This window comes from Pseudomonas sp. GM25 (assembly GCF_000282255.1).
In the GTDB taxonomy this organism is placed as follows: domain Bacteria; phylum Pseudomonadota; class Gammaproteobacteria; order Pseudomonadales; family Pseudomonadaceae; genus Aquipseudomonas; species Aquipseudomonas aphyarum.
In genome coordinates this window covers 54,430-110,573 of the sequence record NZ_AKJQ01000035.1, presented here as the reverse complement: position 1 = coordinate 110,573, position 56,144 = coordinate 54,430, and the positions used below count along the sequence as shown (strand labels likewise).

General features: G+C 61.3%; 54 protein-coding genes (2 of these 54 only partly in view). 28 read left to right on the top strand and 26 right to left on the bottom strand.

Annotated elements, in window-relative coordinates:
* Positions 1–446 carry the 5' portion of a glycine--tRNA ligase subunit alpha gene (gene glyQ / locus PMI24_RS11820; RefSeq protein ID WP_003187265.1) on the bottom strand. It extends 508 nt beyond the left edge of the window, so 446 of the gene's 954 nt are visible here — the first part of the coding sequence; its start codon is at positions 444–446; its stop codon lies off the left edge, out of view.
* 81 nt (positions 447–527) lie between these two features.
* Here glyQ and tag point away from each other — a divergent pair, with 81 nt between their 5' ends.
* Together tag and PMI24_RS11810 are read left to right on the top strand one after the other, a co-directional pair.
* Entirely contained in the window at positions 528–1,085 is a 558-nt protein-coding gene (tag, locus tag PMI24_RS11815; protein WP_007954111.1) for a DNA-3-methyladenine glycosylase I, read from the top strand.
* A gap of 40 nt (positions 1,086–1,125) precedes the next feature.
* Positions 1,126–2,013: a lysophospholipid acyltransferase gene (locus PMI24_RS11810; protein ID WP_007954110.1), complete on the top strand. Its 888-nt coding sequence runs from the start codon at positions 1,126–1,128 to the stop codon at positions 2,011–2,013.
* A 51-nt stretch (positions 2,014–2,064) separates the two neighbouring features.
* Here the strand turns inward: PMI24_RS11810 and PMI24_RS11805 are convergent, their stop codons facing one another.
* From PMI24_RS11805 to def, 5 genes are read right to left on the bottom strand one after another with little or no spacing between them, the layout of a single operon-like run.
* Positions 2,065–2,379 carry a tetratricopeptide repeat protein gene (locus PMI24_RS11805; RefSeq protein WP_007954109.1) on the bottom strand — a complete coding sequence of 105 codons (315 nt, stop codon included), beginning with the start codon at positions 2,377–2,379 and terminating at the stop codon, positions 2,065–2,067.
* Positions 2,380–2,399: 20 nt separating this feature from the next.
* The gene (gene trkA / locus PMI24_RS11800) at positions 2,400–3,776 is read right to left on the bottom strand and encodes a Trk system potassium transporter TrkA (protein WP_007954108.1); all 1,377 of its coding nucleotides are present in this window, start codon (positions 3,774–3,776) and stop codon (positions 2,400–2,402) included.
* A 22-nt stretch (positions 3,777–3,798) separates the two neighbouring features.
* Positions 3,799–5,109: a 16S rRNA (cytosine(967)-C(5))-methyltransferase RsmB gene (gene rsmB, locus PMI24_RS11795; protein WP_007954107.1), complete on the bottom strand. Its 1,311-nt coding sequence runs from the start codon at positions 5,107–5,109 to the stop codon at positions 3,799–3,801.
* Positions 5,106–6,065, bottom strand: coding sequence for a methionyl-tRNA formyltransferase (gene fmt, locus PMI24_RS11790; protein WP_007954106.1), 960 nt, complete (start codon positions 6,063–6,065; stop codon positions 5,106–5,108). The genes rsmB and fmt overlap by 4 nt, the downstream gene beginning before the upstream one ends.
* A gap of 56 nt (positions 6,066–6,121) precedes the next feature.
* Complete coding sequence (def, locus tag PMI24_RS11785; protein WP_007954104.1) at positions 6,122–6,628, bottom strand: peptide deformylase; 507 nt, start codon at positions 6,626–6,628, stop codon at positions 6,122–6,124.
* Between the two features lie 169 nt (positions 6,629–6,797).
* On the opposite strand from def, the gene PMI24_RS11780 reads away from it, so the two are divergent.
* The 8 genes from PMI24_RS11780 (at position 6,798) to PMI24_RS11745 (ending at position 14,957) form a co-directional block, all read left to right on the top strand.
* Positions 6,798–7,823 carry a LysM peptidoglycan-binding domain-containing protein gene (locus tag PMI24_RS11780; protein ID WP_007954103.1) on the top strand — a complete coding sequence of 342 codons (1,026 nt, stop codon included), beginning with the start codon at positions 6,798–6,800 and terminating at the stop codon, positions 7,821–7,823.
* Positions 7,824–7,902: 79 nt separating this feature from the next.
* Positions 7,903–9,000 (top strand): DNA-processing protein DprA, encoded by a 1,098-nt coding sequence (gene dprA, locus PMI24_RS11775; protein ID WP_007954102.1) that lies wholly within the window; start codon positions 7,903–7,905, stop codon positions 8,998–9,000.
* Between the two features lie 54 nt (positions 9,001–9,054).
* Positions 9,055–9,612, top strand: coding sequence for an L-threonylcarbamoyladenylate synthase (locus PMI24_RS11770; protein WP_007954101.1), 558 nt, complete (start codon positions 9,055–9,057; stop codon positions 9,610–9,612).
* A 271-nt stretch (positions 9,613–9,883) separates the two neighbouring features.
* Positions 9,884–10,555, top strand: coding sequence for a hypothetical protein (locus PMI24_RS11765; protein WP_007954097.1), 672 nt, complete (start codon positions 9,884–9,886; stop codon positions 10,553–10,555).
* Positions 10,533–11,267, top strand: coding sequence for an iron-containing redox enzyme family protein (locus tag PMI24_RS11760; protein WP_007954095.1), 735 nt, complete (start codon positions 10,533–10,535; stop codon positions 11,265–11,267). Before PMI24_RS11765 ends, PMI24_RS11760 begins: the two co-directional genes overlap by 23 nt.
* A 42-nt stretch (positions 11,268–11,309) precedes the next feature.
* Positions 11,310–12,404 (top strand): DUF3419 family protein, encoded by a 1,095-nt coding sequence (locus tag PMI24_RS11755; RefSeq protein ID WP_007954093.1) that lies wholly within the window; start codon positions 11,310–11,312, stop codon positions 12,402–12,404.
* Positions 12,401–13,669: an aminotransferase class I/II-fold pyridoxal phosphate-dependent enzyme gene (locus PMI24_RS11750; RefSeq protein WP_007954083.1), complete on the top strand. Its 1,269-nt coding sequence runs from the start codon at positions 12,401–12,403 to the stop codon at positions 13,667–13,669. Before PMI24_RS11755 ends, PMI24_RS11750 begins: the two co-directional genes overlap by 4 nt.
* Positions 13,659–14,957 carry a phenylacetate--CoA ligase family protein gene (locus PMI24_RS11745; RefSeq protein WP_007954081.1) on the top strand — a complete coding sequence of 433 codons (1,299 nt, stop codon included), beginning with the start codon at positions 13,659–13,661 and terminating at the stop codon, positions 14,955–14,957. The genes PMI24_RS11750 and PMI24_RS11745 overlap by 11 nt, the downstream gene beginning before the upstream one ends.
* A gap of 23 nt (positions 14,958–14,980) precedes the next feature.
* Here PMI24_RS11745 and PMI24_RS11740 read toward each other — a convergent pair whose 3' ends face one another.
* Complete coding sequence (locus PMI24_RS11740; protein WP_007954080.1) at positions 14,981–15,958, bottom strand: NADPH:quinone reductase; 978 nt, start codon at positions 15,956–15,958, stop codon at positions 14,981–14,983.
* A gap of 147 nt (positions 15,959–16,105) precedes the next feature.
* Between PMI24_RS11740 and hemF the strand changes: the two genes are divergently transcribed.
* Both hemF and aroE read left to right on the top strand, forming a co-directional pair.
* A complete protein-coding gene (hemF, locus tag PMI24_RS11735) occupies positions 16,106–17,020 on the top strand; it encodes an oxygen-dependent coproporphyrinogen oxidase (protein WP_007954079.1) in 915 nt (304 codons plus the stop codon).
* A 9-nt stretch (positions 17,021–17,029) separates the two neighbouring features.
* Positions 17,030–17,851, top strand: a complete 822-nt coding sequence (gene aroE, locus PMI24_RS11730; RefSeq protein WP_007954078.1) for a shikimate dehydrogenase — start codon at positions 17,030–17,032, stop codon at positions 17,849–17,851.
* 7 nt (positions 17,852–17,858) lie between these two features.
* On the opposite strand, the gene PMI24_RS11725 is transcribed toward aroE, so the two are convergent.
* From PMI24_RS11725 to betC, 3 genes are all read right to left on the bottom strand, one after another.
* A complete protein-coding gene (locus PMI24_RS11725; RefSeq protein ID WP_007954077.1) occupies positions 17,859–19,427 on the bottom strand; it encodes a SulP family inorganic anion transporter in 1,569 nt (522 codons plus the stop codon).
* A gap of 102 nt (positions 19,428–19,529) precedes the next feature.
* The gene (gene choX / locus PMI24_RS11720) at positions 19,530–20,447 is read right to left on the bottom strand and encodes a choline ABC transporter substrate-binding protein (protein WP_007954076.1); all 918 of its coding nucleotides are present in this window, start codon (positions 20,445–20,447) and stop codon (positions 19,530–19,532) included.
* A gap of 16 nt (positions 20,448–20,463) precedes the next feature.
* Positions 20,464–21,978 carry a choline-sulfatase gene (betC, locus tag PMI24_RS11715; RefSeq protein ID WP_007954074.1) on the bottom strand — a complete coding sequence of 505 codons (1,515 nt, stop codon included), beginning with the start codon at positions 21,976–21,978 and terminating at the stop codon, positions 20,464–20,466.
* 114 nt (positions 21,979–22,092) lie between these two features.
* Here betC and PMI24_RS11710 point away from each other — a divergent pair, with 114 nt between their 5' ends.
* On the top strand, positions 22,093–23,043 hold the full coding sequence (locus PMI24_RS11710; protein ID WP_007954073.1) for a choline sulfate utilization transcriptional regulator: 951 nt from the start codon (positions 22,093–22,095) through the stop codon (positions 23,041–23,043).
* A gap of 4 nt (positions 23,044–23,047) precedes the next feature.
* On the opposite strand, the gene PMI24_RS11705 is transcribed toward PMI24_RS11710, so the two are convergent.
* A complete protein-coding gene (locus PMI24_RS11705) occupies positions 23,048–23,707 on the bottom strand; it encodes an NAD(P)-dependent oxidoreductase (protein WP_007954072.1) in 660 nt (219 codons plus the stop codon).
* An 84-nt stretch (positions 23,708–23,791) separates the two neighbouring features.
* On the opposite strand from PMI24_RS11705, the gene PMI24_RS11700 reads away from it, so the two are divergent.
* On the top strand, positions 23,792–24,118 hold the full coding sequence (locus PMI24_RS11700; RefSeq protein ID WP_007954071.1) for a DOPA 4,5-dioxygenase family protein: 327 nt from the start codon (positions 23,792–23,794) through the stop codon (positions 24,116–24,118).
* Here PMI24_RS11700 and PMI24_RS11695 read toward each other — a convergent pair whose 3' ends face one another.
* Positions 24,119–24,520, bottom strand: coding sequence for a GFA family protein (locus tag PMI24_RS11695; RefSeq protein ID WP_007954070.1), 402 nt, complete (start codon positions 24,518–24,520; stop codon positions 24,119–24,121).
* A gap of 323 nt (positions 24,521–24,843) precedes the next feature.
* Between PMI24_RS11695 and PMI24_RS11690 the strand changes: the two genes are divergently transcribed.
* The 9 genes from PMI24_RS11690 (at position 24,844) to PMI24_RS11650 (ending at position 35,020) form a co-directional block, all read left to right on the top strand.
* Positions 24,844–26,151 (top strand): CitMHS family transporter, encoded by a 1,308-nt coding sequence (locus PMI24_RS11690; RefSeq protein ID WP_007954069.1) that lies wholly within the window; start codon positions 24,844–24,846, stop codon positions 26,149–26,151.
* A 71-nt stretch (positions 26,152–26,222) separates the two neighbouring features.
* Positions 26,223–26,990 carry a TerC family protein gene (locus tag PMI24_RS11685; RefSeq protein WP_007954068.1) on the top strand — a complete coding sequence of 256 codons (768 nt, stop codon included), beginning with the start codon at positions 26,223–26,225 and terminating at the stop codon, positions 26,988–26,990.
* Between the two features lie 214 nt (positions 26,991–27,204).
* Positions 27,205–28,863: a Na/Pi cotransporter family protein gene (locus PMI24_RS11680; RefSeq protein ID WP_007954067.1), complete on the top strand. Its 1,659-nt coding sequence runs from the start codon at positions 27,205–27,207 to the stop codon at positions 28,861–28,863.
* A gap of 94 nt (positions 28,864–28,957) precedes the next feature.
* Positions 28,958–30,349, top strand: a complete 1,392-nt coding sequence (locus PMI24_RS11675; RefSeq protein ID WP_007954066.1) for a M16 family metallopeptidase — start codon at positions 28,958–28,960, stop codon at positions 30,347–30,349.
* 75 nt (positions 30,350–30,424) lie between these two features.
* A complete protein-coding gene (locus PMI24_RS11670) occupies positions 30,425–31,453 on the top strand; it encodes a DUF5924 family protein (RefSeq protein ID WP_007954065.1) in 1,029 nt (342 codons plus the stop codon).
* A gap of 55 nt (positions 31,454–31,508) precedes the next feature.
* Positions 31,509–32,657 carry an ABC transporter permease gene (locus PMI24_RS11665; protein ID WP_045121722.1) on the top strand — a complete coding sequence of 383 codons (1,149 nt, stop codon included), beginning with the start codon at positions 31,509–31,511 and terminating at the stop codon, positions 32,655–32,657.
* Complete coding sequence (locus PMI24_RS11660; RefSeq protein ID WP_007954063.1) at positions 32,654–33,457, top strand: ABC transporter ATP-binding protein; 804 nt, start codon at positions 32,654–32,656, stop codon at positions 33,455–33,457. Before PMI24_RS11665 ends, PMI24_RS11660 begins: the two co-directional genes overlap by 4 nt.
* Before the next feature lies 1 nt (position 33,458).
* A complete protein-coding gene (locus tag PMI24_RS11655) occupies positions 33,459–34,397 on the top strand; it encodes an MlaD family protein (protein WP_007954061.1) in 939 nt (312 codons plus the stop codon).
* Positions 34,394–35,020, top strand: coding sequence for an ABC-type transport auxiliary lipoprotein family protein (locus tag PMI24_RS11650; RefSeq protein ID WP_007954058.1), 627 nt, complete (start codon positions 34,394–34,396; stop codon positions 35,018–35,020). The genes PMI24_RS11655 and PMI24_RS11650 overlap by 4 nt, the downstream gene beginning before the upstream one ends.
* A gap of 3 nt (positions 35,021–35,023) precedes the next feature.
* Here the strand turns inward: PMI24_RS11650 and PMI24_RS11645 are convergent, their stop codons facing one another.
* From PMI24_RS11645 to PMI24_RS11625, 5 genes are all read right to left on the bottom strand, one after another.
* On the bottom strand, positions 35,024–36,253 hold the full coding sequence (locus tag PMI24_RS11645; protein ID WP_007954056.1) for a nucleoside recognition domain-containing protein: 1,230 nt from the start codon (positions 36,251–36,253) through the stop codon (positions 35,024–35,026).
* Positions 36,254–36,355: 102 nt separating this feature from the next.
* On the bottom strand, positions 36,356–37,687 hold the full coding sequence (gene gltP, locus PMI24_RS11640) for a glutamate/aspartate:proton symporter GltP (protein WP_007954055.1): 1,332 nt from the start codon (positions 37,685–37,687) through the stop codon (positions 36,356–36,358).
* 697 nt (positions 37,688–38,384) lie between these two features.
* Positions 38,385–38,849: an inhibitor of vertebrate lysozyme family protein gene (locus PMI24_RS11635; RefSeq protein WP_007954053.1), complete on the bottom strand. Its 465-nt coding sequence runs from the start codon at positions 38,847–38,849 to the stop codon at positions 38,385–38,387.
* Between the two features lie 2 nt (positions 38,850–38,851).
* Positions 38,852–39,016, bottom strand: coding sequence for a DUF1328 domain-containing protein (locus PMI24_RS28810; protein ID WP_003177151.1), 165 nt, complete (start codon positions 39,014–39,016; stop codon positions 38,852–38,854).
* Positions 39,017–39,083: 67 nt separating this feature from the next.
* Positions 39,084–39,368 (bottom strand): hypothetical protein, encoded by a 285-nt coding sequence (locus tag PMI24_RS11625; RefSeq protein ID WP_007954051.1) that lies wholly within the window; start codon positions 39,366–39,368, stop codon positions 39,084–39,086.
* A 427-nt stretch (positions 39,369–39,795) separates the two neighbouring features.
* Here PMI24_RS11625 and algB point away from each other — a divergent pair, with 427 nt between their 5' ends.
* Together algB and PMI24_RS11615 are read left to right on the top strand one after the other, a co-directional pair.
* Positions 39,796–41,142: a sigma-54-dependent response regulator transcription factor AlgB gene (algB, locus tag PMI24_RS11620; protein ID WP_007954049.1), complete on the top strand. Its 1,347-nt coding sequence runs from the start codon at positions 39,796–39,798 to the stop codon at positions 41,140–41,142.
* A gap of 10 nt (positions 41,143–41,152) precedes the next feature.
* Complete coding sequence (locus PMI24_RS11615; RefSeq protein ID WP_007954048.1) at positions 41,153–42,943, top strand: KinB sensor domain-containing domain; 1,791 nt, start codon at positions 41,153–41,155, stop codon at positions 42,941–42,943.
* On the opposite strand, the gene PMI24_RS11610 is transcribed toward PMI24_RS11615, so the two are convergent.
* The 7 genes from PMI24_RS11610 to PMI24_RS11580 form a co-directional block, all read right to left on the bottom strand.
* On the bottom strand, positions 42,940–44,553 hold the full coding sequence (locus PMI24_RS11610) for an EAL domain-containing protein (RefSeq protein ID WP_177323245.1): 1,614 nt from the start codon (positions 44,551–44,553) through the stop codon (positions 42,940–42,942). The two genes, PMI24_RS11615 and PMI24_RS11610, sit on opposite strands and share 4 nt — an antisense overlap.
* Positions 44,554–44,628: 75 nt before the next feature.
* Positions 44,629–45,408, bottom strand: a complete 780-nt coding sequence (locus PMI24_RS11605) for an N-acetylmuramoyl-L-alanine amidase (protein WP_007954046.1) — start codon at positions 45,406–45,408, stop codon at positions 44,629–44,631.
* Positions 45,409–45,509: 101 nt separating this feature from the next.
* A complete protein-coding gene (locus tag PMI24_RS11600) occupies positions 45,510–47,600 on the bottom strand; it encodes a GGDEF domain-containing protein (protein WP_007954045.1) in 2,091 nt (696 codons plus the stop codon).
* The gene (locus PMI24_RS11595) at positions 47,597–48,475 is read right to left on the bottom strand and encodes an endonuclease/exonuclease/phosphatase family protein (RefSeq protein WP_007954044.1); all 879 of its coding nucleotides are present in this window, start codon (positions 48,473–48,475) and stop codon (positions 47,597–47,599) included. Before PMI24_RS11595 ends, PMI24_RS11600 begins: the two co-directional genes overlap by 4 nt.
* Positions 48,476–48,489: 14 nt before the next feature.
* Positions 48,490–49,131, bottom strand: coding sequence for a thiol:disulfide interchange protein DsbA/DsbL (locus PMI24_RS11590; RefSeq protein ID WP_007954043.1), 642 nt, complete (start codon positions 49,129–49,131; stop codon positions 48,490–48,492).
* Positions 49,132–49,331: 200 nt separating this feature from the next.
* A complete protein-coding gene (locus PMI24_RS11585) occupies positions 49,332–49,943 on the bottom strand; it encodes a c-type cytochrome (protein WP_007954042.1) in 612 nt (203 codons plus the stop codon).
* Between the two features lie 32 nt (positions 49,944–49,975).
* Positions 49,976–50,281 (bottom strand): c-type cytochrome, encoded by a 306-nt coding sequence (locus tag PMI24_RS11580; RefSeq protein WP_045121721.1) that lies wholly within the window; start codon positions 50,279–50,281, stop codon positions 49,976–49,978.
* A 191-nt stretch (positions 50,282–50,472) separates the two neighbouring features.
* Between PMI24_RS11580 and yihA the strand changes: the two genes are divergently transcribed.
* Complete coding sequence (gene yihA / locus PMI24_RS11575; protein ID WP_007954038.1) at positions 50,473–51,117, top strand: ribosome biogenesis GTP-binding protein YihA/YsxC; 645 nt, start codon at positions 50,473–50,475, stop codon at positions 51,115–51,117.
* A 426-nt stretch (positions 51,118–51,543) separates the two neighbouring features.
* On the opposite strand, the gene polA is transcribed toward yihA, so the two are convergent.
* Positions 51,544–54,351 carry a DNA polymerase I gene (gene polA, locus PMI24_RS11570; protein ID WP_007954028.1) on the bottom strand — a complete coding sequence of 936 codons (2,808 nt, stop codon included), beginning with the start codon at positions 54,349–54,351 and terminating at the stop codon, positions 51,544–51,546.
* Positions 54,352–54,425: 74 nt separating this feature from the next.
* Here polA and PMI24_RS11565 point away from each other — a divergent pair, with 74 nt between their 5' ends.
* Both PMI24_RS11565 and PMI24_RS11560 read left to right on the top strand, forming a co-directional pair.
* Positions 54,426–54,722 (top strand): DUF2782 domain-containing protein, encoded by a 297-nt coding sequence (locus PMI24_RS11565; RefSeq protein WP_007954026.1) that lies wholly within the window; start codon positions 54,426–54,428, stop codon positions 54,720–54,722.
* Positions 54,723–54,783: 61 nt separating this feature from the next.
* Positions 54,784–55,737: a homoserine kinase gene (locus PMI24_RS11560; RefSeq protein WP_007954024.1), complete on the top strand. Its 954-nt coding sequence runs from the start codon at positions 54,784–54,786 to the stop codon at positions 55,735–55,737.
* Between the two features lie 41 nt (positions 55,738–55,778).
* Here the strand turns inward: PMI24_RS11560 and PMI24_RS11555 are convergent, their stop codons facing one another.
* Positions 55,779–56,144, bottom strand: the 3' portion of a protein-coding gene (locus PMI24_RS11555; RefSeq protein WP_011331782.1) for a zinc ABC transporter substrate-binding protein. Its footprint extends 564 nt past the window's final position; only the last 366 of its 930 coding nucleotides appear in the window; the start codon falls outside the window, past its right edge; its stop codon occupies positions 55,779–55,781.

Here is a 56,144-nt window from a genome sequence, read left to right as displayed (position 1 = left end):
TAAGTGAACTGGGTCACTTCCATGCCGTTCAGCCAGACTTCCCAGCCCAGACCCCAGGCGCCGAGGGTCGGCGATTCCCAGTTGTCTTCGACGAAGCGGATGTCGTGGACCAGCGGGTCCAGGCCGACATGCTTGAGGGAGCCCAGGTACAGCTCCTGGAAGTTGTCCGGGTTCGGCTTCAGGACTACCTGGAACTGGTAGTAGTGCTGCAGACGGTTCGGGTTTTCGCCGTAACGGCCGTCAGTCGGACGGCGGCTTGGCTGCACGTAAGCGGCGTTCCAGGTTTCCGGGCCGATGGCGCGCAGGAATGTCGCGGTGTGGAAAGTGCCGGCGCCTACTTCCATATCGTAGGGCTGAAGTACCACACAACCTTGCTCGGCCCAGTATTGCTGGAGCGCGAGGATCAAGTCTTGGAAGGTACGCACGGCTGGCGTAGGCTGGCTCACGAAATTCACCTGTTTCTTGGGCTGCGATTTAAAGAGCGGGAGTATACCCGATTCAGTCGCACCTCCACCCCCTGGAGCCTTATGCCACGCTGCTTTTGGTGCAACGAAGATCCGCTGTACATGGCTTACCACGATCAGGAGTGGGGCACGCCGCTACGCGATGCGCAGGGTTTGTTCGAGTTGCTTTTGCTCGAAGGGTTCCAGGCCGGGCTTTCGTGGATCACCGTGCTGCGCAAGCGCGAGCGGTATCGCGAGGTGTTGTTCGGCTTCGACGTACAGCGCGTGGCACAGATGAGCGACGCGGAAATCGACGAATTGATGCTCGATCCGGGGATCATCCGCAACCGCCTCAAGCTCAACGCCGCGCGGCGTAATGCCCAGGCCTGGCTGGCGCTGGAGGATCCGGTGGCGTTCCTCTGGTCGTTTGTGGATAACCGCCCGGTGATCAATCATTTCAAGGATCGCAGCGAAGTCCCGGCCATCACCCCGCAAGCCGTGGCCATGAGCAAAGGCCTGAAAAAGGCCGGTTTCACCTTCGTCGGTCCGACCATCTGCTACGCGCTGATGCAGGCCTCTGGCATGGTCATGGACCACACTCAGGACTGCGACCGCTACGCGCAGCTGGTCAACGCCGGTTAGAATGGCCGCCTCGCGCACAGCACAAGATCAGGAGTGACCTGTGGAAAAGTTTAAAGGCGCCATGCTGGTTGGCGCTCTGCGGCTGTTTGCCCTGCTTCCGTGGCGGGCCGTGCAGGCCGTGGGTTCGGCGATCGGCTGGATCATGTGGAAAACCCCCAACCGTTCCCGCGACGTGGTGCGGATCAACCTGGCCAAATGTTTTCCACAGATGGACCCGGCCGAACGCGAGCGTCTGGTCGGCCAGACCCTGAAAGACATCGGCAAGTCCCTGACCGAAAGCGCCTGCGCCTGGATCTGGCCGGCCCAGCGTTCCATCGATCTGGTGCGCGAAGTCGAAGGCCTCGATGTGCTGAAAGAAGCGCTGGCCTCGGGCAAGGGCGTGGTCGGCATCACCAGTCACCTGGGCAACTGGGAAGTGCTCAACCACTTCTATTGCAGTCAGTGCAAACCGATCATTTTCTACCGGCCGCCGAAGCTCAAGGCTGTAGATGAATTGCTGCGTAAACAACGCGTGCAACTGGGCAACAAAGTCGCCGCGTCGACCAAGGAAGGCATCCTCAGCGTCATCAAGGAAGTGCGCAAGGGCGGTCAGGTGGGGATTCCAGCGGACCCGGAACCGGCCGAATCCGCCGGGATCTTCGTGCCGTTCTTCGCCACCCAGGCCCTGACCAGCAAGTTCGTGCCGAACATGCTCGCCGGGGGCAAAGCTGTCGGCGTATTCCTGCACGCCCTGCGCCTGCCGGACGGTTCCGGCTACAAGGTGATCCTCGAAGCGGCGCCGGAAGCCATGTACAGCACCGACACCGAAACCTCCTGCGCAGCGATGAGTAAAGTCGTCGAGCGTTATGTGGCGGCTTACCCGAGCCAGTACATGTGGAGCATGAAACGCTTCAAGAAGCGTCCGCCGGGCGAGGCGCGCTGGTACTGATCGGCGATGTGCGTTTGTGGATAACCTGACCAAACGGGTTATCCACAGCCGTCACGGCTTCTGCCGTTCGAGCTTCTTCAGAAACACCGTCATTTCCTTCTCGGCCTGCTTGTCGCCATGGGCCCGGGCCGCTTCGAGCCCCTGCTCCCATGCCTGCCGCGCAGCCGCCAGGTCACCCAGCGCCAACTGCGCCTTGCCCAACAATTTCCACGCCGCCGAATACTTCGGATCGAAGCCGACGCAACGCTGCAAATGCTCTGCCGCCTTCGCGTTCTCCCCCAGATCCAGATAACCCTTGCCGAGGCCGAAGCGCAGCAGCGAGTTATCCACACCCTTGGCGAGCATTTTTTCCAGGGATTCGATCATCGGTCTCGCCTCTTGGTCGGTCAGAAGAAACTCAGGCCCACGTGGAACAGCTTCTCCACGTCGCGAATGTGCTTTTTATCCACAAGGAACAGGATCACATGGTCCCCGGCAGCGATCACCGTGTCGTCGTGGGCGATGATCACTTCTTCATCGCGGATGATCGCGCCGATGGTGGTCCCCGGTGGAAGTGCGATGTTTTCGATGGCCTTGCCGATGACCTTGCTCGACTTCGAGTCGCCATGAGCAACTGCTTCGATGGCCTCCGCCGCGCCCCGACGCAATGAGTGCACGCTGACGATATCGCCACGCCGCACGTGGGCCAGCAAGGTGCCGATGGTCGCCAGTTGCGGGCTGATGGCGATGTCGATGTCGCCGCCCTGGATCAGGTCGACGTAGGCCGGGTTGTTGATGATCGTCATCACCTTCTTCGCGCCCAGACGCTTGGCCAGCAGCGACGACATGATGTTGGCTTCGTCATCGTTGGTCAGCGCGAGGAAGATGTCCGCGTCGGCGATGTTCTCTTCCAGCAGCAGGTCGCGATCCGACGCGCTGCCCTGCAGCACCACGGTGCTGTCGAGGGTGTCGGAGAGGTAGCGGCAGCGTGCCGGGTTCATCTCGATGATCTTCACCTGATAGCGGCTTTCGATGGCCTCGGCCAGCCGCTCGCCGATCTGCCCGCCACCGGCGATGACGATGCGTTTGTAGGTTTCGTCGAGACGGCGCATTTCGCTCATGACTGCGCGAATGTTCTCACGGGCGGCGATGAAGAAGACTTCGTCGTCGGCCTCGATCACCGTATCGCCCTGGGGAAGAATTGGTCGGTCGCGGCGGAAAATTGCTGCGACTCGCGTTTCCACATTCGGCATGTGTTCGCGCAACTGGCGCAGTTGCTGACCCACCAGCGGCCCGCCGTAGTAGGCGCGCACCGCGACGAGTTGCGCCTGGCCTTCGGCGAAATCGATCACCTGCAAGGCGCCGGGATGCTGGATCAGACGCTTGATGTAGTTGGTGACGACCTGCTCGGGACTGATCAGCACGTCGACCGGAATCGCCTCGTTCTGGAACAGTTGCTCCTCGCGGGTCAGGTACGACGCTTCGCGCACCCGGGCAATCTTGGTCGGGGTGTGGAACAGGGTGTGGGCGACCTGGCAGGCGACCATGTTGGTTTCGTCGCTGTTGGTCACCGCCACCAGCATGTCGGCGTCGTCGGCACCGGCCTGACGCAGAATGTTCGGCAACGAGCCACGGCCCTGCACGGTGCGGATGTCGAGGCGATCGCCAAGATCGCGCAGACGGTCGCCGTCAGTGTCGACCACCGTGATGTCGTTGGCCTCGCTGGCCAGATGTTCAGCCAGCGAACCGCCGACCTGTCCCGCACCGAGGATGATGATTTTCATCCAGTCACTCCATTGAATCCGTTTAGCCGCGCGCGGCAGCGATCTTGATCAGCTTGGCGTAGTAGAACCCGTCATGCCCGCCCTGCTGGGCCAGCAATTGGCGACCATGGGGCTGCTTGATCCCGGCGGCGGTGGCCAGATCCAGCTCCCGTGCGCCCGGCGTACGCTCAAGGAACGCGGCGATCACTTCGGTGTTCTCGGTCGGCAAGGTCGAGCAGGTGGCGTACAGCAGGATGCCGCCCACTTCGAGGGTTTTCCACATCGCGTCGAGCAGTTCGCCTTGCAGTTGCGCGAGGGCGGCGATGTCGTCGGCCTGACGGGTCAGCTTGATGTCCGGATGACGGCGGATCACCCCGGTGGCCGAGCACGGCGCGTCAAGCAGGATGCGCTGGAACGGCTTGCCGTCCCACCAGGCTGCCGTGTCGCGACCGTCGGCGGCGATCAGTTCAGCATTCAGACCGAGGCGTTCGAGGTTTTCTTTCACCCGCACCAGACGCTTGGCTTCCAGGTCCACCGCCACCACGCCGGCCAGTGCCGGTTCGGCTTCGAGGATGTGGCACGTCTTGCCCCCCGGTGCGCAGCAGGCGTCCAGCACTCGCTGGCCCGGCGCGAGGTCGAGCAGGTCGGCGGCCAGTTGCGCGGCTTCGTCCTGCACGCTGATCCAGCCTTCGGCGAAGCCCGGCAGGCTGCGCACGTCGGCAGCAGCATCCAGCACGATGCCGTCACGGCTGAAGGTGCACGGCTGCGCGGCGATCCCGGCTTCAGTCAGCAGACCCAGGTACGCGTCACGGCTGTGATGACGACGGTTGACCCGCAGAATCATCGGCGGATGCGCGTTGTTGGCCTCGCAGATGGCTTCCCATTGCTCAGGCCAGAAGGCCTTCAGGGATTTTTGCAGCCAGCGCGGGTGGGCGGTGCGCACCACCGGATCGCGTTCCAGTTCGGCGAAGATCGCCTCATGTTCGCGCTGGGCATTGCGCAGTACGGCGTTGAGCAAGCCCTTGGCCCACGGCTTTTTCAGCTTGTCGGCGCAACCGACGGTTTCGCCGATGGCGGCGTGCGGCGGGACGCGGGTGTAAAGCAACTGATAGAGACCGACCAGCAGCAGCGCCTCGACATCGGCGTCCGCAGCCTTGAACGGCTTCTGCAGCAGTTTTTCCGCCAGCGCCGACAAGCGTGGCTGCCAACGGGCGGTGCCGAACGCCAGGTCCTGGGTGAAACCGCGATCGCGATCTTCGACCTTGTCCAGTTGTGTCGGCAGGGAGCTGTTGAGCGAAGCCTTGCCGCTGAGGACAGCGGCGAGTGCCTTGGCGGCGGCCAGACGCGGGTTCATTGCGCGTCCACCGCTGCGCCCAGCACGATGCCTGTGGCGAATTTCTCACGACGGCTGTTGAACAGATCGCTGAAGTTCAGCGCCTTGCCGCCGGGCAATTGCAGGCGGGTCAGGCAAAGGGCCTGTTCGCCACAGGCGACGAGCAGGCCGTCCTTGCTGGCGCCGAGAATCGTGCCCGGTGCGCCTTTGCCTTCGGCGAGTGTCGCCGCCAGCACTTTCAGCGCTTCGCCGTTGAGCGTGCTGTGGGTGATCGGCCATGGATTGAAGGCACGGACCAGACGTTCCAGCTCAACGGCCGGGCGGCTCCAGTCGATGCGCGCTTCGTCCTTGTTCAGTTTGTGCGCGTAGGTGGCGAGTTCATCATTCTGCACTTCGCCTTCCAGGGTGCCGGCGGCCAGACCGGCAATCGCCTGCACCACAGCGGGCGGGCCCATTTCGGCGAGGCGATCATGGAGGCTGCCGCCGGTGTCTTCGGCGCTGATCGGGGTCACGACCTTGAGCAGCATCGGCCCGGTATCAAGGCCGGCCTCCATGCGCATCACGGTCACGCCGCTCTCGGCATCGCCCGCTTCCACGGCGCGCTGGATCGGCGCCGCACCGCGCCAGCGCGGCAGCAGCGAGGCATGGCTGTTGATGCAGCCCAGGCGCGGAATATCCAGCACCGCTTGCGGCAGGATCAGGCCGTAGGCGACCACCACCATCAAGTCAGGTTTCAGCGCAGCGAGCTCGGCCTGAGCGTCAGCGTTGCGCAGGGTCGGCGGCTGCAACACCTGGATATTGTTTTCCAACGCTAACTGTTTGACCGGGCTCGGCATCAGTTTTTGCCCACGACCGGCCGGGCGATCCGGTTGGGTGTAGACCGCAACGATCTCGTAAGGGCTGTCCAGCAGGGCCTTGAGGTGTTCGGCGGCGAATTCCGGGGTGCCGGCAAAAACGATGCGCAGTGGCTCAGTCATGGGGGAGTCTCATAAAAAGAAAAAGGCTTGCCGCAGCAAGCCTTTGGAGAGGGGCATCAAGCGTTCTGGCGGTGCTGCTTTTCCAGTTTCTTCTTGATCCGGTCGCGTTTGAGCGTGGACAGGTAATCGACGAACAACTTGCCGTTGAGGTGGTCGCATTCGTGCTGGATGCACACCGCGAGCAGGCCTTCGGCGATCAGTTCGTAAGGCTTGCCGTCGCGGTCCAGCGCCTTGATCTTGACCTTTTGCGGGCGGTCGACATTTTCGTAGAAACCCGGCACCGAAAGGCAGCCTTCCTGGTATTGCTCCATTTCGTCGGTCAGCGATTCGAACTCGGGGTTGATGAACACCCGCGGTTCGGTGCGGTCTTCGGAAAGGTCCATCACGACGATACGTTTGTGCACGTTGACCTGGGTCGCGGCAAGGCCGATGCCCGGCGCTTCATACATTGTTTCAAACATGTCATCGACCAGCTGACGCACTTCGTCGTCCACTACAGCCACAGGTTTGGCGATAGTGCGCAGACGCGGGTCCGGAAATTCGAGGATGTTCAAAATGGCCATAAGCTTGATTGCTGCACGTGTGAGGTAAAGTCGGGCGATGGCCTGGCGGGTCCGAAGATGCAGGCTACCGTTGTGAAACGTAGCTCCTTGATTTTCAGCATAGAGCAGGGAGCGAGCCACGGGGGCTCTGGCGTTTCACGCGAACGCACATAATAAAGGGATTCACCGCATGAGGAAATCACTACTCGCCCTGCTGTTTCTGGCCTCGGCCGGCGCCGCGCACGGGCAAGTGCAACTCAAGGAAGGTTTTCCACAGCAATACACGGTGGTTTCGGGGGATACGCTCTGGGACATCTCCGGTAAATATTTGCGCGAACCCTGGCAGTGGCCGCAGCTGTGGCGGGCCAATCCGCAGATCGAAAACCCCAACCTGATCTATCCGGGCGACACACTGACGCTCAGTTACGTCAACGGTCAGCCGCGCCTGACCGTCAATCGCGGCGAGTCGCGCGGCACCATCAAGCTGTCGCCGCGCATCCGCACCAGTCCGGTGGCCGAGGCGATTCCGAGCATTCCGCTCAAATCGATCAACAGCTTTCTGCTGAGCAACCGCATCGTCGACAAGGTCGAGGACTTCGACAAGGCGCCGTACATCGTTGCCGGCGACGCCGAGCGCGTGCTCAGCGGCACCGGCGACCGGATCTTCGCCCGTGGCCATTTCGACCCGAACCAGCCGGTCTACGGCATCTTCCGCCAGGGCAAGGTCTACACCGATCCGCAGAGCAAGGAGTTTCTGGGGATCAACGCCGACGACATCGGCGGTGGTGAGATTGTCGCCACTGAAGGCGACGTCGCCACCCTCGCCCTGCAACGCACGACTCAGGAAGTGCGCCTAGGCGACCGCTTGTTCAGCGGCGAAGAGCGTTCGATCAACTCGACCTTCATGCCCAGCGCTCCCACCACCGACATCAACGGCCTGATCATCGATGTGCCGCGCGGCGTCACACAGATCGGCGCAATGGACGTGGTGACCCTGAACAAGGGCAAACGCGACGGCCTGGCCGAGGGCAACGTGCTGGTGGTGATGAAAACCGGGGAAACCGTGCGTGACCGAATCACCGGTCAGCCGCTGAAAATCCCGGATGAACGTGCTGGATTGCTGATGGTGTTCCGCACCTACGACAAACTCAGTTACGGCCTCGTGCTGAACGCATCGCGCTCGCTGGCGGTGCTGGACAAGGTGCGAAATCCTTAGCTGGCTTCACAAGTTACCAACAGAGTTATCCACAGCTTGTTCCGAAAGGTTCGGGCCTTATAACGATCAAGGATGATCCATGATGATGCCTGTCTCTGCGTCGGTTTCCCCGGCGGAACTGGAAGCGCGCTTGCGCCTGCACCGCTTGCCGGAAGTCGGTCCCAAGCGTTTCACCAAACTGCTCGAAGCCTTCGGCTCTGCCTCGAAGGCGATCAGCGCGCCGGCCACCGCCTGGCGCTCGTTGGGTTTGCCGGCGGCCAGCGCCGAGGCCCGACGCTGCCCTGAAGTTCGCGACGGCGCCAGCCACGCATTGCTCTGGCTAGAGCGTCCGGATCAACATTTGCTGATGTGGGATCAGCCGGATTATCCGGCCCTGCTGGCGCAGATTCCCGATCCACCGCCCCTGCTGTTCGTCGCTGGCGACCCACGGATTCTGGAAAAACCGCAGCTGGCGATGGTCGGCAGTCGCCGCGCCTCCCGCCCGGGCATGGACACTGCCGCTGCGTTTTCCCGCAGTCTCGCGGGGGCCGGATTCGTCATCACCAGCGGTTTGGCGCTGGGCATCGATGCCGCGGCGCATCAAGCCGCTGTCGACGTCGGCGGGCAAACGGTCGGCGTGCTTGGTACCGGTCTGGAAAACTTTTATCCACAGCGCAATCGACGGCTGGCGGACGCGATGATTGCGTCCGGCAGTGCGGTGCTTTCGGAATTCCCTCTGGACACCGGGCCGACGGCGAGCAACTTCCCCAGGCGCAACCGGATCATCAGCGGTTTGTCCCTCGGCGTGCTGGTGGTCGAGGCCAGCGTTGCCAGCGGTTCGCTCATTACTGCACGGCTGGCGGCGGAACAGGGGCGCGAGGTGTACGCCATTCCGGGTTCGATCCATCACCCCGGCGCCCGGGGCTGTCATCAACTGATCCGTGACGGCGCCGTGCTGGTGGAAACCATCGAGCACATTCTAGAAGCCCTGCGCGGCTGGCAGCATCTGCCGGTATCCACTGCCGCGAATCCGGATAACCCGTTGCTGCGTCTGCTGCACGCCGCGCCGCACACCAGCGAGGGCCTGGCCGACAGCAGTGGCTGGGCGCTGCCCAAAGTGCTGGCGGCGCTGACCGAACTGGAGATGGATGGCCGCGCGGTGTGCGAAAACGGCCGCTGGTTTGCGCGCGTGAGCTAGGTTTTACATTGAAGATCGGTAAACTGCGCGAAACCTGTTTGCGGAGAGTTTTTCATGGTCAACAGTTGGCGTGTGCAACAAGCCGCACGAGAGATTCGCGCCGGGGCGGTGATTGCCTATCCAACCGAAGCCGTCTGGGGGCTGGGGTGCGATCCTTGGAATGAAGAAGCGGTGGATCGTCTGCTGGCGATCAAGAACCGTTCGGTGGACAAGGGGCTGATCCTGGTCGCCGACAACATTCGTCAATTCGATTTCCTGTTCGAGGATTTCCCCCAGGACTGGATCGACCGCATGGCCAGCACCTGGCCGGGCCCGAACACCTGGCTGGTGCCGCATCAGAACCTGCTGCCGGAGTGGGTGACCGGGGTGCATGACACCGTGGCGCTGCGGGTCAGCGATCATCCGCAGGTGCGGGATCTGTGCTCGTTGGTAGGGCCGTTGATTTCGACGTCGGCCAATCCGCAGGGGCGGCCGGCGGCGAAGAGTCGCTTGCGGGTCGAGCAATATTTCCGAGGCCAGGTCGATCTGGTGCTCGGCGGAGCGCTTGGCGGTCGCAAGAACCCGAGCCTGATTCGGGATCTGGCCACCGGCAATATCGTGCGCCCGGCCTGATACCACCCTTGGTTAATTTCGTGAGTACTCCTCGGCTTTCATGGCGAGGAGTACTACGCGTGCCTGCGATTTTTCCTTCATTTATCTGAAGTTATAGCCCCGCGTTTTGTTTGAATTTTTCCTTTCTACGTCAGATGAATCTTTAAGTATTCAATTGTTGTAATTTTTCCGACGTTATTCTCAGAAGCCACACAGTGGCGATTTTTCTAAAACCATTCATTATTTCAATGCGCTCAGAAAACTTCGAAAAGTTAACGGCTGCGGAGAAGAAATGGATATCAGGGATTCGCAATTAACGGATTATCTGCAGGAGATTCAGACGACCTTTAAAAGGCGTCATGAAAACTATCGCATCGTTATTCTTGAAGCAGGATCAGACACACGAGAGTTTGAACGGTTTGTTTCTCGCCATTTTCGGCTGCGATTGCAACACTACATGTTGACACCCAGAGCCAGGTCACTTGAAACACGCCTGGCGATTATTTCGCGCAGTACCCACTTTCTGTTGTATCAGCACGACAGGCCCACGGCCGTATTGAGAGTGACCCCTGCGCCGTTCGAATGGGCCTCACTGGCGCAGCAGCAACTGTCTCCCGCCACGACGCTGTCGCGCCATGTCGAGTTCAGTCGCTTGATCAGTCACTCGCAAACTCAGTTCCCCATGTCGATCAACGGCCTGCTGGCGGCTGCCACGGAATGGGCTGTCACGCGGGGTTATGAAGGGGTTACCGCGCTCTGCCGAACACCGCAACGGCGATTGTTCCAGCGCTTCGGCCTGACGCCCATCACCACCGATGCAATGCGCATCGAGCAACGCCAGCGCGGCGATTACTGGCTGCTCTCGGCTCAATGGCAGCAAATCCTCACAGCACTTCAACAGTCCGCCCACCTGCTCGCCAACCCATTGGAGACCCCCGTTGATGAATACGCCTCTCAGTTTTGAACAACAATTAAGCCTGCTCGATGAGCGAATCGAAAAGTCATGGGCCGATATTCTGGAAAATTCGCGGCTGGTGAATGCCATCCGCGAAGGTAGCGTTTCAAAAGCCTTATATGCGATCTACATGATCCAGACTTTTCACTACACGGCGCACAATGCGCGAAATCAAGGACTGGTGGGTGTTAGACATGCGGATAATCCGGTGTATGCCAAGTTCTGCTTTGAACATGCGGCACAGGAAGTCGGTCATGAAAAAATGGCACTGCATGATGTCATGAGCCTTGGTTTGAAGAATGAAGTGTTTGATATTCCGCCTGCACTACCGGCCACTGATGTGCTGATCGCTTATTTATATTGGATTTCCTTTACCGGTAACCCGCTACAACGGCTTGGTTATAGTTATTGGGCAGAAAATGCCTATCAGTTCATTACTCCTCTCATTGATAGCCTGAGTGAAACGCTGGCGCTCAAACCCGCGCAACTGACCTTCTTCATTGCGCATTCCGACATTGATATCGAGCACTTCAACGAAATCAAACTCATGCTGCAGCGCACCTGCAAGCGTCAGGAGGACTGGGATGCGATAGCCACCGTCATGGAAACCAGCCTGCGCCTGACCGGCAACATGCTCGAGGCGGTTTATGAGCAGTTCGAGGCCTGGCAAAACGGGCTGGCGCCCCGTTATGACTTCCTCCATGCGCTGGACAACCAATGAAGGCCGCCCGCCCATGTCCAGATCAGACGGCTGGAGGCAGACATGGCTGATTATTTCGACCGGCTCAACTACACGCTCGGGGATGAGGACACCGCACTTGAGTACGCGATCCTGCCCAGACATGCCGGGCACGTGCTGGGTATCGCCGGATGCGGCGGCCGGCTGTTGCCGTTATTGGCCGCCGCCCCGGCGCGCATGACCTGTACCGATATCAGCGCGCCGCAACTGGCGTTTACCCGATTGCGTTTTGCCCTGCTGGAACAGACCGATCACGAGTCGTTCATGGCGTTCATGGGTTATCGAATGGAAAGTATGCGGGCGCGACGCCGCTCCATTTTCCAGCAACTGGTTTTACCGTCGGAGGATCGTCACTGGCTGTCGGCGTTCTTCCAGTCCCGACGTTGGGAAGCGCCGATTTACATGGGCGCATTCGAGCAGACCCTGAAGCGGTTGGCCAAGATCACCGGACTGTTTACCGGCAAGGCCGGCCGAGGCATTTTTCAGTTCAGCCAGCTTGACGAACAAACGGAATATTACCGAAACCACTTTCCGCTCAAGCGCTGGAAAGCCGTGATCGCTTTACTGGGAAACGCAGCAGTCCTCAATTCGCTGCTGTACAAGGGCGCGTTTCCACCCAACAACCTGGGGATCAGTTCCCGCGCGGCGTATCTGGAAATTTTCCATACGTTGTTCACCACTCAGGTGGTCCGCGAGAGCTTTTTCCTGCAAATGCTGTTTTTCGGTGAGCTGCGTTATCCACAAGGCTTTCCGCTGGAGTGCGATCCGGCAATTTTCCAGCGGGCTCGTGAAGGACTTCAGCAGTGCGAGTTACGTGTGGTGCAGGCCGACATCCTCGACTGTGTTGCCGAGGACACAGCCTTCGATTTCGTATCGCTGTCGGACGTGCCTTCCTTCATGCCCGAAGCGGCCGGCAAGAACGTTTTGCAGCGCCTGGCACCGGCCTTGGCAGAAAACGCACAGGTGGTCATGCGGGGGCATTTGCATGTGGTGCGACCCGATTGCGCAGGTTTCTGCGATATCACCCACCAGTACCAGGCAGACATTGCGCGAGAAAAAACCCAGCTCTGGCATGTCCAGGTCTATCGCCGCACACCCTCCTCTCAGGTATCCCGATGAACACTTTTCAACCGACCGTCAATTGGGTCAAAAACCGTGTCCGGCAAGCGCGTGACGATCAGCAACAGTTATTCGATGCCGGGCTGAATGGTTTGAAGCTGGCTAAACGTGAAGGCAAGGAGATCGAGCTCGATAGCGGTGAACGGCTGACCGAGTTTCTCTCATGTTCTTATCTGGGGCTTGAGTGTGATCCCCGCTTGATTCAAGGGGCGGTGGGCGCCGCAGAGTCCTTCGGCGTGCAATTCGCCGCCGCACGAACCCGGGCGCTGTTGCCACCCATGCGTGAACTGGATGAACTGCTCAACCGGATATTTCAGGGACACACAGTCACCTTCAACTCGGTGGGCAGTGCGCACCTTGGCTGTCTGCCGCTGCTCGGCTCCGGCGAGATGCCCTCGTATCCCATGCGTCGTGGCCCCTGCTGGATTGTCGACCGTGCCGCTCATGCTTCGATGCAAGTGCTGCAAGGCATTCTCTGGCAATTCGGGCCGATACAGCGCCGCGATTGCAGCGATGTAGAACAGGTGGAGGAAGCGTGCTCAACGGCGGTCGCGGCGGGTAATACGCCCATCATCCTGACCGACAGCATTGGCTCGATGCGCGGTGTTTACCCGATCAATCGCCTGCTGCAACTGGCGGAGCGTTTCGACGGTTATCTCTATGCGGATGACGCCCACGGTACGTCGATCCATGGCGTGGCCGGAGGTGGTTACGCGCTGGACGCGGCGGATGAACGACAGCGTGGCCGGCTGATCCTGCTGTCGTCGTTGTCCAAGGCCTTCGGCGCAACCGGTGGGGCGATTACTGTGCGCACCGAAGCGGATGCCGAGATGATTAGGCGCCATGCATCGACCTATACGTTTGGCGGGCCATTGTCAGTTGGCGGGGTGGGCGCAGCAGTTGCTTCGGGGAAAATTCATATGTCGCCGGAGCTGGGTCAATTGCAGGTGGCGCTGTGGAGAAATATCGCCACGATCGACCGTTTGCTGGGGCCAGTGCTGGGCAATCATCACGTCGCATCCCCCATTCGTTTCGTCCGCGTCGGGGCCGAGAGAGATGCGATCAGTCTGGCGCAGCACCTGCGCCGGCAGGGCATGGCGGTCACTACCGCGTTGTTTCCGGTGGTGGCCAAGGGCGAGGCGATTTTGCGTCTGGCCATCAGCGCGAGCCACAGTCAGCACCAGTTGGAGTCTCTGGTGAACGCCGTCCGTAGCGGATTCGATGAGCTGGGCATTCGTCAGGGAGGGCGCGGCCATGAGCAATGAACTCGTCACGGATGTATCGGCCGAGGCCTTCGCGCGTAAATTGGCTCACGCGCGTTCACTGCCGTGGTTCCATGCGCTGTATCCGCGAATCCTTGAAGTACAGGGATTGGCCGATCTGCATCGATTGCCGGTTCTGGCGGTGGAAGACGAGTCCGGCGACGGGCTGTTTTCCGCGCTCGGTGAAGCTTCACACCGAGCACTTGGTGGCGGGCTGACCCTGACCTCGGGAGGCAGCACCGGCAATCGCAAACAGATCACCCATTCCTGGGCGTTCAACGCTGCAATCGTGCCCTTGGGAGCACGGATGTTCGGGGGGACGGACGAACGACCTGAATCGGTCATCAACTGCCTGACGGCCGGGGAAATGCAGGGTGCTTTTCAATACGCGTCAGCCATCGTCCAGCACATTGGCGCACGCTTGTTGCCTGCCGGTTCACAGATGGGCATGCAGGGCGTCGCCGAACTGATACATGCTCACAAAGCCGATGCGTTGATATGCACTCCCTCCTTCGCCGCTGCTTTGTTCAATCATGAAACAGCTGGCGCTGTGCAATTGTGCAGCCTGAAGTGGCTCTACTACATTGGAGAACCTTGCAGTAAAACGCTGCGCGACCAATTGGCCCGGGACTGGCCGGCGCTGAAGATCCGCTCGTTGGGCTACAGCTCGACGGAGTCCGGCCCCATCGGTTTTCAGTGCGCCCATCTGGAGCACGGTTTTTATCACCTGCATGCCGACGCGATGCTGGCCGAAGTGGTTGATCCGCTGACCCTCCAAGCTGTGGCTGAAGAGCAAACCGGTGAGTTTTTACTGACGCCGCTGCTGCCCGATCATGTGCCGTTGCTGCGCTACCGGATCGGGGATCGTGGGCGAATCCTGCGCACAGTGACGAAGTGTGCCTGTGGCAGTTCCATGCCGGTTCTGGCCCTTGAGGGGCGGGTCGAGTCATCGATCAAGCTGGGTGGCGCGCTCATCACTCAGTCACAGGTATTGCACGTACTCCGGCAGCTTTTGCCGCAGTTGCAGGCCACCGATGTCCAGGTGCAGATTGATCGACGGCCCGAGGGAGCACGCATGCGTCTGGTCATCGCCGAGGACACACTGACAGTCGACACACGAAGCGTCATTGAAGATGCGTTGCAGGTCAAAGGACAGGCCAGCGCATTGCTCAGGTTGCCCGGTGTGCTGGGGCTGGAGGTGAAGCGTCTTGCTCGTCAGGAGTTCGAAACCACCCTGGCCGGCAAGACGCCGTTTTTTGTGACGTTTGAACAGACCCCGGCACCGTCATGACGATGGGCCGAGGTCATCGGTGGTCAGGGCAGCAGGACAGTGGAGCCCGTGGTTCGCCGCGCCGACAGCTCGGTCTGCGCTTTGGCCGCGTCAGCCAGTGGATAACGCTGGCTGATATCCACTTTCAGCTTGCCGCTGGTGATCATCCCGAACAGCTCGTCGGCCATGTGCTGCAGGTTTTCGGCGTTGTTGGCGTAGGTCGCCAGGGTCGGCCGGGTGACGTAGAGCGAACCTTTCGCCGCCAGAATCCCCAGATTCACGCCGTCCACCGCGCCCGACGCATTGCCGAAGCTCACCAGCAGGCCACGGGGCGCCACGCTGTCCAGCGAAGCCGGCCAGGTGTCCTTACCGACGCCGTCGTAGACCACCGGGACTTTTTTCCCGTCGGTCAATTCCAGCACCCGTTGGGCGACATTTTCGTGGCTGTAGTCGATGGTTTCCCAGGCGCCGTGGGCCTTGGCCAGATCGGCTTTGGCTTTCGAGCTGACGGTGCCGATCAGCTTCACGCCCAGGGCCTTGGCCCATTGGCAGGCGAGCAAACCGACGCCGCCGGCCGCTGCGTGGAACAGAATGGTTTCGCCACCCTTGAGTTCATAGGTCTGGCGCAGCAGGTACTGCACGGTCAGGCCCTTGAGCATCACGCCGGCGGCGGTTTCGAAGCTGATGGCGTCCGGCAGGTGCACCAGATTCGCTTCTGGCAAGACGTGAACGTCGCTGTACGCGCCCAACGGGCCGCTGCCGTACGCCACACGATCACCGACCTTGAACCGGGTGACCTCGCTGCCCACGGCCTCGACGATACCGGCGCCTTCCGCACCCACGCCCGACGGCAACGCCGGTGGCGCGTACAGGCCGCTGCGGTAGTAGGTGTCGATGAAGTTCAGGCCGATGGCCTTGTTGCTCACGCGAACCTGCTGCGGACCGGGTTCGGCGGGTTGATAGTCAACGTACTCGAGCACTTCGGGGCCGCCGTGGGCGCGGAACTGGATTCGCTTGGCCATCTGCCTACTCCTTGGGTCATTTGGGAAGGTCCCTATCGAACGCTCATGCTTGATCTTCGTCAACTGCGGCGTGCCGGTTTGCGATGGTATGCTACGCGCCCATTTGCGCGGGGCGCCGCGCAGTTCCGCCCGATCCAAGGTGAAGCCATGACGACCCGCACCGACGCCGTAAAGGCCTATCTGCTCGACCTGCAAGACCGCATCTGCGCCGCGCTGGAAACTGAAGACGGCGGCACGCGCTTCGTCGAAGACGCCTGGACCCGTCCGGCCGGCGGTGGCGGTCGGACCCGGGTGATCGAGAACGGCACGGTGATCGAAAAGGGCGGCGTCAACTTTTCCCACGTCTTCGGCAGTGGCCTGCCACCGTCTGCCAGTGCCCATCGGCCGGAGCTGGCCGGGCGTGGTTTCGAAGCCCTTGGCGTGTCGCTGGTGATCCACCCGCACAACCCGCATGTGCCGACGTCCCACGCCAACGTGCGCTTTTTCATCGCCGAAAAGGAGGGTGAAGAACCGGTCTGGTGGTTCGGCGGTGGCTTCGACCTGACCCCTTACTACGGCAACGAAGAAGACTGCATCCACTGGCACCGCGTTGCCGAACAGGCCTGCGCGCCGTTTGGCCCGGATGTCTATCCGCGCTACAAGGCCTGGTGCGACACCTATTTCCACATCAAGCATCGCCACGAGCCGCGTGGCATCGGCGGCCTGTTCTTCGATGACCTGAACGAGTGGGACTTCGACACCAGTTTCGCCTTCATGCGCGCCATCGGCGATGCGTACATCGACGCTTACCTGCCGATCGTGCAGCGCCGCAAGAACGACGCCTTCACCGCCAAACAGCGCGAGTTCCAGGAATTCCGCCGAGGTCGCTACGTCGAGTTCAACCTGGTTTACGACCGTGGCACCCTGTTCGGCCTGCAATCGGGCGGGCGCACCGAATCGATCCTGATGTCGCTGCCACCGCAAGTGCGCTGGGCCTACGACTGGAAAGCCGAGCCGGGCAGCGAAGAGGCGCGCCTGACCGAGTACTTCCTGCAAGACCGCGACTGGCTGGCCCAGGCCTGAGGACTTCTGATGGATCGTTACGTCGTTTTCGGTAACCCGATCGGCCACAGCAAGTCGCCGATGATTCACAAACTGTTCGCCGAACAGACCGGGCAGAGTCTCGACTACAGCACCCTGCTGGCGCCGCTCGAGGACTTTTCCGGCTGCGCCACGGCGTTTTTCCGGGAAGGTCGCGGCGCCAACGTGACCGTGCCGTTCAAGGAAGATGCTTATCGTCTGGCCAACAGCCTGACCGCCCGCGCCGAACGCGCGGGTGCGGTGAACACCCTGAGCAAACTGGCCGATGGCAGTCTGCTCGGCGATAACACCGACGGCGCCGGTCTGGTGCGGGACCTGACGGTTAACGCCGGGTTCAGCCTTACCGGCAAACGCATTCTGCTGCTCGGCGCCGGTGGCGCGGTGCGCGGTGCGCTGGAGCCTTTGCTGGCGGAGAAGCCGGCTTCGGTGATCATCGCCAATCGCACGGTGGACAAGGCTGAGCTGTTGGCCGAACTGTTTTGTGATCTGGGGCCGGTATCGGCCAGTGGTTACGACTGGTTGCGCGAGCCGGTGGACGTGATCATCAACGCCACCTCCGCCAGCCTCACCGGCGACGTGCCGCCGATTGCCCCAAGCCTGATCGAGCCGGGCAAGACCCTGTGCTACGACATGATGTACGGCAAGGAACCGACCGCATTCTGCCGCTGGGCCAGCGAGCACGGCGCGGGTGTGGTGATGGACGGCTTGGGCATGCTGGCCGAGCAGGCTGCCGAAGCCTTCTTCCTGTGGCGCGGCGTGCGTCCGGACACTGCGCCGGTTCTGGCGGAATTGCGTCGGCAGTTGGCGCTGTAAGGCGCCCTCAGTCCTCGAAGCGGATCGGGCATTTCTCCGGCCCTTCGAGTTTGCGCAACTCCTCCACCACCTGCGGTCGCGCCTGACGCAAGGTCAGGCTGCGATCCTGGCGCAGCAGGCGCCGGGCTTCCTGATGGAGCATTTCCACGCCTGAATAGTCGATGAAGTTGATCTGTTGCGCCTCGATCACCACCCGCGCGCCGTGCATCCGTTGCAGGCGCACTTGCAGATAGTGGCTGGCGCCGAAAAAGATCGAACCGCCGACCCGCAATACATCGTCTTCGCCATCGCGCCAATGCTGCACCCTCGGCTGCGAGGTGCGCTTGAGGTAGAAAAACAACGAGGCCAGCACGCCGGCATAGATCGCCGTCTGCAACTCCAGCAGCAACGTGGCGATGCAGGTCAGGCTCATCACCACGAATTCCGCCCGGCTCACCCGCAACAGCGCACGAATGCCGCGATGATCCACCAGTCCCCAGGCGATCAACAGAATGCTGCCGGCCATGGCCGGAATCGGAATGTGCGCGATCAGCCCGGCACCGAAAATCGCGAACAACGCCACCCACAATGCCGAAAACACCCCGGCCAGCGGCGAACAGGCCCCGGCCTCATAACTCAGCCCGGAACGGGTGAACGAGCCGGCGGACAACGATCCCGAAAAGAACGCCCCGACAATGTTGGACAGACCCTGCGCGCGGACTTCCTGGTTAGCGTCGAGCAGCTGTTGCGAGCGTGCGGAAATCGAACGGGCAATCGACAGGCTGGTGACCAGCCCGAGCATGCCCACCGCCACGGCGCTGGGCAGCAGGCGCAGGATCAGATCCATATCCAGCGGCAATCCACTGAACGGCGGCAAGCGGCCGACAAATATGCTGACCAATTGAACATGGCCGAACATCGCCGGCCACAGCCACACCACCACACTGCCGAGCACCAAGGTCATCAACAGTGTCGGCCAGCGTGGCAGCCATTGTTTGAGCAATGCGCCGACTACCACCGTGGCCACACCGAGGACCAGCGACGGTTTATCCACAGCCCCGAGATGGCGCAGCAGATCCATTAGGCTGGCCAGCGCCGTGGCCTTGGCCGGCAGATCCAGTCCCAGCAGGTTCGGCAATTGACCGATGGCAATCACCACCGCCGCGCCGAGGGTGAAACCCAGCACCACGGAATGCGAGACGAAATTTACCAGCGCGCCGAAGCGCAACAGCCCGAGCAGCCACTGGAAAATCCCGGCGAGGAAGGTCAGCAGCAGGATCAGGGTGATGTAGTCCTGTGACGCAGGCACGGCCAGCGGACTGACACTGGCGAACAGCACAATCGAAATCGCCGCGGTCGGGCCGCAGATCAGATGCCACGACGAGCCCCACAGGCAGGCGATCAACACCGGGACGATGGCAGCGTAGAGCCCGTATTCCGGTGGGAGACCGGCGATCAGCGCGTAGGCAATCGACTGAGGCAACGCGAGAATCGCCCCGCTGAGGCCGACGACCAGGTCCCGCCCGACGCTGGCGCGGGTCTGCCGGGGCAGCCAGGTCAGGAAGGGGAAAAGTGAGCGACGGCTGGGGAGGGCCATGGATCCTCTCGGGTGAAATTTTGCGCATTGTACGCAGCCCGGGACGCGGAGCGTCCATTGCGGCATTCCCACGCAGAGCGTGGGAACGATCGGCCCGCGCAGTTACAGTTTGGCTTTAACCGCCGCCAACGCATCTTTGCCGTCCACCGTCTTCACACCATCAAGCCACTTGTCCAGCACCGCCGGATTCGCCTTGATCCAGGCCTTCACCGCCTCCGCATTGCCGACCTTCTTGTTCACCACCTCGGCCATGATGCTGTTCTCCATCTCCTGAGTGAACGCAAGATTGGTCAGCAATTTACCCACATTCGGACAGGCCTCGGCGTAGCCCTTGCGGGTCAGGGTGTAGACGCTACCCGTATCGCCGAAGTACTTCTCGCCGCCCTTGAGGTAATGCATTTTCAGTTGCACGTTCATCGGGTGCGGGGTCCAGCCGAGGAAGGTGACGAATTTCTGTTTCTTCACTGCCCGCGACACTTCGGCCAGCATCGCCTGTTCGCTGGACTCGATCAGCTTCCACTGGCCCAGGTCGAAGTCGTTTTTCTTGATGATCTCTTGCAGTGAGATGTTCGCTGGCGCGCCGGAGCCGATGCCGTAGATCTTCTTTTCGAATTTATCGGCGTACTTATTCAGGTCGGCAAAGTTATGCACACCCGCGTCCCACACGTAATCCGGTACGGCCAGGGTGAATTCGGTGCCGTCGAGGTTCTTCGCCAGTTGCGTGACGTCACCAGTGGCGACGAACTTGTCGTAGAAGCCCTGCTGCGCCGGCATCCAGTTGCCGAGGAACACGTCGACCTGCCCGTCCTTCAAGCCGCCGAAGGTGATCGGCACCGCGAGCGTGTCGACCTTGGCTTTGTAGCCCATACCCTCCAGCAGAAACCCGGTGATGGCGTTGGTCGCGGCGATGTCGCTCCAGCCGGGATCGGCCATTTTCACCGTGTCGCAGCTCTCGGCAAACGCGGATGCGCTGCCCAGTGCCAGCAGACTGACCGTCACGACTGTGGATAACTTGACCATGGACTTCCCCTTAACGTTATTGGTTTTGGCAGGGTTGTGGATAACGGGCCTTGCGCTCCAGGTCATCGAGGTCGATGTGGTTGCGCATGTACTGCTGACTGGCGTCCACCAGCGGCTGGTGATCCCAGCTCTTCAGCTTGCCGATCGTCAGCGCCTCGGCGACAAAGCGCCGACGCCGTTGGCTTTCGAGAACTTCGCGGTGGATGGCCGGGATGTCCCACTTGGCCCGTGCTTCAGCAAGAAAATCGTCGAACAGCTGGCGATGTTGCGGTGATTGGCTGAGTTCTTCCTGTTCGCGTGGATCGTTATCCACATCGAAGAGTAGGCAAGGGTCGGTTTCGCTGTAGATAAATTTGAAGGCGCCACGGCGGATCATCATCAGCGGACTGACGGTGCCCTCGGCCATGTATTCGCCGAACACCTCGTCGTGACCGCCCTGCCCTTGCAGGTGTGGAACCAGCGAGCGGCCGTCCAGCGGCAGGTTCGGTTCCAGGTTGCCGCCGGCCAGTTCAACGAAGGTCGGCAGCAGATCGGCGGTGGAGACGGCAGCGCTGACACGGCCCGATTTGAACTGACCGGGTGCACTTATCAACAGGGGCACACGAGCGGCCATTTCGTACCAGTGCATTTTGTACCAGAGGCCCTTCTCCCCCAGCATGTCGCCATGGTCGCCGGAGAAGACGATGACGGTGTCGTCCATCAGCCCACAATCTTCGAGGGTTTGCAGGAGTTTGCCGACGTTGGCATCGATATAGCTGCATGCACCGAAGTACGCGCGGCGTGCATCGCGAATCTTATCCACAGGCAGCGGCTTATCCCACAGGTCGTAGACCTTGAGCAAACGCTGGGAGTGCGGATCGAGTGAATGCTGATCCGGCGTCGTCGGAAGCGGGATATCCGCATCGTCATACAAATCCCAGAACGCCTTGGGAATCGTGTACGGATCGTGAGGGTGAGTCATCGACACGGTCAGGCAGAACGGCTGGTCGCCGTCCTCGCGAATATGGTCGAACAGGTATTGCTGCGCCTTGAACACTACCTCTTCATCGAAATCGAGCTGGTTGGTGCGCACACACGGTCCGGCCTGCAACACCGAAGACATGTTGTGATACCAGCTCGGCCGCACATCGGGCTCATCCCAGTTCACCGCCCAGCCGTAGTCGGCCGGATAGATGTCGCTGGTCAGGCGCTCTTCGTAACCGTGCAGTTGATCGGGGCCGCAGAAATGCATCTTGCCCGACAGCGCGGTGCGGTAACCGAGGCGGCGCAGGTAATGGGCGTAGGTGGGAATGTCGGCGGGGAAATCGGCGGCGTTGTCGTAGGCGCCGATCTTGCTCGGCAACTGGCCGCTGACCAGGGTGAAACGCGACGGTGCGCACAGCGGGCTGTTGCAGTACGCGGCATCGAACACCACGCCTTGTTCGGCGAGGCGGCTGAGATTCGGCAGTTTGATCGGCGACGGGCCGTAGAACGGCAACATTGGCGCGGCCATTTGATCGGCCATGATGAAAAGAATGTTCTTGCGCTTCATGTGATCGCGGCATTCCATAGTGAATATTTATGCGACATTGCTGCGATCGAGCATGGATTCCCCGCAATATCCGGTAAAGCCCGCGCCGGACAATGACTAGGATAAGCACAGCTTATGTATGAAGCTCTTGGTGATTTGTCGCTGGATCTGTTGCGCGCCTTCGAGGCGGCGGCCCGTCATCGCAGTTTTACCGCTGCGGCGGTTGAGCTCGGCACGACGCAACCGGCGATCAGTCAGCAGATCAAACGGCTGGAAGAGCAACTCGGCACGCGGCTGTTCGACCGCATCTACCGAGGCATCGAACTGACCGAGGTCGGCTCGATCCTGTTCGAGCAAGTTACCCTCGGTTTACAGAACATCGATGCAGGATTGAGCGCGATCAGCACGCAGCAGCAACATGAAGTGCTGCAGGTCGCCACCGATTTTGCCTTCGCCGCGTATTGGCTGATGCCGCGTCTGCATCGCTTTCACGAAGCTTATCCACAGGTGGACGTGAGCCTGGTTACCAGCGAGCGCAATCACAACATGCTGCGCCCGGATATCGACGTTGCCGTGCTGTTCGGCGACGGTCGCTTCAAACAGGGCGAAAGTCACTGGTTGTTCAGCGAAGAAGTGTTTCCGGTGTGCAGCCCGCAACTGCTCAAGGATCGCCCCCTGCCCTTGCCTGCCCAGGCATTGATGGAGTTCCCGCTGCTGCACCTGCGCGGGGAAAACAGCAGCAACTGGTTCGACTGGAGCGGTCTGTTTCGCGCGCTGAACATCAGTACGCCGCCGGCCCCGGGCCAGTTGCGCTTCGACAATTACACCTTGCTGATTCAAGCGGCGATTGGCGGTCAGGGCGTGGCGATCGGCTGGCGTCACCTTGTGGATAACTTGCTTACCCAGGGCTTGTTGTGCCGACCGATCGCCGAAACCACCCTATCGCGCCTCGGTTATTACGTGGTGCTGCCGCAACGCAAACGCCGGGGCGCGTTGATCCAGACGTTCGTGGATTGGCTGATGGTCGAACAAGCCAGCAGCGCCGAGTCCTTGGCTGGATTGCCGTTGCCTTCGATTGCTGTGTAACGGATCAAGAGGCGGCGACAAAATCCACGTGCTGACGCAGATGCAGATTCAGCCGCAGCTCATCGGCAATCCCCACCGCCACCCGGTTCAGGCGTTCCAGCGGTTCGGCCAGACCCGGTTCAAGCGTGCGGCCGACCTGACTGAAATGCTCGATCGTCAGCCCGGCGACGCTGCGCGGTGCATTCACCAGCGTCCAGTGCAGCGGGCTGCTTTGCAGGGCTTCGCGCACTTCTTCGGCGGCGTGGCGTTGCAGCGGGTCGGCGTTTTCCGGATCGTCCAGTGCTTCGAATTCGCCGATGACAAACAGCCGCGAGACGTTCGCCGCCTGCAATCCATCGATCAGCGCGTCCACCGCCAGCACCTGTTCCACCGGCCCCAGCACCACGGACTTCTCGACATGATCGCTGCTCAGCGGCAAGCCCGGCGCATTGAGCAGGCAGATCACCGCCGAGCTGCCCGCCACGCTCTGATTGACCCGCTCGGCATCGAGCAGATCGCCGCTTTTGGTGCGCAGCCCCGGCCGTGGCGCGAGCGCCGTCAGATCGTCGAGGATCGCGATGACTTCGTGCTGGCGACGCAGCAGTTCAGCCATCAACGCACTGCCCAGGCTACTCATGGCACCATAGAGCACCACTTTTACCGCCGGGGTTTCGGCATTTTTCATGGCTGAGGTCCCTTTTGTTTTCCCTTGTATGGCGTGTGACATACGGGCAACGCCGAGGGTTCGAACCGATTCAGGGGGTTTGCGATGCAGACGATCAAGGGTTACCACGCCCACATTTATTACGACGCCAGCACGATCGAACAGGCGCGGACGCTGTGTGAGCAAGCCGCGCAATTATTCCCATTGAAGATGGGCCGCGTGCATGAACGTCCGGTCGGCCCGCACCCGGACTGGAGCTGCCAGCTGGCCTTCGGCCCGGAGTTGATTGGTGATGTGATGCCGTGGCTGGCGCTCAATCGCAAGGGATTGGTGGTGTTCCTGCACCCGGACACCGGCGATGACTTGCTCGATCACACCGAACACGCGATCTGGATGGGCGCGATGCGGCCGCTGGATCTGTCTATTTTTTAATCAGATGGTTTCTTCGGGCTCACCCGGCAAATGCTCGTCCAGGTGCAGCCATGGCAACTGGCTGTCGGTCCAGATATGCCGCTCGGCGGCGGCCAACTCTGGATGATCCAGTGTGGCAATCGTCAGATCGATGCTCTCGGGACTGAGCAACGTTACCAGCGCCAGTTGTGCGCCGCAGTGCGGACAGAAGAACCGGGCGCAACTGGTCGACGAGTCATAGCGCGAAGGCGTCCCGGCCAGCCACTGGAAGTTCGCCGCCGGCAGCGTGATCCAGGTGGTGACGATGCCACCGCTGACCTTTCGACAGATCGAACAATGACAGTGGGCGATGTCGTGCAACGCTCCGCTGAACTGATAGCGGATATGTCCGCAATGGCAGCCACCGCCGTGCAACTCAGTCATCGCCCTGCCCTCCGCTTCCCGTGTTCATTGACTCTAGCCCGCATCCGACGGCCGGTTGGCCGTTCGCCCAAAGCTTTCTTGCGCGAAAGGTAGCTGAAAGGTTCCCCGATTAGGATCGCCCCCACTGCCGGCAACAGACCGGTTGGCCAATGCGTGTGATTGCTCGCACGACAGGCCCAATTAACAACAACAATGGTGATTCTGATGTCCTCTGCAACCCGCCTCCTCGCTGCAACTCCGCCCGTACGCCTCGTGCTTCCCGTTCTGCGCTGATCCACCCGATCCGCTCACTTACCTAGCCGCGCTACGCCTGGAGTATTCCCATGCTGACTTTCCTTGGCTTCGCCATGGTCATCACGTTCATGTTCCTGATCATGACCAAGCGCCTGTCTGCGCTGATCGCTCTGATCATCATCCCGATCCTGTTCGCCCTGTTCGGTGGTTTCGCCCCGAAGATCGGCCCGATGATGCTCGAAGGTATTACCAAGCTTGCGCCGACCGGCGTGATGCTGATGTTCGCGATTCTGTATTTCGCCCTGATGATCGACTCCGGCCTGTTCGACCCGGCCGTGCGCAAGATCCTCAAACTGGTCAAGGGCGACCCGCTGAAGGTTTCGGTCGGCACCGCCGTACTGGCGCTCGTCGTTTCCCTCGATGGTGACGGCGCGACCACTTACATGATCTGCGTGGCCGCCATGCTGCCGCTGTACAGCCGCATCGGCATGAGCCCGCGAATCATGGCCGGTCTGATCATCCTCGCCGGCGGCGTGATGAACATGACCCCGTGGGGTGGTCCGACCGCCCGTGCGGCGAGCGCGCTGCACGTGGACCCGTCGGACATCTTCGTGCCGATGATCCCGGCGATGGCTGCCGGTGTGGTGGCGATCCTGATCATTGCCTACTTCTACGGCAAACGTGAGCGTGCGCGTCTGGGCGAGCTGCACCTGATCGGCGACGAAATCGATCACAGCGAAATCAGCGTCTCGCAATTCCCGGATGCCCGCCGTCCGAAACTGATCTGGTTCAACGGCCTGCTGACCCTGGCCCTGATGTGCACCCTGATCGCCGGCCTGCTGCCGCTGCCGGTGCTGTTCATGGTGGCGTTCAGTATTGCCATGATCGTCAACTACCCTTGCCTGCAAATGCAGAAGGATCGCGTCGCCGCCCACGCCGGCAGCGTGCTGTCGGTGGTCAGTCTGATCTTCGCGGCGGGCATTTTCACCGGTATCCTGTCGGGCACCGGCATGGTCGATGCCATGTCGAAAAGCCTGCTGGCAGTGATCCCTGATTTCCTCGGCCCGTACCTGGCGGTGATCACGGCGCTGGTGAGCATGCCGTTCACGTTCTTCATGTCGAACGACGCGTTCTACTACGGTGTGTTGCCGGTGTTGTCCGAAGCGGCCAGCCATTACGGCATCACCGCGGTGGAAATGGCCCGTGCCTCGATCGTCGGCCAGCCGGTTCACCTGCTGAGCCCACTGGTGCCGTCGACGTACCTGCTGGTGGCACTGGCGGGGATCGAGTTCGGCGATCACCAGCGTTTCACCCTGAAGTGGGCAGTGCTGGTCTGCCTGTGCATACTGGTCGCAGCCTTGCTTTTGGGGACTTTCCCGCTGTTCAGCACGTTGTAACGGCACCAAACTCACCAGGACGCCAGCTGATTGCTGGCGTCCTGGTTTAACACTCGCTCAAAGGAATACACATGGAATGGCTGACCAACCCTGAGATCTGGGTTGCCTTCTTCACCCTGACCGCCCTGGAAATCGTTCTGGGCATCGATAACATCATCATGATTTCGATCCTGGTCAGCCGCATGCCCAAACACATGCAGCAGCGCACCCGGATCTTCGGTCTTGGCCTGGCCATGATCACGCGGATCCTGTTGCTGCTGTCGATCACCTGGGTCATGCGCCTCACCGCCGACCTGTTCGAAGTGTTCGGCCAGGGCATTTCCGGCCGCGACCTGATCCTGTTCTTCGGTGGCCTGTTCCTGCTGTGGAAAAGCTCCCAGGAGATGTACCACGCGCTGGAAGGTGAAGACGAAAGCGACGAGACGCCTGGCGGCAAGGGCGGCAATTTCCTCTACACCATCATCCAGATCGCGATCATCGACATCGTGTTCTCGCTGGACTCGGTGATCACCGCCGTCGGCATGGTGTCCCACGTTCCGGTCATGGTCGCGGCAATCATCGTGGCCGTACTGGTGATGATGCTGGCCTCGGGCAAGATCAGCGAGTTCATCGACAAGCACCCGTCGCTGAAAATGCTCGCGCTTTCGTTCCTGCTGGTGGTCGGCACCGTGCTGATTGCCGAATCGTTCGACGTACACGTACCGAAAGGCTACGTCTACTTCGCCATGGCGTTCTCGCTGGCGGTCGAAGCGATCAACATCAAGATGCGCACCGCCATCGCGAAAAAACGCAAACAGCAGGATCCGGTGAAACTGCGCAAGGATATTCCGGGTCAGTAACCCGAACGCTGCGCAACAGATCAAAGGGCCTTCGGGCCCTTTTTTCATGGCTGCATGAACCTGTTTTCATGACACTTTTGTTTCAATCCCCGCTTTAGCTGTGCAATGCTGGCGCCCAGACCGTTAGCCAACTACAGCTTAAGTATCAGAACGTAGAAATTGCGCGGTACCGTCAACTTGCCCCTCTGGGGCGCTGCTATTACAGGGGGTCTGCATGCTCACCCTGCTCAATTTGCTTTCTGCCGTGGCCCTGCTGATCTGGGGCACGCACATCGTCCGAACCGGCATCCTGCGGGTGTACGGCACCAATCTGCGCCACGTGATCGGCCAGAACATGTCCAAACGCTGGCTGGCCTTTGTCGCCGGCATCCTCGTGACCGCGATGGTGCAGAGCAGTAACGCGACTGCCATGCTCGTGACGTCCTTTGTCGGTCAGGGCCTGATGGCGTTGACCCCGGCCCTGGCGACCATGCTTGGCGCCGACGTCGGTACGGCGCTGATGGCGCGGGTGCTGACGTTCGACCTGTCGTGGCTGTCGCCGCTGCTGATTTTCCTCGGGGTGATTTTCTTTCTGTCGCGCAAACAGACCCGGCTCGGGCAGATGGGCCGTGTGGCCATCGGGTTGGGGCTGATCATTCTGGCGCTGCAACTGATCGTCGAGGCCGCTGCGCCGATCACCCATGCCCAAGGGGTGAAGGTGATTTTCGCCTCGCTGACCGGCGATATCCTGCTCGACGCCCTGGTCGGCGCGCTGTTCGCGATGATTTCCTACTCAAGCCTCGCCGCGGTACTGCTGACCGCCACGCTCGCCGGCGCTGCGGTGATCAGTCTGCCGGTGGCGATCGGTCTGGTGATTGGCGCCAACATCGGCAGTGGTGTGCTGGCGTTCATGAGCACCAGCATGCAGAACGCCGCTGGCCGGCAAGTTGCGCTGGGCAGCCTGCTGTACAAGCTGATCGGGCTGCTGCTGATCATTCCGGTGCTCGACCCGCTGGTGCACTGGATCGACAGCCTGGATTTCAGCCCGCAGGAAATGGTCATCGGCTTCCACCTGCTCTACAACACGGCGCGCTGCCTGATCCTGCTGCCGAGCGTCGGGCCGATGGCACGGCTGTGTGCCTGGCTGCTGCCTGAGCGCCCGGAGGTCAACGGCACCGCCAAGCCGCGTCACCTCGACGCCACCGCTCTGGTCACGCCGAGCCTGGCACTGGCCAACGCCGCCCGGGAAACCCTGCGCATGGGCGACCTGATCGACAACATGCTCGACGCGACCCTCGACGTGCTGCGCGGCAAGCAGACCGCCGTCACCCAGGAAATGCGCAAGCTGACCGATGACGTCGAAGCGTTGTACAGCGCGATCAAGCTGTACCTGGCGCAGATGCCCCGCGAAGATCTCGGCGAACAGGACAGTCGGCGCTGGGCGGAGATCATCGAGCTGGCGATCAACCTCAAACTGGCCAGCGACCTGATCGAACGCATGCTGCGCAAAGTGCAGCAGCAGAAGACTTCGCAGCGCCGGTCGTTTTCCGAGGACGGGCTGGAAGAACTCGCCGGCCTGCAACAGCAATTGATCGCCAACCTGCGGCTCGGGCTGTCGGTGTTCCTCAGCGGCGACAAGGAAAGCGCCCGCCAGTTGCTGCGTGAGAAACGTCGCTTTCGCGCACAGGAACGGCGTCTGGCCCACGCCCATGTCAGCCGGTTGCAACGTAAGATCGTGCAGAGTATCGAGACCAGTTCGTTGCACCTGGAGTTGATTGCCGACATGAAACGCCTGAACTCGCTGTTCTGCAGCAGCGCCTATGTGGTGCTGGAAACTTCCGATACCGGCGCGCTGGCGGCAGACGATATGGCGGACATCACGCATTCGCCTTGAACGTCTGGGGTTGTGGTCAGTCAGTAACTCAAGGTTCGGCCTCGCGGCCGGACTGACGACACGGATCTCCAATTCAGCCGTATGGAAGCTCGTTATGCGTTGCCTGTTGTTCGCCTGTCTGTTGCTCGGTTCCCTGCCCGCCTTCGCCCTGGATCGTTTTCAGGTTGAAGGCTATGCGCTGCCCAACGGTTTGCAATTGCTGCTCAAGCCCGGCACCGAGCGTGGGCATGTGGCGATCCGGCTGGTGATCGGCGTCGGTCTCGACGATTTCGACTGCAATGAAAAGGAACTGCCGCACCTGCTCGAACACTTGCTGTTCAGCGGCATCGACGCCACCGGCGAAGGTGGCCTCGAAGAGCGCATGCAGGCCCTCGGCGGTGACTGGAACGCCTTCACCAGCAATGCCGACACCACCTTCGTCATCGAAGCCCCGGCGAAAAACCAGCGCAAGGTCCTCGACCTGCTGCTGGATCTGCTGACCCAGACCCGCTTCGACGACAACGCGATCAACGCCGCCAAACGGGTGGTCGAGCGTGAGGACGGCGGTCATTACACCCGTCTGCAACGCTTTCTCGACCGGCAGGATCTGGGCCACACCGCGAGCAATCAACTGGCGGTCGAGCTAGGCCTGAAATGCCCGCAGCGGGCCGAAGTCGATGGCCTGACCCGCGAACAGCTGGAGAAGGTGCGCAAGGCCTGGTACGCGCCGAACAACATGACCCTGATTGTCGTTGGCGACCTCGACAAACTGCTGCCGGCCTATCTGGAACGGGCATGGGGCGCGCTGGAAGCGGTCGACCCGAGCGAACACCGTCCGTTGCCGGACATCCGCGCCAGCGCCGCTCACGAACGCACGATCACTCGCGGTTTCATCGGCAACAGCGCCAAGCTGCACTGGCTGGTGCCGGAGCCGGTGCTGGACGACCAGTACGACGAAACCTTCGACCTGCTCAAGGAATACCTGGAGTGGGCGTTGTACCGCCAACTGCGCCTGAACCACGGTTTGTCCTACGGGCCGTGGGCCGAGCGCGAAGTGTTCGGCGGCGTCGGTTTCATGAGCCTCAACGCCGACCTGGATCGCGGCGACATCGCCGAAGCCGAACAAGTGCTGGAAGACCTCAAGGCCGACCTGCTGAAAAACGGCCTCGATGCCGACACCTTCAACCGCTTGAAACAAGCCGCCATCGCCCACCAGGCCTGGGCCGTGCAAGGCACCAGCGCCATGGCCGACTATTACTGGAGCGCCCTGGGCGACTACGAGGATGGCCGTTTTGCCGATCCTGCGCGGGAGCTGCAAGGCGTGACGCTGGAGGCGGCGAACAAGGCCATGCGCGAGTTACTGCTGCAACCGGGCTATCTGCGGATCGAGAAACCGCTGCTCAGCGACGATCAGGTGTTGTGGCTGCTGGCGGGTGGGCTGGGCGTGCTGGTACTGATCCTGCTCGGCTGGCGCCTGCATCGACGCAAATCCGTGCATCCAGACTGACCGGCAGCCTCGCCACGCGGCCCGGCGGGCGGTACTCTGTCGGGGTTTTTTCCTCGACTGTCGTGAACCGCCCAAATGTCTAAATTGACCCTCCTGATCCAGCGCATTCTCGAACTGATGAAGCGCTACCCCGGGGTCATTGCGCTCGGCGGTTTCATCTCCGGGGTCGGCAGTTTCATTTTGGTCGACCGGCAACAGGGGCTGGCGAGCTGGATCACCACGATCATGCTCCTGAGCTGGATCTGGCTGATGCTGGAAAACAGCCTGACCAGGCTGTTCACGCGGATCTTCAAACGGGAAATCCCCCAGCCGCTGCTGCGTTACGCGACGCAGATGATCCACCAGGAAAGCCTGTTTTTCGTCCTGCCGTTCTTCTTCATCACCACCACCTGGAACAGCGGCCAGCTGTTTTTCACCGGGCTGCTGTGCATCGCGGCGCTGATCTCGATCGTCGACCCGCTCTACTACAAATGGCTGGCGCCACGGCGCTGGGCGTTTCTTGCGCTGCACACCCTGACCCTGTTCGCCGCCCTGCTCACGGCGCTGCCGGTGATCATGCACCTGACCACCTCGCAGAGCTTCAAATGGGCGCTGGGGATTGCGGTGGTGTTGTCGTTCCCGAGCCTGGCGTCGATCTTCCCGATCCGCACCGTGCGCAACGCGCTGGCGATCCTGTGTATCACGGTCGGCATCGGTGGCGTGGGCTGGGTCCTGCGTTCGTGGGTGCCACCGGCAACGCTGTGGATGACCGACGTGGCGATCAGCACCCAGGTGCAGGACCGGGTTCCGGGCGCCAGCCTCAAGGAAGTCAGCGCCGAGCAGATCCGTGGCGGCGGGCTCTATGCCTACACCGCGATCAACGCGCCGCGCGGGCTCGATGAGCGGATTTATCACGTCTGGCAGTTCAACGGCAAAGAGGTCGACCGCATTGCCCTCGACATCCACGGCGGGCGCAAGGAAGGCTACCGGGCCTGGACCCACAAGCAGAACTTCCCCGGCAACCCGGCGGGCAAATGGCAGGTGCGGGTGTTGACCGAAGACGGTCAGGTGATTGGTGTGCTGCGCTTCGAGGTCACGGACAGCACACCGACCAAAGAAAAGTAACCGTGTTCGTGCTATTACGTATGCCAGCGTATTCAGCCGAACAAGCACGGAGCTTATGACCAGCAGCCCAATGACCGGCAGTGCCCGCCTGGACACCTCGATCACCCCTGCCCGCCTGCGGGTGACCGGGGACTGGACGCTTGCCCACTACGCCGACCTCAAGCAACTGAGCGAAACGCTCCACGGCCAGTACGACGCCAACACCCCCATTGACCTCAACGGCCTCGGTGCCCTCGACACCGCCGGCGCGTCGCTGCTCGTCGAACTGCTCGGCTCCGAGCGGCTGGGCAAGTCCGCCGAACACCCCGACTGCACGATTTCCAGCGCCGACCGCGCCTTGCTGCAAACCGTGTATCGCTCGCTGACCGACTTCTGCGTACCGATCAAGGAACCGGAAATCAGCGTCAGCGTGCAATTGCTGACCCGCATCGGCCGGGCCGTCGACACGGTCTGGCAGGACACCCTGCAGCTGCTCGGCTTCGTCGGCCTGATCCTCGAAACCATCGCCCGCAGCCTGTTCCGGCCCAAGCGCTGGCGGATCACGCCGATGATTGCGCACATCGAACAGACCGGCCTCGACGCCGCGCCCATTGTGGCGTTGCTGACCTTTCTGGTGGGCGCGGTGGTGGCGTTCCTCGGGGCGACGGTGCTGGCCAGTTTCGGCGCCAGCGTATTCACCGTGGATCTGGTGGGCTTCGCCTTCCTGCGCGAGTTTGGCGTATTGCTCACGGCGATCCTGATGGCCGGCCGCACCGCCAGTGCCTTTACCGCGCAGATCGGCTCGATGAAGGCCAACGAGGAAATCGACGCGATTCGCACCCTCGGCCTCGACCCCATGGAGTTGCTGGTGGTGCCTCGTGTGCTGGCGCTGCTGGTGGCGCTGCCGATGCTGACGTTTCTGGCGATGATCTGCGGGATCGTCGGCGGTGCTGTGGTTTGTGCGGTGTCGCTGGATATCTCGCCGGCGATGTTCCTGTCGCTGCTGCAAAGCGACATAGGGATTCAACATTTCCTGGTGGGCCTGGTCAAAGCCCCGATCTTCGCATTCCTGATTGCCGCCATCGGCTGTCTGGAAGGCTTCAAGGTCAGCGGCAGCGCCGAATCGGTCGGCGCCCACACCACCTCAAGCGTGGTGCAATCGATCTTCGTGGTGATCGTGCTCGATGCGGTCGCCGCGCTGTTTTTCATGGAGATGGGCTGGTGAGTCGTCTACCCCGCGCGCCCTCCGAGGCGGTGATCGAAGTCCGTGGCCTGTGCAATCGCTTCGGCAGTCAGAGCGTGCACGAGAATCTCGACCTCGACTTGTACAAAGGCGAGATCCTGGCCGTGGTCGGCGGCTCCGGCAGCGGCAAATCGGTGTTGCTGCGCAGCATCGTCGGCTTGCGCCGGCCCAGCGAAGGCATGGTCAAGGTGTTCGGCCAGAACCTGCCGAGCCTGCCGGAGCATGAGCGTTCGCTGATCGAGCGGCGTTTCGGTGTGTTGTTCCAGAAAGGCGCGCTGTTCTCGTCGCTGACGGTGACCGAGAACGTTGCCCTGCCCCTGATCGAACACGCCGGCCTGAGCCGCGACGACGCCGAGCATCTGGCGGCGGTGAAGCTGGCGCTGGCCGGGCTGCCGTTGTCGGCGGCGGACAAGTACCCGGCTTCGCTGTCCGGCGGGATGATCAAGCGCGCGGCGCTGGCCCGGGCGCTGGCGCTTGACCCGGACATCCTGTTTCTCGACGAACCCACCGCCGGTCTCGATCCGATTGGCGCGGCGCAGTTCGACCAATTGATCCTGACCCTGCGCGACGCGCTGGGCCTGAGCGTGTTTCTGGTGACCCACGACCTCGACACGCTCTACACCATCACCGACCGCGTCGCGGTACTGGCGCAGAAGAAAGTGCTGGTGGCCGGTCCCATCGACGTGGTCTCGGAAACCGACGACGCGTGGATTCACGAATACTTCCACGGCCCTCGCGGCCGCTCGGCGTTGGACGCCGCCAAACAGCTCAACGAGGTCTGACATGGAAACCCGAGCCCATCATGTATTGATCGGCCTGTTCACGGTGATTGTGGTGGCGGGCGCCCTGCTCTTCGGTCTGTGGCTGGCCAAGTCCAGCGTCGACACCGAGTTCAAGGATTACGAAATCGTCTTCAACGAAGCGGTCAGCGGCCTGTCCCGGGGCAGCCCGGTGCAGTACAGCGGGATCAAGGTCGGCGATGTAGTCAGCCTGCGCCTCGACCCGCAGGACCCGCGTCGGGTGCTGGCACGGATTCGCCTTGCGGGCGACACGCCGGTCAAGGAAGACACCCAAGCCAAACTGGCCCTGGCCGGGATCACCGGCACCTCGATAATCCAGCTCAGCGGTGGCACGCCAGAGAGCCCGAAACTCAAGGGCCATGACGGAAATCTGCCGACCATCGTCGCCTCGCCCTCGCCGATCTCGCGGCTGCTCAATGACAGCAACGACCTGATGAGCGGAGTCAGCACCCTGCTGAGCAACGCCAATCAGATGTTCTCCGCCGACAACATCGAGCGCGTGAGCAAAACCCTCCAGCATCTGGAACAGACCACCGGTTCGATCAACGATCAGCGCGGCGACCTGCGCCAGGCCATGCAGCAACTGGCGACGGTGGGCAAGCAGGCCGGCAGCATGCTCGAACAGACTTCGGCGCTGATGCGCAACGCCAACGGTCTGCTCAACGATCAGGGCAAACAGGCCCTGGGTAGTGCTGAGCAGGCGATGAAATCCCTGGAGCAAAGCAGCGCCACCATCAACGGCCTGTTGAGCAAGAACCAGAATTCCCTCGACAGCGGCATGCAAGGCCTCAACGGTCTGGCCCCGGCGATCCGCGAACTGCGTGAAACCCTGAACTCGCTGCGCGCCATTTCCCAACGCCTGGAGGCCAACCCCAGCGGTTACCTGCTGGGCAGTGACAAGAACAAGGAGTTCACGCCATGAAGCTGACTCGCCTCGCCCTCCTCGCCGGCTTCACGTTGATCAGCGCGTGCTCGATTCTGCCCAAGTCCGAGCCGCTGGACGTCTATCGCCTGCCAGCCGCACAGGCGCCCGCCTCGGCCAGCTCGGCATCTATGCAGCACTGGTCGCTACGGTTGAACAAATTGCAGGCCAGCGAAGCGCTGAACCGGCCGGGCATCGCGGTGATTCCCCAGGGTGACGTGATCAGCACTTATAAGGCCTCGCGCTGGAGCGATCCGGCGCCGGTGCTGATGCGTAATCGGTTGCTTGATGGATTCCAGCGTGACGGGCGTATATCGCTGCTGAGCACCGACGACAGCAACTTCCAGGCGGACCTGGAACTGGGCGGTAGCTTGCAGGCGTTTCAAACCGAGTATCAGGGCACGCAGGCCAGCGTGGTGGTGCGGGTCGATGCGTTGCTGGTGCGCGGCTATGACCAGCGGATTCTCGCCAGTCGCCGCTTCGAAGAACGTCAGCCGCTCAATGATGTGAAGGTTCCGGCGGTGGTGGCCGGATTCGGTCAGGCCAGTGATCGCCTCACCGCGAAAGTCGTGGCGTGGGCGGTGGAGCAAGGGCAGAAAGTTGCCCCACCTGCCCGGCCTTGAGCCTTAACCAAAGAACCAGTAGCAGACGCCGATAGCGCCGAGCACGCCCGCGAGTTCGGCCAGCAGCGCGCAACCGACGGCATGCCGGGCGCGCTGGATGCCCACAGCGCCGAAATACACCGCCAGCACGTAGAACGTGGTTTCGGTGCTGCCCTGAATGGTTGCGGCCACCAGCGCCGGGAAGCTGTCCACGCCCGAGGTCTTCATCGTTTCGATCAGCATCGCCCGGGCGGCGCTGCCGGAGAACGGTTTGACCATCGCAGTCGGCAGCGCATCGACGAAACGCGTGTCCCACCCTGCCCACTCCACCAGATGACGAATCCCGTCGAGGCCGAAGTCCAGTGCGCCTGACGCGCGCAATACACCGATCGCGCAGAGCATCGCCACCAGGTACGGCAGCAGGTTCTTGGCAACGTCGAAACCTTCCTTAGCACCTTCGACGAATGCCTCGTAGACCTTCACCTTGCGCAACGCGCCGATCACCAGGAACAGCATGATCAGGCCGAACAGCGTCAGGTTGCCGAGAATCGACGACAGGCCCGCCAGCGCTGTCGCCGACATCGTCGCCAGCAACGCCATAAAGCCGCCGAGGATCAGCGCGCCGGGAATCAGGTAAGCCAGCACCACCGGATCCCAGACCCGCAGACGCTGCATGAAGGCCACCGACAGGAAGCCGACGATGGTCGAGCAACTGGTGGCCAGCAGGATCGGCAGGAACACCAGCGTCGGGTCCGGCGCGCCTTGCTGGGCGCGGTACATAAAGATCGTCACCGGCAGCAGGGTCAGGGACGACGCGTTGAGCACAAGGAACAGGATTTGCGCGTTGCTGGCGATGGTCGAGCTGGGGTTGAGCTCTTGCAGCGCCTTCATGGCCTTGAGGCCGATCGGCGTGGCGGCGTTGTCCAGGCCCAGGCCGTTGGCGGCAAAGTTCAGGGTGATCAGGCCGATGGCCGGGTGCCCCGCCGGCACTTCCGGCATCAGCCGCAGGAACAGCGGGCCCAGCGCCTTGGCCAGCCACTCGACGATCCCGGCCTTCTCGGCGATGCGCAGGAAGCCCAGCCACAGGGTCAGCGTGCCGAACAGCAGCACCATGACTTCGACTGACAGCTTGGCCATGGCAAAAATGCTTTCCACCATCGCCGCGAAGATCCCGGCGTTGCCGCCGATCAGCCATTGCCCCAGCGCCGAAACGGCTGCCACGATGAAGAAGCCAAGCCACAGGCCATTAAGCATCAGTCAAATCCCCCGGAAGATGCGGCGAATGATAGCGGGGTCGCCAGAAACGACAAACCCCGGATTTCTCCGGGGTTTGTCAGGGTGCCTGGCGGGCGGGGATCAGTTGTTCGAAACGTCACCGGCCGGCAGTTTTTCCTTGCTGCGCCAGTGCGGCAGCGAGTTCCAGTAGCGCTGGCCCTTGGCGTCGTCGTACATGCCTTCCCAACGAGCGATGACCAGTACCGCCAGGGCGTTGCCGATCACGTTCAGGGCGGTACGCGCCATGTCCATCACACGGTCGACACCGGCGATGAAGGCCAGGCCTTCCAGCGGGATACCCACGCTGCCCAGAGTGGCCAGCAGTACCACGAAGGACACGCCCGGCACGCCGGCGATGCCTTTGGAAGTAACCATCAGGGTCAGGACCAGCAGCAGTTGCTGGCTGATCGACAGATCGATGCCGTACAGCTGAGCGATGAAGATGGCCGCGATGGACTGGTACAGGGTCGAACCGTCGAGGTTGAACGAGTAGCCGGTCGGTACCACAAAGCTGCAGATGGCTTTCGGTGCGCCGTAGGCTTCCATCTTCTCGATCACGCGTGGCAGCACGGTTTCCGAGGAAGCGGTGGAGTAAGCCAGGACCAGCTCATCCTTGAAGATGCGCATCAGCTTGATCACCGAGAAACCGAACATCTTGGCGATCAGGCCCAGAATCACGAAGGCGAAGAAGGCGATGGCGACGTAAACCAGGATCACCAGCTTGGCCAGCGGCAGCAGCGAAGCGAAACCGAAGTTGGCCACGGTCACCGCGATCAGAGCGAACACACCAATTGGCGCGTAGTTCATGATCATGTGGGTGACTTTGAACATGCTTTCCGAGACGCCCTGGAACATCTTCACCAGCGGCTCGCGCAGGTCCGACTGCAGGCTCGACAGACCGAGACCGAACAGCACGGAGAAGAAGATGATCGGCAGCATCTCGCCGCGGGCCATGGCCGCGAAGATGTTCGACGGGATCAGGTTGAGGATGGTCTCGATGAACGCGTGTTCATGCTGCACTTCGGCGGCGGTTGCCTGGTACTTGGAGATGTCCACAGTGCCCAGGGTGCTCATGTCGATGCCGGCACCCGGATGGAACAGGTTGGCCAGCAGCAGGCCGACAACGATGGCGATGGTGGTGACGATTTCGAAGTAGATGATGGTCTTCAGGCCGATGCGCCCGAGCTTCTTGGCGTCGCCCACGCCGGCGATGCCGACGATCAGGGAAGAGATGACGATCGGGATCACGATCATCTTGATCAGACGGATAAAGATATCGCCTGCCGGTTGCAGGACGTTGCTGATCCACCAGGCCTTCTCGGCACTGAAATGGTTGAGCAACGCACCGATTGCAATCCCCAACACCAGACCGATGAGGATCTGCCAGGCGAGGCTAAGCTTTGCCTTCTTCATTATCTTTACCCTTACTTGCGTTTGACTCAGGCACATGCAGGAACTGGAACGCTCTTTAGCGGAAAAGTCTGTGCATCTGCCTCCGTATAAGGTGCCCCGAAGCGCGTGTTTACGGCTCTCCGGCAGGCGAAAAAAGGCGCAACTATTCCGATGCAAGGTTGCGCCGTCTAATGCCGTAAACGCCTACCCTATGCCGAATCGGCATGAGCTTTTTTAAATGAAACTGGCGTCCCAACCGGTTCGAATACGACATTTCGGCAGGCATAAGTGCCGTGAACCGGCCATTACAGCGTAGGTTGGTTATTTTTTGAACGAGTGATTTCGACGAAAAATTTAGGAAAAAGCCTACGTTAGGAAACTAAAAGTCCCACTTACTCGATCGACTCTTTCTCGATATACGGTCGCGAAGAAACACCGCGAAATGCTTTCGCACGCAGTGTGAGCGATAAAAAAGACGAGCAGAACGCTCTGGATCAACGTTTTGTCACGTTGAAAGCTCAGCGCAAGTCCGTCGAACCGCTCCGGTTGGCGAACTTGCGTCGCAGCTTTTACCCTGACCAGGCCCTCATCGCAGGCACTCCCTGTACCCGTAGGTCACTCCGACCCTGCAACAGTCAGAACGTCCCGGCCCCCTGGTCATGCACCGGCCTTCCTCGGGCGGGTGCAATGGAGGACAGCCTTTCAGCTGCCCTCATGTTCAATACCAGTTCGGATCTTTCTTCAGCGTTTCCATCAACAGATCCTGCATGCCCTGGTCGGGCTTGCCGAGGAAGCGGTAGGTGGCATGTCGAGTTGGCGACTTGTCGGCCGGCAGTCCTTCGGGCACATCGACCAGCATGGCGTAAGCGTGTTTCTTGTCGAAGCTGAAGGCGACGATCAGGCGGTGGTTGAGGCATTTGTCCTGCGATTCGCAGAGCGGCCCCACCAGATACTGATCGCCATCTTCGGTCACGGCATTCATCTGTTGGTCCGGCGCGCCGGAGAGGTTCATCACCCATTCCGGCAGGCGTTCTTCCTTCTTCACCACGCCTTCCCAGGTCTCCCTGTATTGCGGGTCGGAACTCAACAGTTCGTTGACCCGCGCCTGGCCGTCATTGGCCGCCATCGCCATGGCACTACCGCCCAGGAGCAGGGCGGCTGCCAGTGTCTTTAAACCCTTCATGTTCAACCTCGACCGCGACGGCCAAAGAAGAAGGAAGCGATGAACATCACCAGGAACACGACAAATAGAATCTTGGCGATACCCGTGGCGGTGCCCGCGATACCACCGAAGCCCAGTACTGCAGCGATGATGGCAATGATCAGGAATGTGATTGCCCAGCTCAACATGGTGATTCTCCTTGCTTCTATTTAGGGGTGTTGCCGGTCTCGGCGCGGGGGCGCCCAGATTCGTTGATCAGAAAACCCAGCGTTCTTCACGGGGCATGTCGCCCAGTGGCTGTGGCTGGTCGACGTCCATCATGCGCATCGCGCCGTTGTCGGCCTGGCTGCTGCTGACGGCGCTGAAGTGCGTCTGCGTCGCGTGTTGCATGGAAATCAGGGGCTCAGGTTGCTGACTCTGCTCCCAGCGCAGGTATTGCTGGCAGGCGATCAGCGTGATCAACAGCGCAAGTGCGCCAAACAGGGCCTGCTGCAAGTGCAGTGGCGAGATACGCATTTGGGCGGCACGTGGGCGAGTCATCCTGGGTTCCTCACTCTTATTCGGTTGGGGCAGTGCATTTCTGCCCGGGCTGAGAGAGGTATTGCAGCCTGCATGCCAGCTTTTTTGTTTGAAAAAAATCAATAAAATCAGCTAGTTACAGATGGTGTGAAAATTCCTGACGACGCATCCTGCACGATGGGCCGCGGAGGGTCGTGCGTAATGCACGATTATTTCGTAGGAGAAATCATTCTTTTTGAATTGAGGGCAGGGTGCGGATGTCACAAAAGGAGGCAGGAAACCGCCTTGGAACTGTGCGATGTTTAAAAAATCAACAAAATCATTGGATTAGCCGTGAGGGCAGGAGAGAGCTACCCTGCTATGACCGGAATCGATCAGAATCAACCATGCAACTTGCCCGATTTTTCCGGGACTAACCCAAGACATTCACTTATGGAGCGTAGGAAAAATGGAATCAGCCACTGAGCACCAAGGCCGCATTCTGCTGGTGGACGATGAATCCGCCATCCTGCGAACCTTCCGTTATTGCCTGGAAGACGAAGGTTATACCGTCGCCACCGCCAACAGCGCGGCCCAGGCTGACGCGCTGTTGCAACGTCAGGTGTTCGACCTGTGTTTCCTCGATTTGCGTCTGGGCGAAGACAACGGCCTCGATGTATTGGCGCAGATGCGCATTCAGGCGCCGTGGATGCGGGTGGTGATCGTCACTGCCCATTCGGCCGTCGATACTGCCGTGGATGCGATTCAGGCCGGCGCTGCCGATTATCTGGTCAAGCCGTGCAGCCCGGATCAATTACGCCTGGCGACCGCCAAGCAACTGGAAGTACGTCAGCTGTCGGCGCGTCTGGAAGCTCTCGAAGGCGAGATCCGCAAACCCAAGGACGGTCTCGATTCCCACAGCCCGGCGATGAAAGTCGTACTCGAAACTGCGCGGCAAGTGGCGGGCACCGACGCCAACATCCTGATCCTCGGCGAGTCCGGCACCGGTAAAGGTGAACTGGCCCGAGCCATTCACGGCTGGAGCAAGCGGGAGAAGAAATCCTGCGTGACCATCAATTGCCCGTCGCTGACCGCAGAACTGATGGAGAGCGAGCTGTTCGGTCACAGTCGTGGCGCGTTCACCGGGGCCAGCGAAAGCACGCTGGGTCGGGTCAACCAGGCCGATGGCGGCACGCTGTTTCTCGACGAGATCGGCGATTTTCCTCTGACATTGCAACCCAAGTTGCTGCGTTTTATTCAGGACAAGGAATACGAGCGGGTAGGGGATCCGGTCACCCGCCGCGCCGATGTGCGTATTCTTGCCGCCACCAACCTCAATCTTGAGGACATGGTGCGTGACGGACGTTTCCGTGAAGACCTGCTCTATCGCCTGAACGTCATCACCCTTCATCTGCCGCCGCTGCGCGAGCGTGCCGAAGACATCCTGACCTTGGCCGACCGCTTCCTCGCTCGCTTTGTGAAGGAATACGCGCGTCCGGCCCGGGGTTTCAGCGACGAAGCTCGCGAAGCTCTGTTGGGTTATCGCTGGCCCGGCAACATCCGTGAGCTGCGCAACGTGGTCGAACGGGCGAGCATCATCTGCCCGCAGGAGCGCGTGGAAATCAGCCACCTCGGCATGGCCGAACAACCGGCCAACAACGCACCACGGGTTGGCGCCGCGCTGAGCCTCGACGAACTGGAGAAAGCCCACATCGGCGCAGTACTGGCGACTGCCGGCACTCTCGATCAGGCCGCCAAGACTCTGGGGATCGACGCCTCGACCCTGTACCGCAAGCGCAAGCAGTACAACCTGTGAGCACCCGCCGATGAAACTGGCGATGAAGTTGCGGACCCGCTTGTTCCTGAGCATTTCCGCGCTGATCACCGTGGCCTTGCTCGGGCTGATGCTCGGGCTGGTCAGCGTGATGCAGATGGCCGGCACTCAGGAGGCGCTGATCCGCAACAACTTCGTCACCCTCGATCTGGGGCTCAAGCTGCGCCAGACACTCGGCGATCAACTGATCATGATGCTTGCCGAGAAGCCCGACCCCGTGGCGTTCGAAGCGTCCAAACAACGTTATTTCGAATTGCTCGACGAGGGCATCGCCCAAGAGCAGAAAAACGACAATCGCCAATACGGGTTCAGTCAGGCAAAAAGCGATTACCTGACTTTCCTTGAGGCGTTCGACCTGTCCCGCGATCCGGGCGCGGCCCTGAGCAGTGGTGGCGACTTGCGCGAGCGATTCAACACCCTGCGTAACGGTTTGATCTCCGAGCACAAGCACGCGCTGGATAACATCAACGCTGTCCAGCACGCCGCCCGTGACCGGGCGCTGCTGATTTCCGGCTTGCTCGGGCTGGTGGGGCTGGCGGTGCTGATCATCGGTTTCATCACCGCCCAAGGCATCGCCCGGCGTTTTGGTGCGCCGATCGAAGCGCTGGCCAAAGCGGCGGACAACATCGGCCAGGGCAATTTCGAAGTGACGCTGCCGGTGTCCTCGGCGATGGAAATCAATCTGCTGACCCGCCGCTTCGGGCTGATGGCCGAAGCCCTGCGCGAACACCAGGCAACCAACGTCGATGAATTGCTCGCCGGCCAGCAGCGCCTGCAAGCGGTACTCGACAGCATCGATGACGGCTTGCTGATGATCGACCGTCAGGGGCATCTGGAACACTTGAACCCGGTAGCCCAGCGGCAATTGGGCTGGGACAGCGACCGTTTCGGCGAGGGCCTGGGCACAGCGCTTCAGCGTCCGGAATTGGATGCACAACTGCAACTGGTGTTGCGCGGTGGCACCCTCGAGCGCGCGCCGGAAGATTTGAGCATCGAGGTCGATGGCGAATCGCGCCTGCTGACCTACAGCCTGACGCCGGTCAGCCACACCCAAGGGCATATCCTCGGCGCCGTAATGGTCTTGCATGACGTCACCGAACAGCGCGCCTTCGAACGGGTGCGCAGCGAGTTCGTGCTGCGCGCATCCCACGAATTGCGCACCCCGGTCACGGGCATGCACATGGCGTTCGGGCTGTTCCGGGAGCGGGCGAAGTTTCCTCCGGAGTCGCGCGAATCCGATCTGCTCGACACGGTTAATGAAGAAATGCAGCGCCTGATGCAGCTGATCAACGATCTGCTGAACTTCTCGCGTTATCAGAGCGGTTTGCAGAAGCTCACGCTGGCGCCGTGCTCCATCGAGGATCTGCTGGAGCAGGCGCGTTTGCGTTTCGCCGATTCGGCGGCGCAGAAGGGCGTTACCCTGCAGGTCGAAGCGCAAGGCCCGCTGCCACGCTTGCAGGCGGATCAGGCGCAGCTCGATCGAGTCCTCGACAACCTGATCGACAACGCCTTGCGCCACACGGCGCGCGACGGGCTGATCCGCTTGCAGGCCCGGCGCCATGGCGAGCGGGTGATCATCAGCGTCGAAGACAACGGCGAAGGAATTGCCTACGGTCAGCAAGGGCGGATCTTCGAACCGTTCGTCCAAGTCGGCAGGAAAAAGGGCGGGGCCGGGCTGGGTCTGGCGTTGTGCAAGGAAATCGTCCAGTTGCACGGCGGGCGGATGGGCGTTTACTCACGGCCGGGGCAGGGCACGCAGTTCTACATGGCGCTGGCGGTCTAGGCCTCGTCGTCGATCCGGCGCCCGGCGAGCCGCCGTCCACGGGTGATCAGTTCGATGAACTGCACCGCGCTCAAGGCGTGGGCGAACAGCCAGCCCTGACCGAATTTCACCCCTTCGCTGCTCAGCAGCTCGGCCTGGGATTCATATTCGATCCCTTCGGCGATCACCTTCAGGTCCAGCGCCTGAGCCATGTGAATGATGTGCGGCGCGACACCGCTGCTGGCAGCGTCATGGCCGAGGGCGTCGATGAATGCCTTGTCGATCTTCAGGCAGTCCACCGGCAGGGTTTGAAGGTAGGCGAGGCTGCAATAGCCGGTGCCGAAATCGTCGATCAGCACCTGATGGCCGACATCCCGCAGCGCTTGCAGGTTTTCCCGGGCCACCACCACATCGATCAGGCCGCGTTCGGTCACCTCGAACGCAATCTGCCGCGCCGCGACCCGGTGCAGGGTCAACAGCCGCGCCATGACCTGGCCGATGCGCGGCACCATCACGTCGCAGGCGGCCAGGTTCACCGAGATGTACAGCTGCGGGTTGGCTCGCAGCAACTGGCCCAACTGCTCGAGCAAGCGTTGCAGGACGAAGTCGGTCATCTGGCGAATCTGCCCGGTGTTCTCCGCCATCGGGATGAACAGGTCGGGGCTGGTCAGCGTGCCGTCCGGCCGGCGCCAGCGCAGCAGGGCTTCGGCGCCGACGCAGTTGCGGCTGTCGAGATCGAAGATCGGTTGATACAGCACCTGCAACTCGCCCCGGCGGATCGCGCCGTGCAGCTCGGCATCCAGCGACTGGCGCTGGCGCACGATCCAGAACACCAGAACCCCCACCAGCGCACCGAGCACCAGACAGAACGGCACCATCCACCACCAGAGCTCCGGAATGTGCATGCCCGAGCGCGGGCTGATCAGTACCAGTTGGTATTCCGGGTTATCGGTGGGCATGCGGTAGATCAGGTGCGACTGGGTAACTTGCAGCGCATCCGGGGTTTTCGGCGGCCAGGGTTCAGTCGGTGGCCAAGCTTGCGGAATACCGAGTACCGGAATCGCCCGGGACCCGTGATCCAGCACCACCAACAGGCTGCTGCCGGGCGACAGATCGACCATGTCGGTCAAATGCCCGCGCGAGGTGGCCACGCGAAAGTTGCCGCGTCCGAGCATCAGCGCCGCGCGGTTTTCATCGGGTTCGGTGGTGGTGTTCAGCCAGTAGCTGTAGGTGGGGCCCTTGATGTCCGGAGGACGGATCACCGACAGGCCTTCCTGACGGGGGCGGTTGGAGCAGATCCGCGTGGCGTCCATGTAGGCCGCTTCATAGACGAAGCGGTAGTTGAACGTCACTTGCTGCAACGTCGCGATCATTTCGTCGTCGCAGCTGCGCAAGGGCTGGGCTTCGAGGTCGTCGAGGCTTTCGCGCAACTGGCCGAACAGTTGCTCCAGGCGCGCCAGGAACCGCTCGCCCTGGGCGTTCATTTCCTGGCTTTCGCTTTGTTCGACCTGGCGCATGGCCACGAACAGCCCGCCGGTGATCAGCAGGCTCGCACTGAGGACAGCCGCGATCATCGCCAGAAACCAGGGGCGATAAAACCAGCTACGCAGCGTCTCTCGGGTAGCAACCATCATGGATATCCGAAGAATTACCAATGAGTTATAGCTGCTGATTACACTTTCGCCCTGACCGTCGGGCGGGCGTCATTATTTTGTCTGATTCAGCACCAGCAGCAACGCTGCCGTTTGCGCATCCGGCGTGCCGTCAAAGCGCGTCGGGCGGTAGTGCATCTGGAAGGCCGCGAGCACATGCCGGGTCGCCACATCCAGCTCGCCGGTCTGCGGCGTCGAGTAGCCCAGGCGCGCCAGTTGGCTCTGGAACCAGGTGATGCTCGGCAGCTCGGCGTCGAACTGCGCCTGCTGGCGTGCCACGGCTTGTTCGTTGGGCCAGAGCCCCAGCCCTTCGGCTGCCAGACGCTTCCAGGGGAACAGCGGTCCCGGGTCGAGCTTGCGCAGCGGGGCAATGTCGCTATGGCCAATGATGTGGCGCGGGCTGATGCCCTGGCGCTTGCTGATGTCCTTGAGCAGAACGATCAGCGATTGCACCTGGGCTTCGCTGTAGGGATACCAGAGGCGACCGGTCGGAGTGTCCTTGAAGCCCGGATTGACGATCTCGATGCCGATCGAACTGGAGTTGAGCCAGGTACGGCCTTGCCATTCGCTTTCGCCTGCGTGCCAGGCACGCAGGTTTTCGTCCATCAGTTTGTAGATGGTCGCGTTTTTGTCGTCGCCGATCAGGTAATGACTGCTGACTTCGCCGTGGGTCAGCAACTGCAGCGAGCGCTCGAGCGAGGCGGAGGTGTAGTGCACGATCACGAACTGCACGCGACTGTCGTGATTGACCGAAGGATGGCTGGTGTCAAAACGCGGGCCGCTGGCACAACCGGCCAGTAAGAGTAGCGACGCGAGCAGGGTAAAAAATTTCATGGCAGAGGGCAGTACACGCAAGACGATAATGCAACAGTGTAACGTATCGCCTTGCGCTTCGACGCTTAAAGGGCTGATTTAAACAATATGGAACAATTGCCTCAGCCCAGTTCCACCCGGTTACGCCCTGCGTTTTTCGCCCGGTAGAGCGCCTGATCGGCTCTTTTGAGCACCAGATCGCTGTGTTCTCCCGGCCGAAACGCCGCCAGGCCCATGGAAACCGTGATCGTGACGCGCTCGCCCTTGAAGTGGAATGGGCAAGCTTCGATGGAGGCGCGCAGGGTTTCCAGGAGTTTGGCGCCGACGGCCGGCGGAGTGGCCGGCAGCAGCAATACGAATTCCTCTCCACCAAATCGGGCAATGAAATCGCTGCCACGCAGGCGTTTGCGCAGCACGGTCGCGATGATCTTCAATACCTTGTCGCCGGCGAGGTGGCCGTAGTTATCGTTGATCCGTTTGAAGTGATCGAGGTCGAGCATGGCCAGGCTCAGGGTGTTGCCGTGCTGCTGCCATTGGGCGATTTCATGTTCGAGCCGTTCGGTCCAGGCCGCGCGGTTGGGGAGGCCGGTGAGCGGATCGATCAGGGCTTTCTGGCGCTGCTCTTCAAGGTGTTCGCGATAGCCCAGCGCTTCCTGCTCCATGTGCGCGACGCGCTCGGCCAGGCTTTTCAGGCGTCCGGCGACTTCCTGTTCCCGGGCGTCACGCTGTTTCTGATGCTGATCCATCGTACCGAGCAGGCCTTCGAGGTGGTTTTCCAGCACCTGCTTGAGATCGTCCAGATCGGCCGCTTCCTGCACGCTGTTCTGCAAGCCGTCGACCTGTTCGCGGATCTGCGTGTCCATCGCCCGCGCCGCGGAGCTGTTGTCGGCGTGGCCTTCGCTGGCGGCCTGCAAATTGCTCTGGAACGCTTCGAGGCGTTCGTTGAGTTGCTGCAGGTAGGCTTCGAATTCGTGCTGGCCGCTGTCGGTGATGGCCAGCATCAAAGTCGCCAGATCGTCGAGGATCGGCAACAGTTCGTACCAGTTCAAGCCATTTTTCAGCCGGTCGCGCATGGCTTCGGCTTGCGGGCGGTGGCGCTCCGGCAGGGTCAGGTCATCCAGCAACCCGATCAGCGTGTCTTCGATGTGTTTGGCGACCGAGCTGTAGGACGGTTCCGGCGAGTCCGGCAGGGCATAGAGAATGTCGTGCTCGGATTGCTCCGGATCGATTGCGGCCAATGCCTGGGCGATGGGCTCGGGCAGGGGCAGGCTGTCGAGAATCACCGGCGGCGGGGTATCGCCGGGGTGGATCAGTTCGTCCGGGTTGATGGCTGTTGGCACTGTCGGCGCGAAAACTGGAGGAGGCGCAAAGGCCTGCGGCTCCGGTTCTGGCTCGGCGGGTTCTGGTTCGCTGGGGGCGGTAGGGGCTTCGGTGAGGATTTGGACAGGCTCGAAGGCCACCACCTCCGGCTCCGCATGGTACTCGTGGGTTGGCGCTGGAGTTTTCGCGGTTTCGGCCACGGGGGCGGCGATCGGTGCCTGGCTGACGGGCGCAGGGGCGACCGGTTCGGCGGTCGTGACAGGCGCTTCCTGCAAGGGCGCGGTTTCATGTGTGACGGGCGCTCGCTCCGGCTGTGCGGGCGGTGCGGCCACGGCAGGCTGGGTCGTCGTCAGAGGTGTTTCCTCGTTGTCGCGGCTGCCGAACAGGCGCTGCAACAACCCCGGTCGTCCCGGTTCCGCCGGCGTCTCCAGCTGGCTTAAGGCCTTGCCTTGCAAGCCGCTGAGTTCGCTGAGCAACAGTGGCATTTCCCTGGCCTGACTGACCCTACCGTCCAATTGTTTGGCGAATTTCTTCAGCGGCTGGGCCACATCGCGGGGCAGCGGGAGGGATTGCAGCTGAGTGACCAGCGCAGTCAGTGCGGTGCTGACCTGTTCGATCCGGGTTTCCCGGCGCTGCTCGGAATCGAGCACGGCTTTTTCCAGGCGCGGCAGCAGGGCGGCGAGGCCGGCGTCCATGTCATCGGTGCGCACCACGTCGCGCATCTCTTTCATGCACTGATCGACCACGCGGTCGGTGCCTTCCGCCGCCAGGGTGCTGCGCACCAGGCCACGGCGCAGCAGGTCGAGCCGGGCGTCCCATCGACGTTCGAGCTTTTCCTGTTGTTCGATGCTTTTGAGGTATTTCTCTTTCCAGCGCTGGGCTTCGTCGCTCATTCAGGGGTTCCGCGAAGGGCAGTGCTCAACGCGGGCAATGCATCGGCCGTGAGCGAACCCGGCAGACGAATCTCTACCGCGACCGGCAGGTGATCGGAAATCGGTTGTGCCAGCACTTCGACTTTTTCGAGGGTCAGGGTCGGGCTGAGCAGAATATGGTCCAGGCAGCGCTGCGGACGCCAGCTGGGGAATGTCGCTTCGAGTTGCGGGGCCAGCAGGCCGAGGTCGCGCAATGGCGAGTGTTGCAGCAGATCGCTGGCGTGGGTGTTCATGTCGCCCATCAGCACCTGGTGCTTGTAGCCGCCGATCAACTCGCGGATGTAGGCCAGTTGCATGCTGCGGACCCGGGCGCCGAGCGCCAGGTGCATCATCACCACTACCAGCGCTTCCGGGCCTTCGCCAAAACGCACCAGAATCGCACCGCGTCCCTTCGGACCCGGCAGCGGATGGTCTTCGATCGCCCACGGCCGCAGGCGACTGAGCACGCCATTGCTGTGCTGGGCCAGTCGGCCAAGGTTGCGATTGAGTTGTTGATACCAGTAGGGGAAGGCGCCGAGCTGGGCCAGGTGTTCGACCTGATTGACGTAGCCTGAACGCAGGCTGCCGCCATCGGCTTCCTGCAGGGCGACCAGATCGAAGTCGCCGAGCAGATTGCCGATCTTTTGCAGATTGGTGGAGCGCCCGGGGTGCGGCAGCAGATGCTGCCAGCTGCGGGTCAGGTAATGCCGATAGCGCTCGGTGCTGATGCCGACCTGAATATTGAAGCTGAGCAAGCGCAGACGGCTGTCTGCGGGCAGGCCCGTCGATTCCAGGTGATGCTCGTTGACCTGCGGATCATGCAGGCCAACGACGCGTTCGGTTCCCCAGCGGCGCATGGCGATTGCCGCGCTTAGTTGGCGGCTGCCTTGTTGGTCGCTCGCTCTTTGGCCACCAGTTGGTCAGCCAGTTTCAGTGCCTGTTCGGCGCCGCCAGCGGAGCCGATGTCGAAGCGGTACTTACCGTTGACGATCATGGTTGGAACGCCGGAGATTTCATACTTCTTGGCCAGCTCGCGGGCTTTCACGATCTGCCCCTTGATGGCGAACGAATCGAAGGTCGCCAGGAACTTGTCCTTGTCCACGCCTTGAGTGGCGAGGAAGTCGGCCATGTCGTTCTTGTCGGTCAGTTTCTTGTGTTCTTTCTGGATCGCGTTGAATACGGCAGCGTGCACGTTGTGCTCGACGCCCATGGCTTCCAGGGTCAGGAACATCTGGCCGTGAGCGTCCCACGGGCCACCGAACATCGCAGGAATGCGCACGAAGTTGACGTCGGACGGCAGTTTTTCAACCCACGGATTGATCACCGGCTCGAACGCGTAGCAGTGCGGGCAGCCATACCAGAACAGCTCGACCACTTCGATCTTGCCAGGCACGGCGACCGGTACCGGGTTGCTCAGTTCGACGTAAGGGGCAGCAGGGGCTTCGGCGGCCTGGGCGGTGACGCCGAACAGGCTGGCAGCGACGAGGGCGGCGCTGATGATCAGATTACGCATGCTTTACTCCTGGACAATTTTGGTCGCCTCGCGCGACCTGTTTTCAGACAGATCCTGGCGGGCATGAGTTCTGTAGTGTAACGGCAGCGGCCACAAAAAAGGGCGGCCAAAGCCACCCTTTTTATACTTGCTGCGACGGATTAATCGAGCGTTAACGTGGCAGGCGTTGGCCATTGCACGCAATGCTCGAATCGCGCGTCTTAGTGCAGGCCCTGAATGTAGCTGGAGACTGCCGCGATGTCTTCGTCGCTCAGCTTGCGGGCGATGGTGCGCATGGTCATCGCGTCGCCGTCGTTGCTGCGGCCGGCTTCTTCCTTGCGGAAATCGGTCAGTTGCTTGGCGATGTACTGAGCGTGTTGGCCACCCAGGTGCGGGAAGCCGGCGGCTGCGTTGCCGGCGCCGTTCGGCGAGTGGCAACCGGTGCAGGCTGGCAGGCCTTTCTCGAGGTTGCCGCCACGGAACAGGGCTTCACCGCGAGCGACGATCTTCGGATCGGCAGCGCCGACGCTGCCTTTCTGGCTGGCGAAGTAGGCGGCGATGTCGGCCAGGTCCTGATCGCTCAGGTTGGTCAGCAGGCCGGTCATTTCCAGAACGGTGCGCTTGCCCGACTTGATGTCGTGCAATTGCTTGGTCAGGTAGCGTTCACCCTGTCCGGCCAGCTTTGGAAAGTTTGGCGCCATGCTGTTGCCATCCGGGCCATGGCAGGCGCCGCATACGGCGGCTTTTGCCTGGCCTGCGGCTGCATCACCGGAAGCATGGGCGAAGCCTGAGATTCCCACGGTCAACAGCAGACTCACGATCAGTTTGTTCATCAGCTAATCCAACTACGGCTAAGGGTTAAGAGTTATGGACCGGGCTTACTCTCGCTCATCCAGAGGATGAGGGCCTGGTAATCCTCGGCACTGCAGTCCATGCACAAACCACGCGGCGGCATCGCCTTGAAACCCTGGGTCACGTGTTGCACCAGCGTCTCCATACCTTTCGCCAACCTCGGCGTCCAAGCTTCCTGATCGCCTCTTCTGGGCGCCATGGGTAGTTGGCCGGAATGACAGGCTCCACAAACACGGTTGTACACGGCTTCCGGATCCTGTGTAGCCTGTGCGCTGTAAAGCGGCATCAAGACTCCGGCAGCCAGCAGCCATTTCGTCATAAAACGACCTTTTCAGGGTTGAGAGCGTTCTGCGTTCTAATGCGCAATCAAGGTCTGTCGCTCTCGTGAACTTCATCCTTCGCTGGGACAAAGCACACACAAAATCTGCGGCATTATATACTGGCGTCACTGAAACGGAAGCGACACCGCGTTCCGCGCCTAATCCCGGCGCCGCCCACATCGGAAATCCCATGCAACTCAAGAATCCCATCCTCGGCCTGTGCCAACAGTCCACGTTCATGCTCAGTGCCGCCAAAGTCGATCAGTGCCCCGACGACGAAGGCTTCGAAGTGGCGTTCGCCGGTCGTTCCAACGCCGGTAAATCCAGCGCGCTGAACACTCTGACTCACGCCAGCCTGGCGCGCACCTCGAAAACCCCGGGTCGCACACAGCTGTTGAACTTCTTCAAGCTAGACGATGAACGGCGTCTGGTCGACCTCCCGGGCTACGGTTATGCAAAAGTACCGATCCCGCTCAAGCAACACTGGCAGCGTCACCTTGAGGCTTACCTCGGTGGCCGCGAGAGTTTGAAGGGTTTGATTCTGATGATGGACATCCGTCATCCAATGACCGACTTCGACCTGCTGATGCTCGACTGGGCCGTTGCGGCCGGCATGCCGATGCACATCCTGCTGACCAAGGCCGACAAACTGACCTACGGCGCAGCCAAGAACACCCTGCTCAAAGTGCAATCGGAAATTCGTAAGGGATGGGGCGATCAGGTGACGATCCAGCTGTTCTCCGCCCCGAAACGCATGGGCCTGGAAGAGGCCTACACTGTGTTGGCGGGCTGGATGGAACTGGCAGACAAAGGCGCGGAAGCAGCGACCGAATAATCGGAATATGGAAAATTGGCTGTAGTGTGGTCAGGCAAGGCAAAAGTGTTAGTAAAACGGCCGGGGTCGCGCTCGACTTTAGGGGACCTAAATGAGCATTTTTACTAACGCTTTTAACGCAGCATGACCGCGCTACAGCCGATTTTGAGGCAAAAAAAGCCCCGGACTTCATATGGGGAGGGAGAAGTTCCGGGGTTTAAGTTCCGAACCGCTAGGGCGGGGTTCAGATATCTGCCAACACTTAACACAACATAGGAGCATCGAAGGGCTTCACCAGCCATTCAGTATCTCTGAGTGCCCTGTCGCAAGATTAGTTCAGAATCTTTTCAAAAAACTTTGGAATAAGCTCAAGAACGATCAGGCCTAAGCGCTTTTCGATGCCTTTGCCGCGACGCTCGGTCGCGGCAAAACCCCGTCCCAGACGCCTCAGTGCGCCTCGTCCCAGTTGTTGCCAACCCCCACTTCCACCAGCAACGGCACGTCCAGTTTCGCCGCTTCGCTCATGTGCACACGAATTTCTTCACGAACCTGATCGACCAGATCCTCGCGGACCTCCAACACCAGTTCGTCATGCACCTGCAGGATGACTTTGGCGTCCAGCCCGGAAGCGCTCAGCCAGTTATCCACCGCCACCATGGCTTTCTTGATGATGTCTGCTGCGGTGCCCTGCATCGGCGCGTTGATCGCCGTGCGCTCGGCGGCCGCGCGTTCCTGCGGCTTGTTGGAGTTGATGTCCGGCAGATACAGGCGACGACCGAAGATCGTTTCCACAAAGCCCTGGTCCGCTGCCTGGGCGCGGGTGCGATCCATGTACTCACGCACGCCCGGGTAACGCGCGAAGTAGGTGTCGATGTAGGCCTTGGCGGTCTTGGTGTCGACGCCGATGTCCTTGCCCAGCTTCTGCGCGCCCATGCCGTAGATCAGGCCGAAGTTGATCGCCTTGGCGCCACGGCGCTGGTCTGAGCTCACTTCGTTCAGCTCGACCTTGAACACTTCGGCCGCTGTGGCGGTGTGCACGTCCAGATTGTTGCGGAAGGCGTTCATCAGGCCTTCGTCGCGGGACAGGTGGGCCATGATCCGCAGTTCAATTTGCGAGTAGTCCGCTGCCAGCAGTTTGTAGCCTTTCGGCGCGACGAACGCCTGACGGATGCGTCGGCCTTCGGCGGTGCGCACCGGGATGTTCTGCAGGTTCGGATCGCTCGACGACAGGCGACCGGTCGAAGCGACAGCTTGATGGTACGAAGTGTGGATACGCCCGGTGCGTGGGTTGATCTGCTCCGGCAGGCGATCGGTGTAGGTGCTTTTCAGCTTGCTCATGGAACGGTGTTCCATCAGCACTTTCGGCAAGCGGTGATCGTCTTCGGCCAGTTTCGCCAGCACTTCTTCGGCGGTGGACGGCTGGCCCTTGGCGGTCTTCTTCAGCACCGGCAGGCCAAGTTTCTCGTAGAGGATCACGCCCAGTTGCTTCGGCGAGCCGAGGTTGAATTCTTCACCGGCGATCTCGAACGCTTCACGCTCCAGCGCGACCATCTTGTTGCCCAGCTCAATGCTCTGGATGCCGAGCAGTTCAGCGTCGACGAACGCGCCCTGGCGCTCGATGCGAGCAAGCACCGGCACCAGCGGGATCTCGATATCGGTCAGCACGCTGGCCAGGCTCGGGATGGCGCTGAGTTTTTCGAACAGCGTCTGGTGCAGGCGCAGAGTCACGTCGGCATCTTCGGCGGCATACGGCCCGGCCTGTTCCAGAGCGATCTGGTCGAAGGTCAGTTGCTTGGCGCCTTTGCCGGCGATGTCCTGGAAGCTCACGGTGGTGTGATCGAGGTACTTCTGCGCCAGGCTGTCCATGTCGTGACGGGTGGCGGTGGAGTTGAGCACGTAGGACTCAAGCATCGTGTCGAAGGCGATCCCGCGTACGGTGATGCCTTCGTTCTGATCGCCACCGATGGCGCAGTTGGCCAGGATGTTCATGTCGAACTTGGCGTGCTGGCCGACCTTGAGCTTGTTCGGGTCTTCAAGGATTGGCTTGAGCGCGCGCAGCACGGTGTCGCGATCCAGCTGCTCCGGCACGCCGATGTAGGAGTGGGTCAGCGGGATGTAGGCCGCTTCGTTGGCCCGCACCGCGATGGACAGACCGACCAGTTGTGCCTGTTGCGCATCGATGCCGGTGGTTTCGGTGTCGAAGGCGAACAGTTTGGCGTTCTTCAGCTTTTCCAGCCAGACGTCGAATCGTGCCTGATCGAGGATGGTTTCGTACGCGGCTTCAGCCGGAGCGGCAGGCGCTTCTTCTTCGGCTGGCGCGCTGAACAGATCGCCGGCCGGCGCAGGCTCGGTGGCAGCGCTCAGTTCCAGACGCTTGGCGTCCCGCTCCAGATCGTTGATCCAGCTCTTGAACTCCAGCAGGGTGTAGAGCTCAAGCAGTTTGGCCGAGTCTTCCGGGCCCATTTGCAGGTCGTCGAGGCCGATATCCAGCGGCACGTCGACCTTGATGGTCGCCAGTTGATAGGAGAGGAAGGCCATCTCCTTGTGCTCTTCGAGCTTGGCCGGCAGGGTCTTGGCGCCGCGAATCGGCAGGGTCGGCACGATGTCGAGCTGCGCATACAGCTCGGTCAGACCGCCGTTGACCCCCACCAGCAAGCCGGAAGCAGTCTTCGGGCCGATGCCCGGAACGCCGGGGATGTTGTCGGAAGAATCGCCCATAAGGGCCAGATAATCGATGATCTGCTCCGGAGCGACGCCGAATTTCTCCTTCACGCCCTCGACGTCCATCGAGCTACCGGACATGGTGTTGACCAAGGTAATGTGGCCATCGACCAGTTGCGCCATGTCCTTGTCGCCGGTGGAGATGATCACCGGGCGGTCGGCGGCCGCGCTGCTGCGGGCCAGGGTGCCGATCACGTCATCGGCCTCGACGCCTTCGACGCACAGCAGCGGGAAACCGAGGGCGATCACGCTCTGGTGCAGCGGCTCGATCTGCACGCGCATGTCGTCGGGCATGCTTGGGCGGTTGGCTTTGTATTCGGCGTACATCTCATCGCGAAATGTCCCACCCTTGGCGTCGAATACCACGGCGAACGGGCTGTCGGGGTACTGCTTGCGCAGGCTCTTGAGCATGTTCAGCACGCCTTTGACCGCACCGGTCGGCAGGCCTTTGGAGGTGGTCAGCGGTGGCAGCGCGTGAAAGGCGCGGTACAGGTAAGACGAACCGTCCACCAGGACGAGGGGGGCTTGGCTCATGAGCAGAATCAACCTTTTCGGCGGGCCCGGCGCTAGAATAGCGGGACCGTTGACGACAAAGGGACAAGGTTATCATGCGTACGTTAAATCGCTTGCTGCTGGTCAGTCTGATTGCTGTCTCACCGCTGGCCGCGATCGCGGCGGATGATGCGCCGTCGTCGGAGCCGGAAGTTACCATTAGCACGCACACGGAAGGCGACAAGGTCATTCAGGAATACAGCCGGAGTGGATTCGTGTATGCGATCAAGGTCACACCGAAGGTCGGCAAACCCTATTTCCTGGTGCGCGCCGATGGTACGGACGCGAACTACATCCGGTCCGACCAGCCGAATATGCTGATTCCAGCGTGGGAAATCTTTACCTGGAAGTAAGTTTCCTGACTTTTAATCGGCGCCGTTTGATGGCGGCGCCAGAACTGAGCAGTTTTTAACCATGTCTGTGTTCACCCCCCTGGCTCGGCCCGAGCTGGAAACCTTTCTCGCCCCTTACGGGCTCGGCCGTCTGCTCGATTTCCAGGGGATCGCCGCCGGCAGCGAAAACACCAACTTCTTCATCAGCATGGAAAAGGGCGAGTTCGTCCTGACCCTGGTCGAGCGCGGCCCGGTGCAGGAAATGCCGTTCTTCATCGACCTGCTCGACGTGCTGCACGAGGCCGATCTGCCGGTGCCTTACGCACTGCGCACCACCGACGGCGTGGCCCTGCGCGAGCTGAAAGGCAAACCGGCGCTGCTGCAACCGCGTCTGGCCGGCAAGCACATCAAGCAGGCCAACGCCCAGCATTGCGCGCAGGTCGGTGAGTTGCAGGCGCATCTGCACCTGGCGACCCAGGGCGACAACATGATCAAGCGCAAGACCGATCGTGGCCTGGACTGGATGCTGGAAGAGGGTACGCAGTTTCTTTCGCACCTGAGCGACGAGCCGCGTGCACTGCTGCAGAAGGCGCTGGATGAAATCACCCAACAGAAAGATAAAATTCTCGCGCTGCCACGGGCGAACATCCACGCTGACCTGTTCCGCGACAACGCGATGTTCGAAGGCACGCACCTGACCGGGCTGATCGACTTCTACAACGCCTGCTCCGGCCCGATGCTCTATGACGTGGCGATTGCCCTGAACGACTGGTGTTCGGACGATGACGGCCTGATCGATGGCCCGCGTGCGCGTGCATTCCTGGGTGCCTACGCGGCGCTGCGACCGTTCACGGCAGCCGAAGCCGAGCTGTGGCCGACCATGCTGCGAGTGGCGTGCGTGCGGTTCTGGCTATCCCGCTTGATTGCGGCGGAATCGTTCGCCGGGCAGGACGTGTTGATCCACGATCCGAAAGAGTTCGAGCAGCGTCTGGCGCAGCGTCAGACGGTCAGTACGCCGCTACCTTTCGCCCTGTAAAAGAAAAAACCGCAGCCTGTACAGGCTGCGGTTTTTTTGTATCAGAGCGATTCGAGACAACCCGCCAGATCATTCCCCAGCTTTTCCAGCACTTGCTCGTAACCCTGAGCCGTCGCTGGCGTGTACCCGCCCAACGCATCCAGCTCCGCCAGCTTCACCGGCAGGCCTGCCACCAGGGTTTCGGCCAAGCGTGGGCGCAACGGCGGCTCACTGAACACGCAGGTCTTGCCGACTTCCTGCAAGCGCGCGCGCATCGCCGCCACATGCTGGGCGCCGGGCTGCACTTCCGCCGCGACGCTGAACACGCCGGTGTGTTTCAGGCCGTAGGCGTCTTCGAAGTAGTCGAAGGCTTCGTGGAAGACGAAGTAGGGTTTGCCTTCAACACTGGCCAGGCGTTTCTTCAAACG

Bases quoted from the DNA above. Each gene is read 5' to 3' on its own strand.
- PMI24_RS11780 (WP_007954103.1), top strand. From the start codon at position 6,798: ATGAGGAAATCACTACTCGCCCTGCTGTTTCTGGCCTCGGCCGGCGCC.
- PMI24_RS11615 (WP_007954048.1), top strand. From the start codon at position 41,153: ATGAAACTGGCGATGAAGTTGCGGACCCGCTTGTTCCTGAGCATTTCC.
- PMI24_RS11560 (WP_007954024.1), top strand. From the start codon at position 54,784: ATGTCTGTGTTCACCCCCCTGGCTCGGCCCGAGCTGGAAACCTTTCTC.
- PMI24_RS11610 (WP_177323245.1), bottom strand. From the start codon at position 44,553: ATGGTTGCTACCCGAGAGACGCTGCGTAGCTGGTTTTATCGCCCCTGG.
- PMI24_RS11585 (WP_007954042.1), bottom strand. From the start codon at position 49,943: ATGAACAAACTGATCGTGAGTCTGCTGTTGACCGTGGGAATCTCAGGC.
- PMI24_RS11760 (WP_007954095.1), top strand. From the start codon at position 10,533: ATGAATACGCCTCTCAGTTTTGAACAACAATTAAGCCTGCTCGATGAG.
- PMI24_RS11690 (WP_007954069.1), top strand. From the start codon at position 24,844: ATGCTGACTTTCCTTGGCTTCGCCATGGTCATCACGTTCATGTTCCTG.
- PMI24_RS11740 (WP_007954080.1), bottom strand. From the start codon at position 15,958: ATGGCCAAGCGAATCCAGTTCCGCGCCCACGGCGGCCCCGAAGTGCTC.
- PMI24_RS11635 (WP_007954053.1), bottom strand. From the start codon at position 38,849: ATGAAGGGTTTAAAGACACTGGCAGCCGCCCTGCTCCTGGGCGGTAGT.
- PMI24_RS11655 (WP_007954061.1), top strand. From the start codon at position 33,459: ATGGAAACCCGAGCCCATCATGTATTGATCGGCCTGTTCACGGTGATT.
- algB (WP_007954049.1), top strand. From the start codon at position 39,796: ATGGAATCAGCCACTGAGCACCAAGGCCGCATTCTGCTGGTGGACGAT.
- aroE (WP_007954078.1), top strand. From the start codon at position 17,030: ATGGATCGTTACGTCGTTTTCGGTAACCCGATCGGCCACAGCAAGTCG.
- hemF (WP_007954079.1), top strand. From the start codon at position 16,106: ATGACGACCCGCACCGACGCCGTAAAGGCCTATCTGCTCGACCTGCAA.
- def (WP_007954104.1), bottom strand. From the start codon at position 6,628: ATGGCCATTTTGAACATCCTCGAATTTCCGGACCCGCGTCTGCGCACT.
- PMI24_RS11665 (WP_045121722.1), top strand. From the start codon at position 31,509: ATGACCAGCAGCCCAATGACCGGCAGTGCCCGCCTGGACACCTCGATC.
- choX (WP_007954076.1), bottom strand. From the start codon at position 20,447: ATGGTCAAGTTATCCACAGTCGTGACGGTCAGTCTGCTGGCACTGGGC.
- dprA (WP_007954102.1), top strand. From the start codon at position 7,903: ATGATGATGCCTGTCTCTGCGTCGGTTTCCCCGGCGGAACTGGAAGCG.
- PMI24_RS11580 (WP_045121721.1), bottom strand. From the start codon at position 50,281: ATGACGAAATGGCTGCTGGCTGCCGGAGTCTTGATGCCGCTTTACAGC.
- PMI24_RS11695 (WP_007954070.1), bottom strand. From the start codon at position 24,520: ATGACTGAGTTGCACGGCGGTGGCTGCCATTGCGGACATATCCGCTAT.
- PMI24_RS11625 (WP_007954051.1), bottom strand. From the start codon at position 39,368: ATGACTCGCCCACGTGCCGCCCAAATGCGTATCTCGCCACTGCACTTG.
- PMI24_RS11565 (WP_007954026.1), top strand. From the start codon at position 54,426: ATGCGTACGTTAAATCGCTTGCTGCTGGTCAGTCTGATTGCTGTCTCA.
- PMI24_RS11770 (WP_007954101.1), top strand. From the start codon at position 9,055: ATGGTCAACAGTTGGCGTGTGCAACAAGCCGCACGAGAGATTCGCGCC.
- PMI24_RS11725 (WP_007954077.1), bottom strand. From the start codon at position 19,427: ATGGCCCTCCCCAGCCGTCGCTCACTTTTCCCCTTCCTGACCTGGCTG.
- polA (WP_007954028.1), bottom strand. From the start codon at position 54,351: ATGAGCCAAGCCCCCCTCGTCCTGGTGGACGGTTCGTCTTACCTGTAC.
- PMI24_RS11675 (WP_007954066.1), top strand. From the start codon at position 28,958: ATGCGTTGCCTGTTGTTCGCCTGTCTGTTGCTCGGTTCCCTGCCCGCC.
- betC (WP_007954074.1), bottom strand. From the start codon at position 21,978: ATGAAGCGCAAGAACATTCTTTTCATCATGGCCGATCAAATGGCCGCG.
- PMI24_RS11680 (WP_007954067.1), top strand. From the start codon at position 27,205: ATGCTCACCCTGCTCAATTTGCTTTCTGCCGTGGCCCTGCTGATCTGG.
- PMI24_RS28810 (WP_003177151.1), bottom strand. From the start codon at position 39,016: ATGTTGAGCTGGGCAATCACATTCCTGATCATTGCCATCATCGCTGCA.
- PMI24_RS11595 (WP_007954044.1), bottom strand. From the start codon at position 48,475: ATGCGCCGCTGGGGAACCGAACGCGTCGTTGGCCTGCATGATCCGCAG.
- tag (WP_007954111.1), top strand. From the start codon at position 528: ATGCCACGCTGCTTTTGGTGCAACGAAGATCCGCTGTACATGGCTTAC.
- PMI24_RS11745 (WP_007954081.1), top strand. From the start codon at position 13,659: ATGAGCAATGAACTCGTCACGGATGTATCGGCCGAGGCCTTCGCGCGT.
- PMI24_RS11670 (WP_007954065.1), top strand. From the start codon at position 30,425: ATGTCTAAATTGACCCTCCTGATCCAGCGCATTCTCGAACTGATGAAG.
- fmt (WP_007954106.1), bottom strand. From the start codon at position 6,065: ATGACTGAGCCACTGCGCATCGTTTTTGCCGGCACCCCGGAATTCGCC.
- trkA (WP_007954108.1), bottom strand. From the start codon at position 3,776: ATGAAAATCATCATCCTCGGTGCGGGACAGGTCGGCGGTTCGCTGGCT.
- PMI24_RS11650 (WP_007954058.1), top strand. From the start codon at position 34,394: ATGAAGCTGACTCGCCTCGCCCTCCTCGCCGGCTTCACGTTGATCAGC.
- gltP (WP_007954055.1), bottom strand. From the start codon at position 37,687: ATGAAGAAGGCAAAGCTTAGCCTCGCCTGGCAGATCCTCATCGGTCTG.
- PMI24_RS11645 (WP_007954056.1), bottom strand. From the start codon at position 36,253: ATGCTTAATGGCCTGTGGCTTGGCTTCTTCATCGTGGCAGCCGTTTCG.
- PMI24_RS11700 (WP_007954071.1), top strand. From the start codon at position 23,792: ATGCAGACGATCAAGGGTTACCACGCCCACATTTATTACGACGCCAGC.
- PMI24_RS11590 (WP_007954043.1), bottom strand. From the start codon at position 49,131: ATGCGTAATCTGATCATCAGCGCCGCCCTCGTCGCTGCCAGCCTGTTC.
- PMI24_RS11750 (WP_007954083.1), top strand. From the start codon at position 12,401: ATGAACACTTTTCAACCGACCGTCAATTGGGTCAAAAACCGTGTCCGG.
- PMI24_RS11805 (WP_007954109.1), bottom strand. From the start codon at position 2,379: ATGATCGAATCCCTGGAAAAAATGCTCGCCAAGGGTGTGGATAACTCG.
- PMI24_RS11705 (WP_007954072.1), bottom strand. From the start codon at position 23,707: ATGAAAAATGCCGAAACCCCGGCGGTAAAAGTGGTGCTCTATGGTGCC.
- PMI24_RS11605 (WP_007954046.1), bottom strand. From the start codon at position 45,408: ATGAAATTTTTTACCCTGCTCGCGTCGCTACTCTTACTGGCCGGTTGT.
- PMI24_RS11755 (WP_007954093.1), top strand. From the start codon at position 11,310: ATGGCTGATTATTTCGACCGGCTCAACTACACGCTCGGGGATGAGGAC.
- PMI24_RS11685 (WP_007954068.1), top strand. From the start codon at position 26,223: ATGGAATGGCTGACCAACCCTGAGATCTGGGTTGCCTTCTTCACCCTG.
- yihA (WP_007954038.1), top strand. From the start codon at position 50,473: ATGCAACTCAAGAATCCCATCCTCGGCCTGTGCCAACAGTCCACGTTC.
- PMI24_RS11710 (WP_007954073.1), top strand. From the start codon at position 22,093: ATGTATGAAGCTCTTGGTGATTTGTCGCTGGATCTGTTGCGCGCCTTC.
- rsmB (WP_007954107.1), bottom strand. From the start codon at position 5,109: ATGAACCCGCGTCTGGCCGCCGCCAAGGCACTCGCCGCTGTCCTCAGC.
- PMI24_RS11600 (WP_007954045.1), bottom strand. From the start codon at position 47,600: ATGAGCGACGAAGCCCAGCGCTGGAAAGAGAAATACCTCAAAAGCATC.
- PMI24_RS11765 (WP_007954097.1), top strand. From the start codon at position 9,884: ATGGATATCAGGGATTCGCAATTAACGGATTATCTGCAGGAGATTCAG.